The 57,671-nt window shown below is 36.4% G+C and carries 61 protein-coding genes and 2 tRNA genes; 39 read left to right on the top strand and 24 right to left on the bottom strand.

What is annotated here, in order from left to right:
- Positions 1–194: 194 nt before the first annotated feature.
- From H6G25_RS12450 to H6G25_RS12425, 6 genes are all read right to left on the bottom strand, one after another.
- On the bottom strand, positions 195–413 hold the full coding sequence (locus H6G25_RS12450; RefSeq protein WP_190392752.1) for a type II toxin-antitoxin system HicA family toxin: 219 nt from the start codon (positions 411–413) through the stop codon (positions 195–197).
- Positions 413–655 (bottom strand): type II toxin-antitoxin system HicB family antitoxin, encoded by a 243-nt coding sequence (locus tag H6G25_RS12445; protein WP_190392751.1) that lies wholly within the window; start codon positions 653–655, stop codon positions 413–415. Before H6G25_RS12445 ends, H6G25_RS12450 begins: the two co-directional genes overlap by 1 nt.
- Before the next feature lie 41 nt (positions 656–696).
- Positions 697–993 (bottom strand): type II toxin-antitoxin system RelE/ParE family toxin, encoded by a 297-nt coding sequence (locus H6G25_RS12440; protein WP_190392750.1) that lies wholly within the window; start codon positions 991–993, stop codon positions 697–699.
- On the bottom strand, positions 990–1,178 hold the full coding sequence (locus H6G25_RS12435; protein ID WP_190392749.1) for a hypothetical protein: 189 nt from the start codon (positions 1,176–1,178) through the stop codon (positions 990–992). The genes H6G25_RS12440 and H6G25_RS12435 overlap by 4 nt, the downstream gene beginning before the upstream one ends.
- Positions 1,179–1,246: 68 nt before the next feature.
- Positions 1,247–1,942 (bottom strand): Uma2 family endonuclease, encoded by a 696-nt coding sequence (locus H6G25_RS12430; protein WP_190392748.1) that lies wholly within the window; start codon positions 1,940–1,942, stop codon positions 1,247–1,249.
- A gap of 70 nt (positions 1,943–2,012) precedes the next feature.
- A complete protein-coding gene (locus H6G25_RS12425; RefSeq protein ID WP_028088833.1) occupies positions 2,013–2,462 on the bottom strand; it encodes a hypothetical protein in 450 nt (149 codons plus the stop codon).
- A 121-nt stretch (positions 2,463–2,583) separates the two neighbouring features.
- Between H6G25_RS12425 and H6G25_RS12420 the strand changes: the two genes are divergently transcribed.
- Positions 2,584–3,279, top strand: coding sequence for a TrkA family potassium uptake protein (locus H6G25_RS12420; protein WP_028088832.1), 696 nt, complete (start codon positions 2,584–2,586; stop codon positions 3,277–3,279).
- A 262-nt stretch (positions 3,280–3,541) separates the two neighbouring features.
- On the opposite strand, the gene queA is transcribed toward H6G25_RS12420, so the two are convergent.
- Positions 3,542–4,669 (bottom strand): tRNA preQ1(34) S-adenosylmethionine ribosyltransferase-isomerase QueA, encoded by a 1,128-nt coding sequence (gene queA, locus H6G25_RS12415; protein WP_190392747.1) that lies wholly within the window; start codon positions 4,667–4,669, stop codon positions 3,542–3,544.
- 157 nt (positions 4,670–4,826) lie between these two features.
- On the opposite strand from queA, the gene H6G25_RS12410 reads away from it, so the two are divergent.
- Complete coding sequence (locus tag H6G25_RS12410) at positions 4,827–5,219, top strand: hypothetical protein (RefSeq protein ID WP_190392746.1); 393 nt, start codon at positions 4,827–4,829, stop codon at positions 5,217–5,219.
- Positions 5,220–5,293: 74 nt separating this feature from the next.
- Here H6G25_RS12410 and H6G25_RS12405 read toward each other — a convergent pair whose 3' ends face one another.
- Positions 5,294–5,749, bottom strand: coding sequence for a YraN family protein (locus H6G25_RS12405; protein ID WP_028088829.1), 456 nt, complete (start codon positions 5,747–5,749; stop codon positions 5,294–5,296).
- Positions 5,750–5,763: 14 nt separating this feature from the next.
- Between H6G25_RS12405 and H6G25_RS12400 the strand changes: the two genes are divergently transcribed.
- Complete coding sequence (locus H6G25_RS12400; protein WP_190392745.1) at positions 5,764–6,267, top strand: pentapeptide repeat-containing protein; 504 nt, start codon at positions 5,764–5,766, stop codon at positions 6,265–6,267.
- A 56-nt stretch (positions 6,268–6,323) separates the two neighbouring features.
- On the opposite strand, the gene H6G25_RS12395 is transcribed toward H6G25_RS12400, so the two are convergent.
- Positions 6,324–6,935, bottom strand: a complete 612-nt coding sequence (locus tag H6G25_RS12395) for a Uma2 family endonuclease (RefSeq protein ID WP_190392744.1) — start codon at positions 6,933–6,935, stop codon at positions 6,324–6,326.
- Between the two features lie 194 nt (positions 6,936–7,129).
- Here H6G25_RS12395 and H6G25_RS12390 point away from each other — a divergent pair, with 194 nt between their 5' ends.
- Together H6G25_RS12390 and H6G25_RS12385 are read left to right on the top strand one after the other, a co-directional pair.
- Positions 7,130–8,026 carry a phosphorylase gene (locus H6G25_RS12390; protein ID WP_190392743.1) on the top strand — a complete coding sequence of 299 codons (897 nt, stop codon included), beginning with the start codon at positions 7,130–7,132 and terminating at the stop codon, positions 8,024–8,026.
- 212 nt (positions 8,027–8,238) lie between these two features.
- Positions 8,239–9,597: a cysteine desulfurase-like protein gene (locus H6G25_RS12385; RefSeq protein ID WP_190392742.1), complete on the top strand. Its 1,359-nt coding sequence runs from the start codon at positions 8,239–8,241 to the stop codon at positions 9,595–9,597.
- 264 nt (positions 9,598–9,861) lie between these two features.
- On the opposite strand, the gene H6G25_RS12380 is transcribed toward H6G25_RS12385, so the two are convergent.
- Positions 9,862–12,144: a bifunctional (p)ppGpp synthetase/guanosine-3',5'-bis(diphosphate) 3'-pyrophosphohydrolase gene (locus H6G25_RS12380; protein ID WP_190392741.1), complete on the bottom strand. Its 2,283-nt coding sequence runs from the start codon at positions 12,142–12,144 to the stop codon at positions 9,862–9,864.
- A gap of 300 nt (positions 12,145–12,444) precedes the next feature.
- Here H6G25_RS12380 and patD point away from each other — a divergent pair, with 300 nt between their 5' ends.
- From patD to H6G25_RS12335, 9 genes are all read left to right on the top strand, one after another.
- Positions 12,445–12,795, top strand: coding sequence for a heterocyst frequency control protein PatD (patD, locus tag H6G25_RS12375; protein WP_190392740.1), 351 nt, complete (start codon positions 12,445–12,447; stop codon positions 12,793–12,795).
- A 184-nt stretch (positions 12,796–12,979) separates the two neighbouring features.
- Positions 12,980–14,227: a hypothetical protein gene (locus H6G25_RS12370; RefSeq protein ID WP_190392739.1), complete on the top strand. Its 1,248-nt coding sequence runs from the start codon at positions 12,980–12,982 to the stop codon at positions 14,225–14,227.
- A gap of 281 nt (positions 14,228–14,508) precedes the next feature.
- Complete coding sequence (gene trxA, locus H6G25_RS12365; RefSeq protein WP_028088821.1) at positions 14,509–14,844, top strand: thioredoxin; 336 nt, start codon at positions 14,509–14,511, stop codon at positions 14,842–14,844.
- Positions 14,845–15,027: 183 nt separating this feature from the next.
- Positions 15,028–15,693 carry a nitroreductase family protein gene (locus H6G25_RS12360; protein WP_190392738.1) on the top strand — a complete coding sequence of 222 codons (666 nt, stop codon included), beginning with the start codon at positions 15,028–15,030 and terminating at the stop codon, positions 15,691–15,693.
- A gap of 599 nt (positions 15,694–16,292) precedes the next feature.
- Positions 16,293–16,793, top strand: a complete 501-nt coding sequence (locus tag H6G25_RS12355) for a DUF2231 domain-containing protein (protein ID WP_190392737.1) — start codon at positions 16,293–16,295, stop codon at positions 16,791–16,793.
- Entirely contained in the window at positions 16,790–17,398 is a 609-nt protein-coding gene (locus H6G25_RS12350) for a DUF2231 domain-containing protein (RefSeq protein WP_028083356.1), read from the top strand. The genes H6G25_RS12355 and H6G25_RS12350 overlap by 4 nt, the downstream gene beginning before the upstream one ends.
- Before the next feature lie 88 nt (positions 17,399–17,486).
- Positions 17,487–18,410: a cytochrome c oxidase subunit II gene (locus tag H6G25_RS12345; RefSeq protein ID WP_190392736.1), complete on the top strand. Its 924-nt coding sequence runs from the start codon at positions 17,487–17,489 to the stop codon at positions 18,408–18,410.
- A 74-nt stretch (positions 18,411–18,484) separates the two neighbouring features.
- On the top strand, positions 18,485–20,140 hold the full coding sequence (gene ctaD / locus H6G25_RS12340; protein WP_190392735.1) for a cytochrome c oxidase subunit I: 1,656 nt from the start codon (positions 18,485–18,487) through the stop codon (positions 20,138–20,140).
- Positions 20,141–20,312: 172 nt separating this feature from the next.
- Positions 20,313–20,915 (top strand): heme-copper oxidase subunit III, encoded by a 603-nt coding sequence (locus H6G25_RS12335; protein WP_190392734.1) that lies wholly within the window; start codon positions 20,313–20,315, stop codon positions 20,913–20,915.
- A gap of 91 nt (positions 20,916–21,006) precedes the next feature.
- On the opposite strand, the gene H6G25_RS12330 is transcribed toward H6G25_RS12335, so the two are convergent.
- The 4 genes from H6G25_RS12330 to H6G25_RS12315 form a co-directional block, all read right to left on the bottom strand.
- A complete protein-coding gene (locus tag H6G25_RS12330) occupies positions 21,007–21,279 on the bottom strand; it encodes a type II toxin-antitoxin system RelE/ParE family toxin (protein ID WP_190392733.1) in 273 nt (90 codons plus the stop codon).
- The gene (locus tag H6G25_RS12325; RefSeq protein ID WP_190392732.1) at positions 21,276–21,479 is read right to left on the bottom strand and encodes a hypothetical protein; all 204 of its coding nucleotides are present in this window, start codon (positions 21,477–21,479) and stop codon (positions 21,276–21,278) included. Before H6G25_RS12325 ends, H6G25_RS12330 begins: the two co-directional genes overlap by 4 nt.
- Positions 21,480–21,616: 137 nt before the next feature.
- Complete coding sequence (gene modA / locus H6G25_RS12320) at positions 21,617–22,426, bottom strand: molybdate ABC transporter substrate-binding protein (protein ID WP_190392731.1); 810 nt, start codon at positions 22,424–22,426, stop codon at positions 21,617–21,619.
- A gap of 191 nt (positions 22,427–22,617) precedes the next feature.
- Positions 22,618–22,848: a hypothetical protein gene (locus H6G25_RS12315; RefSeq protein WP_190392730.1), complete on the bottom strand. Its 231-nt coding sequence runs from the start codon at positions 22,846–22,848 to the stop codon at positions 22,618–22,620.
- Positions 22,849–22,926: 78 nt separating this feature from the next.
- Here H6G25_RS12315 and H6G25_RS12310 point away from each other — a divergent pair, with 78 nt between their 5' ends.
- The 6 genes from H6G25_RS12310 to H6G25_RS12285 all read left to right on the top strand — a co-directional run bounded on the left by H6G25_RS12310 (position 22,927) and on the right by H6G25_RS12285 (position 27,660).
- Entirely contained in the window at positions 22,927–24,120 is a 1,194-nt protein-coding gene (locus H6G25_RS12310; RefSeq protein WP_190392729.1) for a DNA cytosine methyltransferase, read from the top strand.
- A gap of 130 nt (positions 24,121–24,250) precedes the next feature.
- Entirely contained in the window at positions 24,251–25,099 is an 849-nt protein-coding gene (locus H6G25_RS12305) for a Uma2 family endonuclease (protein WP_190392790.1), read from the top strand.
- Between the two features lie 110 nt (positions 25,100–25,209).
- Positions 25,210–26,229, top strand: a complete 1,020-nt coding sequence (locus H6G25_RS12300) for an ABC transporter ATP-binding protein (RefSeq protein WP_028088811.1) — start codon at positions 25,210–25,212, stop codon at positions 26,227–26,229.
- A gap of 85 nt (positions 26,230–26,314) precedes the next feature.
- Positions 26,315–26,560 (top strand): type II toxin-antitoxin system HicB family antitoxin, encoded by a 246-nt coding sequence (locus H6G25_RS12295; protein WP_190392728.1) that lies wholly within the window; start codon positions 26,315–26,317, stop codon positions 26,558–26,560.
- Positions 26,557–26,769, top strand: a complete 213-nt coding sequence (locus tag H6G25_RS12290; protein ID WP_168359846.1) for a type II toxin-antitoxin system HicA family toxin — start codon at positions 26,557–26,559, stop codon at positions 26,767–26,769. The genes H6G25_RS12295 and H6G25_RS12290 overlap by 4 nt, the downstream gene beginning before the upstream one ends.
- A 60-nt stretch (positions 26,770–26,829) precedes the next feature.
- The gene (locus H6G25_RS12285; protein ID WP_190392727.1) at positions 26,830–27,660 is read left to right on the top strand and encodes a hypothetical protein; all 831 of its coding nucleotides are present in this window, start codon (positions 26,830–26,832) and stop codon (positions 27,658–27,660) included.
- 379 nt (positions 27,661–28,039) lie between these two features.
- Here the strand turns inward: H6G25_RS12285 and H6G25_RS12280 are convergent, their stop codons facing one another.
- Positions 28,040–29,299 carry a dicarboxylate/amino acid:cation symporter gene (locus H6G25_RS12280; protein ID WP_190392726.1) on the bottom strand — a complete coding sequence of 420 codons (1,260 nt, stop codon included), beginning with the start codon at positions 29,297–29,299 and terminating at the stop codon, positions 28,040–28,042.
- Between the two features lie 206 nt (positions 29,300–29,505).
- Here H6G25_RS12280 and H6G25_RS12275 point away from each other — a divergent pair, with 206 nt between their 5' ends.
- Positions 29,506–30,231 (top strand): cyclase family protein, encoded by a 726-nt coding sequence (locus tag H6G25_RS12275; protein ID WP_347239178.1) that lies wholly within the window; start codon positions 29,506–29,508, stop codon positions 30,229–30,231.
- A 325-nt stretch (positions 30,232–30,556) separates the two neighbouring features.
- Here the strand turns inward: H6G25_RS12275 and H6G25_RS12270 are convergent, their stop codons facing one another.
- A complete protein-coding gene (locus H6G25_RS12270) occupies positions 30,557–30,751 on the bottom strand; it encodes a hypothetical protein (protein WP_015083627.1) in 195 nt (64 codons plus the stop codon).
- A gap of 1,093 nt (positions 30,752–31,844) precedes the next feature.
- Here H6G25_RS12270 and H6G25_RS12265 point away from each other — a divergent pair.
- Positions 31,845–32,711: a hypothetical protein gene (locus tag H6G25_RS12265; protein WP_190392725.1), complete on the top strand. Its 867-nt coding sequence runs from the start codon at positions 31,845–31,847 to the stop codon at positions 32,709–32,711.
- A gap of 47 nt (positions 32,712–32,758) precedes the next feature.
- Here H6G25_RS12265 and nadA read toward each other — a convergent pair whose 3' ends face one another.
- Positions 32,759–33,724 carry a quinolinate synthase NadA gene (nadA, locus tag H6G25_RS12260; RefSeq protein WP_190392724.1) on the bottom strand — a complete coding sequence of 322 codons (966 nt, stop codon included), beginning with the start codon at positions 33,722–33,724 and terminating at the stop codon, positions 32,759–32,761.
- Positions 33,725–33,875: 151 nt separating this feature from the next.
- On the opposite strand from nadA, the gene H6G25_RS12255 reads away from it, so the two are divergent.
- Positions 33,876–34,787, top strand: a complete 912-nt coding sequence (locus H6G25_RS12255; RefSeq protein ID WP_190392723.1) for a TIGR04168 family protein — start codon at positions 33,876–33,878, stop codon at positions 34,785–34,787.
- 73 nt (positions 34,788–34,860) lie between these two features.
- Positions 34,861–34,945: transfer RNA gene (locus tag H6G25_RS12250), tRNA-Ser, on the top strand.
- A 144-nt stretch (positions 34,946–35,089) separates the two neighbouring features.
- Here H6G25_RS12250 and mnmE read toward each other — a convergent pair.
- The gene (gene mnmE, locus H6G25_RS12245) at positions 35,090–36,484 is read right to left on the bottom strand and encodes a tRNA uridine-5-carboxymethylaminomethyl(34) synthesis GTPase MnmE (protein WP_190392722.1); all 1,395 of its coding nucleotides are present in this window, start codon (positions 36,482–36,484) and stop codon (positions 35,090–35,092) included.
- Positions 36,485–36,611: 127 nt separating this feature from the next.
- Between mnmE and H6G25_RS12240 the strand changes: the two genes are divergently transcribed.
- Complete coding sequence (locus H6G25_RS12240; protein ID WP_190392721.1) at positions 36,612–36,812, top strand: hypothetical protein; 201 nt, start codon at positions 36,612–36,614, stop codon at positions 36,810–36,812.
- Between the two features lie 195 nt (positions 36,813–37,007).
- On the opposite strand, the gene H6G25_RS12235 is transcribed toward H6G25_RS12240, so the two are convergent.
- The 3 genes from H6G25_RS12235 to clpS form a co-directional block, all read right to left on the bottom strand.
- Complete coding sequence (locus H6G25_RS12235; RefSeq protein ID WP_190392720.1) at positions 37,008–37,442, bottom strand: hypothetical protein; 435 nt, start codon at positions 37,440–37,442, stop codon at positions 37,008–37,010.
- Between the two features lie 298 nt (positions 37,443–37,740).
- Positions 37,741–38,037 carry a DUF2103 domain-containing protein gene (locus H6G25_RS12230; protein WP_028083665.1) on the bottom strand — a complete coding sequence of 99 codons (297 nt, stop codon included), beginning with the start codon at positions 38,035–38,037 and terminating at the stop codon, positions 37,741–37,743.
- A gap of 1 nt (position 38,038) precedes the next feature.
- Positions 38,039–38,362 (bottom strand): ATP-dependent Clp protease adapter ClpS, encoded by a 324-nt coding sequence (clpS, locus tag H6G25_RS12225; protein WP_028083664.1) that lies wholly within the window; start codon positions 38,360–38,362, stop codon positions 38,039–38,041.
- A 228-nt stretch (positions 38,363–38,590) separates the two neighbouring features.
- On the opposite strand from clpS, the gene H6G25_RS12220 reads away from it, so the two are divergent.
- A complete protein-coding gene (locus tag H6G25_RS12220) occupies positions 38,591–39,028 on the top strand; it encodes a DUF29 domain-containing protein (protein WP_190392719.1) in 438 nt (145 codons plus the stop codon).
- A gap of 68 nt (positions 39,029–39,096) precedes the next feature.
- Here the strand turns inward: H6G25_RS12220 and H6G25_RS12215 are convergent, their stop codons facing one another.
- Positions 39,097–41,121 carry an FAD-dependent oxidoreductase gene (locus tag H6G25_RS12215; protein ID WP_190392718.1) on the bottom strand — a complete coding sequence of 675 codons (2,025 nt, stop codon included), beginning with the start codon at positions 41,119–41,121 and terminating at the stop codon, positions 39,097–39,099.
- Between the two features lie 134 nt (positions 41,122–41,255).
- On the opposite strand from H6G25_RS12215, the gene H6G25_RS12210 reads away from it, so the two are divergent.
- Both H6G25_RS12210 and H6G25_RS12205 read left to right on the top strand, forming a co-directional pair.
- A complete protein-coding gene (locus H6G25_RS12210) occupies positions 41,256–41,480 on the top strand; it encodes a helix-turn-helix transcriptional regulator (RefSeq protein WP_190392717.1) in 225 nt (74 codons plus the stop codon).
- Complete coding sequence (locus H6G25_RS12205) at positions 41,473–42,354, top strand: hypothetical protein (RefSeq protein ID WP_028090725.1); 882 nt, start codon at positions 41,473–41,475, stop codon at positions 42,352–42,354. Before H6G25_RS12210 ends, H6G25_RS12205 begins: the two co-directional genes overlap by 8 nt.
- Here the strand turns inward: H6G25_RS12205 and H6G25_RS12200 are convergent, their stop codons facing one another.
- Positions 42,355–43,293 (bottom strand): site-specific DNA-methyltransferase, encoded by a 939-nt coding sequence (locus H6G25_RS12200; RefSeq protein WP_081677572.1) that lies wholly within the window; start codon positions 43,291–43,293, stop codon positions 42,355–42,357.
- 200 nt (positions 43,294–43,493) lie between these two features.
- On the opposite strand from H6G25_RS12200, the gene H6G25_RS12195 reads away from it, so the two are divergent.
- The 10 genes from H6G25_RS12195 (at position 43,494) to H6G25_RS12150 (ending at position 56,175) form a co-directional block, all read left to right on the top strand.
- Positions 43,494–45,863 carry a tetratricopeptide repeat protein gene (locus H6G25_RS12195; protein ID WP_242034946.1) on the top strand — a complete coding sequence of 790 codons (2,370 nt, stop codon included), beginning with the start codon at positions 43,494–43,496 and terminating at the stop codon, positions 45,861–45,863.
- Positions 45,864–46,025: 162 nt separating this feature from the next.
- Positions 46,026–46,220, top strand: coding sequence for a heavy-metal-associated domain-containing protein (locus tag H6G25_RS12190; protein ID WP_028083656.1), 195 nt, complete (start codon positions 46,026–46,028; stop codon positions 46,218–46,220).
- A 528-nt stretch (positions 46,221–46,748) separates the two neighbouring features.
- Positions 46,749–48,038, top strand: a complete 1,290-nt coding sequence (locus H6G25_RS12185; RefSeq protein WP_190392787.1) for an ABC exporter membrane fusion protein — start codon at positions 46,749–46,751, stop codon at positions 48,036–48,038.
- A 42-nt stretch (positions 48,039–48,080) separates the two neighbouring features.
- Complete coding sequence (gene devC, locus H6G25_RS12180; RefSeq protein WP_190392716.1) at positions 48,081–49,259, top strand: ABC transporter permease DevC; 1,179 nt, start codon at positions 48,081–48,083, stop codon at positions 49,257–49,259.
- 46 nt (positions 49,260–49,305) lie between these two features.
- A complete protein-coding gene (locus H6G25_RS12175; protein ID WP_190392715.1) occupies positions 49,306–50,016 on the top strand; it encodes a DevA family ABC transporter ATP-binding protein in 711 nt (236 codons plus the stop codon).
- Positions 50,017–50,053: 37 nt separating this feature from the next.
- On the top strand, positions 50,054–50,782 hold the full coding sequence (locus tag H6G25_RS12170; protein ID WP_190392714.1) for an HAD family phosphatase: 729 nt from the start codon (positions 50,054–50,056) through the stop codon (positions 50,780–50,782).
- Positions 50,783–50,827: 45 nt separating this feature from the next.
- Positions 50,828–50,900, top strand: a tRNA-Ala gene (locus H6G25_RS12165).
- An 83-nt stretch (positions 50,901–50,983) separates the two neighbouring features.
- Positions 50,984–51,238: a hypothetical protein gene (locus H6G25_RS12160; RefSeq protein ID WP_242034945.1), complete on the top strand. Its 255-nt coding sequence runs from the start codon at positions 50,984–50,986 to the stop codon at positions 51,236–51,238.
- A 15-nt stretch (positions 51,239–51,253) separates the two neighbouring features.
- Positions 51,254–54,868, top strand: coding sequence for a serine/threonine-protein kinase (locus H6G25_RS12155; RefSeq protein ID WP_190392713.1), 3,615 nt, complete (start codon positions 51,254–51,256; stop codon positions 54,866–54,868).
- On the top strand, positions 54,865–56,175 hold the full coding sequence (locus H6G25_RS12150; RefSeq protein ID WP_190392712.1) for a hypothetical protein: 1,311 nt from the start codon (positions 54,865–54,867) through the stop codon (positions 56,173–56,175). The genes H6G25_RS12155 and H6G25_RS12150 overlap by 4 nt, the downstream gene beginning before the upstream one ends.
- Before the next feature lie 269 nt (positions 56,176–56,444).
- Here H6G25_RS12150 and H6G25_RS12145 read toward each other — a convergent pair whose 3' ends face one another.
- Complete coding sequence (locus tag H6G25_RS12145) at positions 56,445–56,744, bottom strand: hypothetical protein (protein ID WP_242034944.1); 300 nt, start codon at positions 56,742–56,744, stop codon at positions 56,445–56,447.
- A gap of 297 nt (positions 56,745–57,041) precedes the next feature.
- Between H6G25_RS12145 and rpmB the strand changes: the two genes are divergently transcribed.
- Positions 57,042–57,278, top strand: a complete 237-nt coding sequence (gene rpmB / locus H6G25_RS12140; RefSeq protein WP_137907966.1) for a 50S ribosomal protein L28 — start codon at positions 57,042–57,044, stop codon at positions 57,276–57,278.
- Positions 57,279–57,671 lie beyond the last annotated feature (393 nt).

Genomic DNA, 57,671 nt, shown 5'->3' with positions numbered 1-57,671 from the left:
AATAAATACGGTTGTTTTGTTTGCTTTCACAACCGCCCTGAAATGAATTTCAGGGCTAATAGCCAAAGTAAACTTTAGTTTACTAAACAATTTTCAGGTTATTTAGTCATCTTTAGATGACTTTTGCTATGAGACTGGGAATTCATTCCCAGACGGGTTAAAGGTTTTGCGTTAAATAGAAAAATAATAAATTTTTAAAGCACTTCCCATTCATCTCTGTTAATTTGAGCTTGTTTTAATATCTTTGCTAATAAGCTTTTGCTAATATCTCCTTCATGGGGATTAGGAATTATTAACCTCACATCATCTCTAACCATAAATTGATGTCTTGTCCCTGAATATGGACCCTCAAAGCCAATTTGTTTCAGGTAATAAATTAAATCCCGGCGACTAATAGGTGCAAAGCTTGGCATCAAGCTACATCCTTTTTCAAAGCAAGGTAAATACCATCTAACTCAGGTATATTATGTCCTAACTGCAATCCTAAAACAATCCATTCTTCCAAAGATTGTTTTAATTCTTCTCGACAATTTTCAATTGTAGGTGCATTGGCATATAAACCTTGTAATTCAGGGACTTCTGCGTAAAAAGTACCATCATCTAAAAGTTCATATTTGGCTCGGTTTAAGGCTGCTTGAATGTAGTTTGTTAGCATTATTTTGTCTAATAAGATTTTGCCCAAAACTATCTCTATATCTACTCTGCTTCTAAATTTGGCGTTATTTGCTGTGAACCGTGAATAACAGCCAGCACTTCTATTTCCCCAGATTTGATGTAGTAAATTATTCGATATGCACCTTCAATTATTTCACGGATTTCCTGGGTTGCAAACTCTGGTACAATCCGACCTGAAAACGGAAAATTAGCTATTTGTTCAGAACGCCTAGTTAATTTGTCAATTACTCTAGCCGCATATTGTGGAGAATTTGGGGAAATATAGGTATAAATTGCCGAAAGATTCTCTACGGCTGTTTGTGTCCAATAAACTTTCACTCTGGTAATCCAAATTTAGCTCTAACTTCCTGTACAGAAATTAATCTACCAGCTTGACTGTCAGCAAGTCCAGCCTCAACTACTTGCCTAACATAAATCTCATACATCAAATCATCCCAAGTAAAATTATCCGGTAATCTGTCAATTAATTTCTGGGCTTCTGTTTTAATGTTTAATTTTTCCATATTTTTAGCTCAAATCTAGCTCTCTGATTACATTGTAGGCTGAAAATTAAAAATCTACTTAAATTATATCACAAACCTGATAAACGCTGTAAAAATTCCGTGTGTTCTGGTGAATTTAATCCTGTTTGCAATACTTCTAAAACCTTAACCATATCTCCTGCTAATAATGCGGTTACAGATAACCATAATCCGGGCATAACTTGACTTTTAATAATCCCCTCTGTATCAGGTTGCAGTAATATATATTCACTATCATGTAACCCAAACCAATCTAATTTATTTTCTAAACTCTGCCAAACAAGATATTCCTGAATGCCGTTACGTTTATAGGCTTTTTTCTTATCATATAAATCATAAGCTGCACTGCTGGCGGCAATTTCCGCGACTAATTCCGGTGCGCCTTCAATATAATCATCATCGGTAATTCGAGATTTTCCACCCAAACTTTCATCAATTAATAAAACTCCATCGGGTTGAGGTTCGTTATCTTGATCCAATCTGATGGTAGGTTCTATTCCTAATTTAATTCCGGGGGTATAAATTTGATAATTTCCTAACCAAATCATCAATTTAGCATGGGGTTCTGCATGACGTTGAAAGCGTAAAGGTGAGGCCACGTAAACTACTCCTTCGATTAATTCAGCTTTTTTAATATCGAGACTTTCAGTATAACGACGTTCAAATTCATGGCGTGATAAGCGATCGCCATTTTCTAAAGGTAGAATTTGAGGAGTTGGGTTAGTTTGTGGCCGCTGCATTACCATGTGCTATACCTCCAAGAATTAATTTACACAATCAGCAGAGGACGGGGACAACCCGCCCGTATATAATCAATTATGGTGCTGGGGGTAAAGTTCCACCACTAGCAGCCGGCGGTTCAGTGTAATCGCAAAAGATATTGACCCCTATTTTCAGGATATATAAAACTATAACAGTGGCAATGGCCGGATCAAGAGGTAAACCACTGGATGAAGCTAAACCCACTAAGGAAACTATCACACCTGTCAGTAAAGGAGAACTGCCCGGATTTTTGGTGTATTCTTTGAGTTGTCCACGAAACCCGTCATCACCACAAAGTTCATTTCGCAAGGCTTTAAGGGTGATTTGTAAAAGTGACTTATCTCCCCCCATGATAACTTGACGATTTTTTTCTTGCCATAAATCTTGAAAAGCCGTTTCCATGTCGCCATTGTGCTTTTCTAAATGATCCATTGCTTCCAGTCCAGGGGTATAATCGGGCATTAATTCCCGCATAGCTTGGATTTCACTGCTAGTTATTTGCATAGCTAATTTAAGTTGTTTACTTAGTAGTATCAAAATCAACTACATTATGGACAGGGATTATTCATTCCTTATTTAGTGTACCAATCACTAATTACCCATTACCCATTACCCATTACCCATTATGAATCTTTCATCATTAAAATTTCTCCGCAGTTTACGTAAAGACAACCACCAATTTGCTGTCATTGGCTTAGGTCGTTTTGGTCGTTCTGTTTGTTCAACATTGCATAATTTAGGTTATCAAGTTTTAGCCACAGATGTTGACGAAAAACGAGTTTCTGAGGCTTTACATGAGCAAATAGTCGGTCATGCTTTACAACTAGATTCAACTGAACCAGCAGCCCTAAAAGAAGCCGGAATTTTTGAATTTGATACCGTAATTATAGCCATTGGTAACTATATTCAGGAAAGTATTATTACTACTTTAAATGTGAAAGAAGGTGGTGTACCTCACGTGGTGGCAAAAGCCTCTAGTGAAGTTCACTGTAAATTATTACAACGAGTAGGAGCAGATCATGTAGTATTTCCTGAATATGAAGCCGGTTGTGCTTTAGCACGAACACTTACTAAACCAGGAATTTTAGAAAGATTTGATCTTGACCCAGATAATAGCATTGTGGAGTTAATTGTTCCTGATGAATTTCATGGGAAAACTATTGCTGAACTTCAACTTCGTAACCGCTATGGTTTAAATATGTTGGCCGTAAGTCATGATGGTAAATTTATCATTAATCCTGAACCAACTAAACGTTTAGAAAAAGGTTCTGCAATGGTAGTAATTGGTTGCAACAAAGATATTAATCGTTTACCAATTTGAAGCAACCAGATACTTACAGCAATTTTAATGTACTTGTACCACACTTTTGTTTTTATATTCCTTTCTTCTCCCTGTTCCCTGTTCCCTGTTCCCTGTTCCCTGTTCCCTTACCAATTTGAAGCAACCAGATACTTACAGCAATTTTAATGTACTTGTACCACACTTTTGTTTTTATATTCCTTTCTTCTCCCTGTTAAGAGTTCCCAGTTAAGAGTTCCCTTGTCATAACGACAATTTTTAACGCCAACCTACTTAATCATAGTTAATCTAATTCTATGCTTTTCTTTTTATCTGCTGGTAAAATCACCATAGCATCCCCAAAAGAATAAAAGCGGTATTCAGAGGCGATCGCTTCTTGGTAAATATCTAGTAACCTTTCTCTACCAATTAAAGCACTAACCAACATCAACAAACTAGAACGGGGTAAATGAAAATTGGTGATTAAACCCTCCACAACTTGCCATTTATAGCCAGGATAAATAAATAAGTTCGTTTTCCCCATAAATGGCTGTAAATCCCCCAATTGCGCCGCTCCTTCCAATGCTCTCACCACTGTTGTCCCCACCGCAATAATGCGTCCTCCCGCAGCCTGAGTAGCCCGAATTTGCTCAACGGTATCAGCAGAAACCTCTATCCATTCTTCGTGCATGGCGTGAGTAGTCACATCTTCTACTTCTACTGGGCGAAAAGTACCGACACCAACATGAAGAGTAATAAAGGCTTGATTAATGCCACAAACCCGCAATCTTTCTAGTAACTCCGGTGTAAAATGTAGCCCTGCTGTTGGCGCAGCGATCGCTCCTTCCTCCTGAGCATACACCGTTTGATACTGTTCATTAGCAGCGGTAGAGGCCGTGATATAAGGTGGCAGGGGAATTTCGCCAAATTTGCCTAATACCTGGACTAAAGGCACTGCTGGCGGCAAATCAAACTGCAATAATCGCCCCCCGGTTTGTGGATCTGATTCAACCACCGTCGCTCTTAATGTCTGTTGATTTTCCTCTCCTCCCGCTGTAAAAATAATTTCACTGCCTATCTTAAACCGCTTACCAGGTTTCACCAAAGCCAACCAGCAATTATGCTGTCGTTCTTCCAATAGTAACACCTCCACTTCCGCACCAGTAGACTTACAGCCGTACAACCGAGCGGGAATCACTTTCGTATTATTCATTACCAGTAAATCACCGGGTTGCAGCAGTTCCGGTAAATCACGGAAAATATGATGAGAAACTGGTATAGTTTGAGGATTTTCCAGAGAATTTACAACCAATAACCTGGAACTATCTCTAGGAACAGCAGGGTTTTGGGCAATTAGCCCTGGTGGAAGTTCGTAGTCATAACTAGATAACGAACAATCTAAATTCACATCCTGTACTTCTAGACTAGACATTTTCTGCAATTTTGCTTATACTATTTGTTACTTGATTTTCATGAAAGGGAATTAATGGGTAAATCTCCCCATAGAAAAACGGGGGCTTTTACCCTACCGGGAACTGGGCTGGATTAGGGAAGATAGAGAGGTAAAATTAGCTTTGATCCTTAACACCATGAGCGAATACCTGTATTGCTTGGCCAATGCCAGTCTCACACTGAGAATCGTTCAACACCTCCACGCTAGAAAAGAAACCCCTGTTTCCTTTGTTAGTATAATTCATCAAATTAATGGTTGGGTAGTCAGAATCAAATTTAGAGAAGTGCTTTCACCCCAGGAAGATGGTGATTTTCGGGCATTTTTGAATGAATTAGGCATTAACTACCAACCACCAATGAGAGTACAAATGGCACTGTGGAGTTTAGAATCCGGACAAGCCCCTGTAGACGTAATGGGTCGTTATCAAGTAGCAATTGTTTCCCATGGAAATCCTGAAAGAGAAGAAATTGAAGCATTTAGACAACAGTTTGTGCGTGGTTTAGGCTACTGTCCAGAAACACTGGCTTAAACAATTTAAAACTGAAAATTCAAAATTGTTTGTGTATTATCACAGAATGGAAAATAATTCTGGTCTCATATTATTTATTGGTCAAAAGCTGCCAGAATGTATTCTTGCAGCTGAAAATCATATCCAGATACCGATAAACTAGCCAGAGAGACTTCTTCAATAACTGCCCTTTTTATCAGCTTTTTTGATGTAGGTTGATAATGGACAAGGGCTATATCAAAGCGACAATAATAATCAGCTTTTTCAGGATATTCACTTAAAAATATTTCCGCCGTTTGCCAGAGTTTTGCTTGTTTTTTGGGAGTAATGGCGTTTTTACCCAACTCATCCCAATTACCGGAACTCCGGGTTTTAACTTCTATAAATGCCACTGTTGTGTCTTGATATTGGGCAATAATATCAATTTCTCCCCAGCGACACCAAAAGCGACGGTGCAAAATTTCCCAACCCGTAGATTGTAACCATTTGGCTACTAGGTCTTCACCTATGTTACCAATATCTGCATAATTAAATGGAGAAGGATTAACCATTAAATAACAATACCATGAATACTCAAAATCGTAGTTGGACAAGTATACTCAGTTTATTACTTTTGGCAATCATTACCATCACAACCTTATTAGGTTTTGTTCCTGCTGCTGTAGCACTGGAATATAACAAAGAAATTCTCACCAGTGCTGATTTTTCTGGACGTGATTTAAGAGACTCTAGTTTTACTAAAGCCAATCTGCGCTACAGTAATTTTAGTAACTCTAATTTAACAGGTGTAAGTTTTTTTGCTGCTAATTTAGAATCAGCAAATTTGCAGGAAGCCAACCTAACTAATACTACATTAGACTCCGCACGTCTGATCAAAACCAATTTAACCAACGCCATTCTAGAAGGTGCATTTGCCGCTAATGCTAAATTTGATGGTGCTATAATTGATGGTGCTGATTTTACAGATGTCCTACTGCGTCGAGATGAACAAAATAAATTATGTAAAGTAGCTAAAGGTACTAATCCCACAACGGGTAGGCAGACAAGAGATACTTTATATTGTTCTTAGATTTAGATCAGATCCCCAACTTCTTTGAAAAGTCGGGGATCTGATGCTTACGGTATTTATATATTTTGTAAAATTTGTGAAAGTGTTAATTTGAGTTCTGGAAATAATGGCGATATAATTAAATCATCACATCTAAATTGATTAACTATGTATTCATCATCAACTAAAGAATAAATAGAAATAGTTGGTTGTTTAGGATTACCAATAAATCTTTTACCACCGAAAGCACCATAATCAACTATCCAATATTCAGGAATACCCATTGATTCATAATCGTTAGTTTTATGAGTATAATCGGTTTGCCAATTACTGCTAACAATTTCTATCACTAAAGGAACTGAAGCAGCTTGAGTAACGGTTGATTCTTTTTTCCACAAAGGTTCATTAGGTAAGTTAGCAGGATTTAGTAACAAAATATCAGACAAATAGGCAGATTCAGATTTTGCTGCTTTGATGAATGTTGTTTTAGGTATGAGGTAAGAAAGATTGAATCTATCTAATTCTCCTGATATCTTACGAACTAAAAAACCAATTACAAATTCATGATCTCCTACTGGTGGGTTCATTTCTACAATTTCTCCATTATGTAATTCATAACGTGATCCTGTTTCTGGATAAAATTGGATAAATTCCTCAAAGCTTACGAATTTGGTTAATGCTTGAACCATGATTCACCTCTAGAATGGTGATAATTTGCTGATTTCAATTATAATAGGACTTACGCAAGATTCATGGAATAACGAACCACTCCAGGCACAGAGGTCACGGAGAAATGAGGATTTGAGAGATATTTTGCGTAAGTCCTGTATAATATAGAGAAATCAGATTTGGTTTATAAATTGAGTAATTGATGATATAAAATATGAATCAGCTAAAAATCCTCCTTGAACCCGGTACATTATGGACAAGCATCAAAACTACAACAGAACAGGCTTTAAAATCTGGAGCTTTAAAATCTATTCCCACGGAATTGGAAATTATTGAACAAGATGGAGTACAATTTATAGTCAGAATTTTAGCAAATCTCAACCGCAAAAAAGCCGATAAAGAAAAACAAAAACAACAAATCTCTAAGACTGGTAAAGAGTTTAATCCTTTCTTACCTTATGAAGAAGATTTATTTGTAGCAGATATTTCTTCTACTCATGTTTGTATTTTAAATAAGTTCAATGTTGTGGATAATCATTTGTTAATTATCACCCGCATTTTTGAAGAACAAGAAACCTTACTCACCCTAGAAGATTTTACAGCAATGTGGACTTGTTTAGGAGAATTTGAAGGTTTAGTATTTTACAATGGTGGTAAACTAGCTGGTGCGAGTCAACGACATAAACATTTACAAATTGTCCCTTTTTCAGAAACAGATATTCCTATTTCCCCACTTTTAAAAACAGCAAAATTAGAAAATGATCTGGGAACTATTCCAGAATTTCCATTTTTACACGCTTTTACTACTCTTAAAATGGGAGAAAGTGCAGAAGTAACCTTAGAAAAATATCATAATTTACTACATAAAACGGGAATTAAACCTCTAGAAAATCATCTACAATCGGGAGCATACAATCTTTTAATTACACGAAAATGGATGTTAATTGTGCCGCGAAAACAAGAAGAATTTGCAGAAATTTCCATAAATTCTCTAGGTTTTGCAGGTGCATTATTAGTCAAAAATCAACAACAAATGGAACTACTCAAAAACATCAACCCAATTAATATTTTAACCAATGTTGCTTTTCCCATAGAAAAAAATAAATATTAGAGTAAAATATTAGAGTAAAATATTAGAGTAAAATATAAGCTAATATATAGCAATCCTAAATCAGACGTGAATACCTCTTTCTTCTCTACCTCTGTGTCCTCTGTGTCCTCTGTGGTTCGTTCAAAAAAAATCCATTCACAACCCACCGAGAATTGCTATACTCACATCTTGTAGCTTTACGCGGAACAAAAATCATAAAAAGGGAAAAAATTATGGAATCTCTAGATATAAAATGGATTCGTTCTCAGTTTCCCGCACTGACACAAACAATCAACAAAAAGCCAGCAATTTTCTTTGATGGACCAGGAGGAACACAAGTTCCTGGTGGGGTTTTAGACGCAATTAGTGATTATTTAGTTAGATCAAATGCGAATGTTCATGGTACTTTTGCTACTAGTTTGCGAACAGATGCTTTAATTACTTCGGCCAGAGCAGCGATCGCTGACTTCTTAGGATGCGATAATGATGAAATAGTATTTGGCGCAAATATGACCACTCTCACCTTCTCTGTGAGTCGCGCTATTGGTAGAGAATTACAAGCTGGTGATGAAATTATCGTTACAGACTTAGATCATGCTGCGAATATTTCTCCTTGGTATGCTTTAGCAGAGAAAGGTGTAATTATTCGTGCTGTTGATATTAATACTTCTGACTGTACTTTAGATTGGCATGATTTAGAAAAAAAGATAAATTCCCGCACCAAATTAGTAGCAGTTACCTATGCTTCTAACGCCGTGGGGACAATTAATGATATTAGTAAAATAGTCAAAATAGCCCACAATGTCGGGGCTTTAGTATATGTTGATGCTGTCCATTACGCGCCCCATGGACTGATTAATGTTCATCATTTAGATTGTGATTTTCTAGCCTGTTCTGCTTACAAATTCTTCGCGCCTCATGTAGGAATTGTCTACGGAAAAAGAGAACATTTAACCAGATTTTCTCCTTATAAAGTTAAACCAGCAACAGAAGAAATTCCCTCAAAATGGGAAACAGGAACTTTAAATCATGAAGGTTTAGCGGGGTTAGTAGCAGCGATTAATTATTTAGCCAAATTAGGTTGTCATGTTTCCCCAAACTTAGATAATGAATTACTTTCTTCCTTAATAGAAGCCGACAGAGAAGGTTTAACTACCTTCCATTGTCCTCGATTTTTGACCGCACCAGAACAAAAAAATCATGAATTAGTATCAGCTTATCATAGTCGGCGAGCAGCTTTAATAGCAGCAATGTCAGCCATTCAAGAATATGAAAGAGAATTAAGTAAAAAGCTAATTTCAGGTTTATTAAAAATCCCTGGTTTAAGCTTATATGGTATTACAGAACCCAGCCAATTTAAATGGCGGACACCAACAGTATCTATTCGCATAGCAGGAAAAACACCCGCAACCATAGCCCAAATATTAGGAGAAAAGGGAATATTTGTTTGGTACGGAAATTTTTATGCAATTAACCTCACGGAAAAATTAGATGTAGAAACATCTGGTGGATTATTGCGGATAGGATTAGCCCATTATAACACAGTTGAAGAAATAGATCAACTGTTACAAACCCTAAATGAAATTGTTTAAGAGGGAACGGGGAACTCTTAACTCTTAACTGGGAACTCTTAACTCTTAACTCTTAACTCTTAACTCTTAACTCTTAACTGGGAACTCTTAACTGGGAACTCTTAACTGGGAACAGGTTTTGAGCAACTTTACTTTTCGTTACTTATGTCGCTTTTTTTCCGTTTACCTACTTAGTCTCATTAAACCCTAATTAGTCCACGGAGGTGGACTTTGCTTGTCTAGTAGCGACTTCTATTCGCCCAATACCCTTTATTAATTTATAATTCATCTACAGTCCTCAGCCTCACAGACACGACGTATATTAATAATATCGCTCATTTTTCTCAGTTGAACAAATAAACGTTCCAATTGAGAACAATCGCGCACATCAATTCCTAAATCAATTAAAGCTGGTTCTCCCAAGGAAGTTTTAACTTGAGCGTGACGGACATTGATACCCTGGTCGCTTAGTCGAGACAATACATCTTTTAATACTCCGACTCTATCTAATGCCTCAATTTGCATATTAACAGGATATGTATAAGGACGATTTTGGCTCTCTGTAACTGAATTCCAACGCACTGGTACTAAACGCTCATATTCAACATGATCTAGATTATGACAACCTTGGCGGTGTATAGAAATTCCTCTTCCCCTAGTCACAGCGCCCACAATTGCTTCTCCAGGAATGGGGGTACAACAACCGGCGATATGATAAACTAACCCCTCCACCCCAATAATAGGGGAATCACTAGCACGGTATGTAGATAATAAATCAGTTTTTTCCTGGCGCGAAGTTTTTGCTGTTAATTCCTTGGCGAGAAATGGGATCATATCAGTAACAGGTTGTTTACCTTTAACAACTTCCCGCCAACGGTTCAGGACTAGATTTAAGGTAACTTCCCCATAACCTAAACTAGCCAGTAAATCTTCTACACTGTGATAATTACACTTTTCCGCCACAGTCTGCATAGCCTCTGACTTGAGTAAGTTCTCAAAACCAGTTTTCCCCAATTCTTTTTCTAATAAATCCCGTCCCCTGGCGATATTTTCTTCTCGGCGCGATCGCTTATACCATTGTTTAATACGATACTTCGCCGCCGAAGTACCAACAAAATTTAACCAATCTAAACTGGGATGACAATTTTTTTGGGTAATAATGTCAACAATATCACCATTATGCAATCGCGTTGATAAGGGAACAATGCGCCCATTTACCCGCGCCCCTGCACAGTGGTTTCCGATTTCTGTATGAATGCGATAGGCAAAATCTATACTGGTAGAACCAGGACTTAAAGGAATAACATCCCCCTTGGGAGTGAAGACATAAACACCATCTTCAAACAGATTATCTTTCACACTATCTAAGTATTCCTGAGCATCTTTTAAGTCACTTTGCCAATCTAACAATTGGCGTAACCAAGTAAATTTTTCATCAGAACTTGTTAAGTTAGTATTCTCAGAACCACCAGTTTCTTTATACTTCCAATGAGCAGCAATTCCGTATTCTGCGATATGGTGCATTTCCAGAGTGCGAATTTGCACTTCTAAGGGTCGCCCTGTCAAACCAATTACCCCAGTATGTAGAGATTGATAATTGTTTGGTTTAGGCAGACCTATATAATCCTTAAATCTACCAGGGATAGGACGAAAAGTATCATGAACCACCGCTAAAGCTCGATAGCATTCTTCATTAGTTTGGACAATAATTCGCAGCGCCGCCAAATCATAAATTTCATGAAATTCCTTTTGCTGCCGCCGCATTTTTTGATAAATGCTATAAAGGTGTTTAGGACGACCGCTAATTTCCAAACAATTAACACGCGCTTTCAGTAACCGACGGCGCAGAGTCTCCGTAGCTTTAAGTAACTTTTCTTCCCTATCGGTGCGTTTTTCAGCTACACATTGCTGAGTTTCTCGATAGGCCTCCGGTTCTAAATATTTGAATGCTAGGTCTTCTAATTCCCATTTAATTTGCCAAATTCCTAAACGATTCGCCAAAGGTGCGAAAATATCTCGTGTTTCCTGGGCGCTACGTTGACGACTAGATTCTGGCATATATTGAAGAGTCCGCATATTATGCAAACGGTCCGCCAGTTTGACCACAATTACCCGAATATCTTGCGCCATAGCCAGAAACATTCGCCGGAAATTTTCCGCTTGACTTTCGGTTTTGCTGGTAAAATTAATTTTCGACAGCTTAGTAACACCTTCTACTAATCGCCGCACCTCTAGACCAAAGCGTGCTTCTATGTCTTCACCTGTAACTTCTGTATCTTCAACTACATCATGAAGTAAGCCCGCTGCTATCATAACAGGACTACCACCTAATTCACGGAGTATTTCTGCCACAGCCACAGGGTGAGCAATATAAGGTTCTCCAGATTTTCGGGTTTGACCCCCATGTAATTCATAAGCAAACTGAAATGCTCGACAAATAAGGGCGTTACCGTTATACGTTCGCTCCTCTTCCTCCGTAAGTATGGGTGCTGGAGGTTCAATTAAACATCTGTTAAGCCAGTCTGGGAGAACGACATCAGTAGGAGGTTTGATAGCTATACTACTCATAAAATCAAAAAGGTAATTTGTGGATAGGTTGGAAGATAGTTAAAATTGACAGCACCGCCATAAAATAGATGCTGTTGCCTGGAGGCTTAGAGATAAGGTGAGAAAGATAATGTTCTAATTGTATTGTTTGTAGTTATCATCCATTACAGGTTGCTTGCAAATATGGTCAGAAAAACCTATTGACGATAAACCAAGCCCCAAAAGTAAAATTCAAGGCTGGTGATTTTCAGCAAAAACAAAAGAAAGTTGAGTTGTATGAGAAAATTTTCTTGACATTAATATTATCCTAACTGGCAACAAATGTCTTTAAATTGTGATAAATATCAGGAATTGGCAACATTTATAGACGAGTTACGAACTCATGTAACAGCCGATAAACTCAATACTAGTCAATTACGGTTAAATTTCACCCATTTACAAACATTTTTTTTACAGCAAATTGTTCCCTTAGTTGATGACAATTCCCAGCAACTGTCCTATAAAACGGAAATAAGTAAACAGTTGCGACTCTTGGAAGTGGATATAATGTTTCTCCAAGGGGCAAAGCATTCAACAACGCTACAGGCTAGATTAAAGAATATTGAAGAACGCATTGATACTTTAATTAGATATTGTCAAGCTATTATTCAGCCAGCAGAAGAGAAGGAATAATCAACCACAAATATACTGAAATTAAATGAATTTAACTGACTCACAAACTAACTACTGAGTATATAAAACTTAACAAAAAAAACTACTAAAGTCATAGAAAAATGGTAAATTAATTTCAGTAACACCGATGATCAGGCTGTGTTTCTTGATAGTCCATCAACTTAAATAGATACAGGATAGTTATATGTTTAATAGAATACGTCGCCTTTTAAGTAGATTTTTCAATAATTCTCGCACAGTCAACAACGAACCACTAAATAAAGTGAGTTTGATTGTAATTATTTTAGTTGATATTTTCATTTTAATTAACGTTTTTACGGGTTTAAATGATATTAGTCAATGGTATCTTAGCCCGTCTCAGTCTTATCCATGCTATTCTGAATGGAACGATTATAAAGCAGATACTAGGACAAATAAAGATTATGAATTTCTGATCAGTGGATTACCTTATGGTAGCAATGAGCAAACAATTCAACAAAGATATCAAGATGCAGAAAACAGACATTTGGGTAAAGTTTCGCCAATATGTTTAAATTATGCAGAATTTAAAGATCAACTAAACAATCCTGAAAATCAGAAAATTCTCAAAACGATAAATCAGAAACAAGATAAGATTAATCAACTCCAACAGGCCAATAATACAATTCGTCAACAATACGATTCTACACTTTTAGAAAAAATTGCTGGTCAGCCTTCAGGTAATTCTATTAATCAAGTACGAGCGGAAAAAGCTAAACAGGAATTAACGCAAAATAACCGCAATATTTCTGTATTAAAACAAGAAATTGCTAATCTACAAAATCAACTGCTGAACAAACCTGAAAGTATTAATTTCCTCTCTTTTGTCAAGGACGAAACTAAATTTAACCAAGTTGCAAAAGGTCATCAAGACGCATCATTTTGGTATTCTAGCATTCAATTTATATTTCAGTCTATTTTCCTATTGCCCTTGATTTTGGTTGCATTATTCGTTAATAACTTCAGTCAACGCCAAGGATATGGATTAATAAGCCTCATAAGCTGGCATTTGCTAGTTATATTTCTCATTCCTCTAGTTCTAAAAATATTTGAATTTCTGCAAATTGGTGTCATATTTCAATATTTATCTAATCTCATTAATCGTCTGTTTGCAGGGTTAATCTTCCTCCTGCGTTACCTTTATATTTTGGTAATTCCTGTACTTGGTTTTGGGATCATTAAATTTTTCCAAACCGTTGTATTTAATACCAAAATTCAGGCCACTAAAAGAATTCAAGAATCAAGGTGTATTCGCTGTGCCAAAAAAATTCGTCCACGAGATAGTTACTGTCCCCACTGTGGTTATGATCAATATATTGAATGCCATAATTGCCATAATTTGACCTATAGAGGATTACCTTATTGTTATCATTGTGGCGCTGATCAAAATTCTCGTTCCGTAGAACAGAATTAAAAATCAAAAAGTATATTTCATCAATGTTGGGTTGAACTGTCGTTCAACCCAACCTACAGAGATAATAAAAAACTTAGCAAATTTAAACTTAGTAAATTTAAACTTAGCGACATATTTCTTAACTTATTTATTAGATAAAATCGAATTAAGTAGGTAAACGGAAAAAAACCGACATAAGTAACGAAAAGTAAAGTTTCCCAAAACCTGTTCCCTGTTCCCTTGTCATAACGACAATTTTTAACGCCAACCTACTTACTAACTTAAATCTAAAGAGAGGATTTATGTCATCAATTACGAATGTAACAGAAGCCACATTTAAACAAGAAGTATTAGAAAACGAAACACCCGTTTTAGTTGACTTTTGGGCTCCCTGGTGTGGTCCGTGTAAAATGTTATCTCCTGTCGTCGAAGAAGTAGCTACAGAATACGAAGGACAATTGAAAGTTGTTAAAGTCAATACAGATCAAAATCCCACTATTGCTAGTCATTACGGGATTCGTACCATTCCCACATTGATGGTATTTAAAGGAGGAAGACAAATTAATACTGTTGTTGGTGCTGTTCCCAAAACCACTTTAGCTGCTACCTTAGATAAATATATTACCAGAGAGAAGTAATTAAAAAACAGGGATATTAAAAAAACAGGGATATTAGAGATAAAAACCTCGCATTTACCTCCTGTGCGTCTCTGCGTGATCAAAAATACCCTGTAATTCCATCAACAAATAACAAACAACCGGTTAATTGAACAGCGGACAAAAAAGCGTTACCCTAAATAGGACAAAACAGAGGAGAATACCGTGAGTTTCAGCGCCCAGACCCAAGCATTAGACGTACCTAGCGCCATAGTACAACGCCGTTCCATCAAAACCTTCAAACCAGATTCTATTTCCCCCGACTTACTCAAACAACTAGTAGAATTAACCGTAGCAGCACCCAGTAGTTTTAATGTTCAATCTTGGAGAATAGTATTAGTTCAAGAGGAAACGCAAAAACAAGCATTATGCGCGGCTTCTTATAATCAAAAGCAAATTATCCAAGCGCCCGTTACCTTTGTTTTCGCTGCTGACGCTGCTGCGGGAGAAAAGGACTTAACACCCATTTTAGAACAAGGGTTAGCTACAGGAGCCTGGAATGAGGGAACTGTGAATTATTTTAGAAATGCAATTCCCCAATTTCAAGCAGGGTTAGGAGACAAGCGCCGGGAATACGCTATTAAAGATGCCATGATAGCAGCTACAAACTTAGTCTTAGCCGCAGAAAGCCTGGGTTTATCTACCTGCTTTATGAATGGTTGGATTGAAGAACAGGTCAAAGCTATAATTGGTGCTGAGAATAACCCAGACATAGCTATTGCTGTTTTAGTACCGGTCGGTTATGCGGCCGAACCGCGTTTAAATCCCGGTCGTTTACCATTATCGGTTAATGTGTCTGTAGATAAGCTAGACAATCCCTATGAAGGTTAATTAGGGATTTGGGGGTTAGGTTGGGACAATTTTTGACTAAATGAACCATATTTTTAGTTTCGCGCAAAGACGCTAAGGAGCAAAGACGCAAAGGAAGGTTGAATATTTTGTGTGAGGCCGCACAGAATCATGAAATTCATCTGTCCCCATTTTCGTTTATCTGCGTTTATCTGCGTTTATCTGCGTTTAATTATTCTATCTAGCTTTGTTTTAATTCTACTTATTATAAAAACTATATATTTCGGTTGTTTAAATTACAAAGTGATAATTTTTTATTGTACATCAATAAACATAAAAATAGTTGGTTTTGATTTAAAAATATTGTAATACGGCAATGACTAAAATTTGTTGCTGGCTCTCTCATTAATTCTAGAAGTTTTACTTTTAGTTTTTCTGACAATTCACAAAAATTTACTTAACCTAAATATTGGGTTTAGTAAGTTCAATTTCTAACAGTGATTTAGTTTAGCTACATCCATAATTACTGTTGTTTGACATATTTTCCCTATTTTTCAGGGGAATAAATGACTGAAATCACAGCAAATTTATCATATTTATGTTTGGCTGGATAGAGTAGTAAATAAGTCTAGGAGATTGTAATGCTGGATTTTTTCACTTCATTGAATGAGCATAATTTACCATATCCAGATCCTTTACATCCTATCGTGGTTCACTTTGTAATTGCGATGGTTCTATTTTCTGTTTTCTGTGATGTCGCTGGGTATTTAACTGGTAGAACTCGCTTGTTTGAGGTGAGTTGGTGGAATATGTGTATTGCTACAGTGGCGATTTTTGTGGCAATTATTTTTGGTCAATTTGAGGCGGGTTTGGCTAAACCTTATGAACTGGCTAAATCAGTTTTAAATGTTCATACTCTCATTGGTTGGTCACTTTCTGGAATCATTACGGCTATTACAGCTTGGCGTTATGTTTTACGGAGTCATAACCCGAATAAACTGCCTTTTCATTATATAGCTGTGGGCATTTTATTAACATTAATTGTCGGTTTTCAAGTGTATCTTGGTGATGAACTTGTATGGGTGTATGGCTTACATACTGTACCTGTTGTGGACGCGGTAAAGGATGGAATATTGCCATGAATTCAGAATTATTAGATCAAATTAGTCATCAAATGGGTGCAAATGGTTTACCTTATGCCATTCCTGTTCATCCTAATTTAGTACATCTAACATTAGGTTTATTCATCATTGCCATCATTTTTGATCTTTTGGGTGTATTCTTCCCTGTGGAAAAATGGCTATTCAGATTTTTGGGAATTAAAGTTGAGCGTTCTCAATTATTTGATGTGGGTTGGTATAACGTTTTTGCCGCTGCTGTAATTACATTCTTTACGGTTGGTGCGGGTTTTTATGAAATGTTATTGGCTGCCCCACCAGCAGATATTAAAAGTCCTTGGGGAATGTTAGCAATGCCCACAATGATGTGGCATGGTGTCGGTGGTGTATTGCTATTAGCAATGATTGTTGGTATGACTTTTTGGCGAGGTTGGCAACGTTATGTTATCGGCAAATATGAAGAGCGAGAAGTACAAATTTCTTATCTCGTTGTCGGTGTAATTATTATGTTGCTGATGTATCTTCACGGCACATTAGGAGCGCACTTAGCAGCAGATTTTGGTGTTCACAATACAGCAGATAAATTACTGCGAGCCGGACAAGACATTAATCAAATATTGGGTAAATAGGTAATGGGTAAATAGGTAATGGGTAATTGGTAATGGGTAATGGGTAATTAAAAACCAACTGACAACTAACAACTGACAACTGACTATTATGAAAATTCGGCAAATTCTCAACTTTTTGACCCTAGCTACTGGGGCAGTTGCCGTAACTTTTACTAGTCTATGGATTGGTAAACAGGCTTATTATTGGCTTCCTCCTCAAGGGGCTGCTGAATCTCATCTTATTGATGATTTATTTAGCTTTTTGGTAACATTAGGAGCTTTAATTTTCCTGGGAGTAACTGCTACTCTTCTCTATTCCATCACTTTTCATCGTGCCAGACCGACGGATTTTAGTGATGGTCCTCACATTGAAGGTAATATAACTTTGGAGGTAGTTTGGACGGCAATTCCGATTATGTTGGTATTATGGATTGCTGGTTATAGTTACCAAGTTTACGAACAAATGGGTATCCAGGGACCCTCTCACCAGATACATCTACATAATCCCATGAAAATGGAGTCCGTTGCTGTTGTAGAAGATAAAGATCCAGCAGCCATAGTCGAAGATGTAGAACATATTGATGTATCTGCTAAACAATGGGCTTGGGTGTTTCATTATCCAGACAAGAACGTTACCAGTACAGAATTACATTTACCCCAGGATAGTCGTGTCCGTCTTAATCTACATTCGGAAGATGTACTTCACGGCTTTTATATACCCGCTTTCCGTCTTAAACAAGACATCATTCCTGGTCATGATCTGGACTTTGAATTTACTCCTATTCGCCCCGGTGCTTATGATTTAACTGATTCCCAATATAGCGGTACATATTTTGCTACTATGCGGGCAAAAGTAATTGTGGAATCACCTAGTCAATATCAGCAGTGGTTAAGCAAAGCTGCAAGTCAAGAACTCACTCCAGCACCTAACCAAGCGGCTTCTGAATACGCTCAAAAACTCGAAAACGGGATTAATAGCGGTTGGAAAACTGTTAAACCCGCTACACCCCCTTTGGTCAATTTCTCCGGTTAACTAACCTTTTGCTTTTAGATTTGGTCATCAAAAATCTAAAAATTGGCAATCTAAAATCTAAAATCTAAAATCGAATGACTAACATCCCCATTGATATCACTGGTGACTCACATCACCACGAACCGCCCCAAACCTGGAGAACCTACTTCAGTTTCAGTACAGACCATAAGGTTATCGGTATTCAATACCTCGTTACCTCTTTTATTTTCTTCCTGGTTGGTGGTATCTTCGCTATGATTTTGCGCGGAGAACTGATTACCCCAGAAGCTGATTTAATAGACCGCACAGTATACAACGGAATGTTTACCATGCACGGAACAGTGATGCTGTTTCTCTGGACATTCCCCTCCCTTGTCGGTATGGCTAACTACCTTGTTCCCCTGATGATTGGGGCGCGAGATATGGCTTTTCCCCGCCTCAACGCCGTCGCTTTTTGGATGGTGCCGGTGGTGGGTATTCTCCTCATGGCCAGCTTCTTTGTCCCCGGTGGACCGGCTCAATCTGGGTGGTGGGCATATCCCCCCGTTAGTACCCAAAACCCCACGGGAAACTTGATTAACGGTCAAGTTCTCTGGTTATTAGCAGTGGCTATTTCCGGTGTCTCTTCCATTATGGGTGCGGTAAATTTTGTCACTACTATTGTGAAAATGCGATCGCCGGGAATGGGTTATTTTAGAATGCCCCTCTTTGTGTGGGCAGTATTTAGCGCCCAAATTATCCAGTTATTTGGACTTCCAGCTTTGACCGCAGGGGCTGTAATGTTACTTCTTGATATTACAGTAGGAACGGCCTTTTTCGACCCCACCAAAGGCGGAAACCCGGTGATGTTCCAGCATTATTTCTGGTTCTATTCTCACCCCGCAGTTTATGTGATCATTTTGCCTATTTTCGGCATTTTCTCGGAAATATTCCCGGTTTATTCCCGCAAACCTTTATTCGGTTATAAAGTCGTTGCTATTTCTTCCATGTTAATTGCTGTAGTTAGCGGCATTGTTTGGGTACACCATATGTATGTCAGTGGTACTCCTGCTTGGCTACGGTTGTTTTTCATGGTGACAACCATGTTTGTATCTATTCCCACAGGGATTAAGGTATTTGCTTGGGTGGCAACTATTTGGGGTGGTAAAATTCGCCTGACTACACCCATGTTATTTGCTTTGGGTGGTTTGGTAATGTTTGTTTTTGCTGGCATTACGGGAATTATGCTTTCTTCTGTTCCTGTAGATGTTCATGTTAATAATACCTATTTTGTTGTCGGCCATTTCCATTATGTTCTCTATGGAACTGTAACTATGGGAATGTATGCCGCTATCTATCATTGGTTTCCTAAAATGACCGGCAGAATGTTCCACGAAGGTTGGGGAAAAATCCATTTTTGGTTAGCATTTATCGGCACAAATTTGAATTTCTTACCTATGCACCCATTAGGTTTACAAGGAATGTTACGCCGCGCTGCTTCATACTCACCTGAATTAATTGGTTGGAATATTGTTGCTAGTTTGGGTTCTTTTTTGTTAGGAATGTCTACTCTTCCTTTCATTTTCAATATGTTGATTTCTTGGATAGACGGAGAAAAAGCTCCTGCTAATCCTTGGCGGGCTATTGGTTTGGAATGGACTGTTTCTTCTCCTCCTCCTGTTGAAAATTTTGAGGAAATTCCGGTGATTACTTGCGAACCTTATGGTTATGGTAAGTCTGAGGATTTAATTGCATCTGCTGAACATGAGTAATGGGTAATATAGCGATTCTATTTGATGTGTGTTCAGGATTTTTTTTAACGAACCACAGAGGCACAGAGAACACGGAGAAAGAGAGTTTTTTAGGTCTTATTTAGAATCGCTATAGTTTTTCTCATTACTTTTTTCCTAATTACTATTTTCCTGTTTTTGGAGTTTTTTAACAATGGATGTTTCTGTTTCTCCTGATGATTTAGATCATGTTAGTCATGAGCATGGACATGATGAAGAAGGCAGTAAAATGTTTGGTTTTATTGTTTTTCTGTTATCGGAAAGTGTCATTTTCTTGAGTTTCTTTGCTGGCTATATTATCTACAAAACTTCTACTACTAATTGGTTGCCGGCTGGTGTTTCTGGTTTGGAAATCAAAGAACCTAGCATTAATACTGTGGTTTTAGTTGCTAGTAGTTTTGTGATTTATTTTGCAGAAAAAGCTCTGGAAAGACATGATTTAACGAGTTATCGTCTATTGTTGTTTTTAACAATGGCTATGGGTGGTTATTTCCTCTATGGTCAAGCTGTGGAATGGAGTAGTTTGGAGTTTGGTTTTACTTCTGGTACGTTTGGAGGAATGTTTTATCTATTAACTGGTTTTCACGGGTTGCACGTTTTTACGGGTATTCTGTTACAGTTAATTGTCTTGTTGCGTTCTTTCATTCCTGGTAATTTTGATCATGGTCATTTTGGCATAAATGCCACTTCTTTATTTTGGCACTTTGTTGATGTTATCTGGATTGTTTTGTTTATCCTTATCTACGTTTGGCAGTAGGTATTCTAGTAACGAAAAATCAATGAATTATGTAGGGGTTTAGCATTGCTAAACCCTTATCCATGTATTTGTATGATTATTGTGAAATTATCTATTTGGGGAAATAGCGATAAATTTCTTTTCGGTGTAAAACTCTTTCAAAAATTAATGTTTCACCATCGAAAATAATACCAAGACGATAATCACCTATACGAATCCGATAAGCATTATCATATCCCTGAAGTTTTTTGATATTTGTGATTTCTGCAAAACTTGATATTTTGATTATTTCTTCAAAAGCAAATTTCTTAATAGACTCATAGTAAGGTGTACTTTTGAGTGCTTTCAAATCTTTAATAAAACTTGGTAGATACTGGGTATTCACTCTTCTTCTAATTCCGCTAAAGCTTCATTTAAATGTAATGGTGTCTCATTTTCTACTTCTTTCATGGCTAGAATAAGTCCTTCATCTTCTATAGCTTCTAGCAACCTTAGATAGTCGTGAAAATCAATGACTACTTTCCTGATATTACCTTCAATATCAGTAATCAATTCTTGAGCAAAGGGATATTTATTAGTTTGCATTTTGTTTATATAGGATTAGTATTTTACTATTTACATTTAATGTAGCATATTTTTATCAGGATCGAAAATACTAGAATTGATTTTTAGTTCGTAGTTGGTAGTTTAGCATCCACGACGAGCTTATTTTTTAATAATTTTTATTTAATAGGAGTTTCTCCAGGTAAAATAAAACCATACTTTTTCATGATAACTTTAGATTTTGAAGTATTAATAAAATTACCAAAATTGCGAGACTGCAATTCATTTTTACTACCTTTAATTACAGCCAACATCTGCTCAAGAGGTTTATGTAAATTATTGGGAATTAAAATCCAGTTTCCTGGTTTAGTAATACTGAGTGATAAAGCTGAAATAGTAACATCAACATTACCAGTCTCTCCATATTGTTGGGCTTGACGGATATTTTGTGCTAATACTAGCTTGGGTTTTACACTCTCCCATATACCTGCTGATTGTAATGCTTCCCGTGCAGCTATACCATAAGGTGCATGATCAGGATTAGCAATAGCTATTTTTTTGACTTCTGGTTTCGCTAAATCTTTAATATTGTTAATCTTCAGTTTTGCATCTTTACGAGTCCATAAAGTAATCCGCCCAACCCCATAAATTTGTTTCGTATCACTAATAATTAAACCTTTTTTATCTAGTTCTTCAATAAATGATTTATTAGCTGCTGCAAATATATCTACAGGCGCTCCATTCTCTATTTGTCGAGTTAACTGACCAGTAGAACCAAAGTTAAATACTATTTTATTTCCGGTTTCTTGTTCAAAAGTTTTACCAATTTCCTCAAAGGCATATTTGAGATCGGAAGCCGCAGAAACATTTAATGTTATCTTTGGTGAGGTAGATTGAGTAACTGTTGGGTTAAATCTGATGGTTTGTGTACAAGCTATTAAAATTAGTGGTAAAAAAAATAATATGGAAAATTTTAGTTTAAATTTCATGATTTAGTAGGCAATATTTATGAACAATTTACATGAACTATAATACTAGGTTGTGCTACCTTTTAAAAAAATTATAATAAATTTTAATAATGTCATGATTTATTGATATAGCAGAGAATAAAAATAGGCTAAAGCATCAATTTAGTAATGCTGTATCTGTTACTGTATTTTATCATTTAGCAAAATCTTGATTAAAGACTGCTTTTTAATTTTTCAATGTCACGAGGTGGTATTTCATCTGCTGTCAAAGTCACAATTTTACCATCTCGCAAAATACTAATTGATTCTCCTAACCTGCGATGTCTTTCTATTGCATTTGCAATAGCAAATTTCACACCAGCATCTATTTTTTGATGTAACTCTGTAACGGGAATATGAGATTTATTATCTTGCTCTAATTTGATTCCAGATTCCGTATTCATAAATTATCACTTCCTGATTTTTATCTAATTTAGCATTTTTAGCTATAATACATCATCTCAATAAATTATCCTCGCACAATGATCAATAATCAATCTATTTGCATTTCCTTATTCACAGGTGCTTATGGCTTAGATTTAGGACTAGAACAAGCAGGATTTCATACTGTTAGTGTAGTTGAAAAAGATAAAGATGCAGTTAAAACAATTGCGCTTAATAGACCTCATCTCCAAGAAAGTGCTATTCCCAGAGAATTAGAAAAAGTTTCTTCCCAAGAATTACTAGAAGAAGGAGGAAGAGTTTTAAATTTAGGTCGTGCTTTACTTCCAGGACAAATAGATTTAGTCACCGGTGGTCCTCCTTGTCAGCCATTTAGCACCGCAGGAAAACGGGGTTCAGTTATGGACCCACGGGGGAGTTTATTTATGGATTTTATCCGCATTGTCAAAGAAGTCCAACCCCGATTTTTCTTAATGGAAAATGTGAGAGGATTACTTTCTGCTTCTTTGCGTCATCGTCCTATTAATCAAAGAGGAAAAGATTACCCAGCTTTAGAACTTGATGAAATGAATGGTGCAGCTTTGAAAGTTGTTTTAGCAGAAATGAAGCAATTAGGATATAACGTAGTTTATAACCTATTAGAAGCCGCAGATTATGGTGTTCCCCAAAATAGATCCCGTGTATTTTTTATTGGTTCTAGAGATGGTCAAACTGCTACATTTCCTCTAGCTAAATATAGTAAAGATGGGAAAATTTTACCAAAGTGGAGAACTTTAAAAGATGCGTTAACAGATTTTGTAGATATTGAACCAGAATTTATTAGTTATTCAGAAAATCGGCTCAAGTTTTTAAGATTATTAGCAGCAGGAGAAAATTGGAAAAATTTACCGGAAGAATTACAGAAGGAAGCAATGGGAGGTGCTTATAATTCTGGTGGGGGAAAAGTTGGTTTTTACAGAAGATTATCTTGGGATAAACCTTCACCAACAATCACAACCAGTCCCCAACAAAAAGCTACAGATATGTGTCACCCTGTGGAACTTCGTCCTTTAACTGTGCGCGAGTCTGCGAAAATTCAAACTTTTCCTGATGATTGGATTTTTCATGGTTCGATAAGTTCTAAATACAAACAAATTGGTAATGCAGTTCCGGTATTGCTTGCTAAAGAACTGGGTGAATATCTGATTTATTTAATGCAGGGAAATCAACCAAAAGGAAAAGAAGTTACTGAACAACTCTCTCTATTTTCTTTAGAGAATTTACTTTGCAAATAACTCAGCAAATTCATGATCATATTCAAGATGAATCATATCCCAAAATTCTTGACCAGCTATGGGAGGAATTTTATAATTGTCATATCCATCACAAGCTATACTAGAATTTAATCCCTTATTTGTGTTTCCTATGGTTGTAAGTGCTTCGACCACCAAAATCACTTGGGAACTATTACCCGAAGACTTCATTTTAGACGATGAACCTGTGGATAATGTCAATCAACCCAGTCTAGCAGCAGCGCTCACGGAAAGCCTAGAACTGGCTGGTAAACTTCCAGAAACTGCCCTCGCTACTACCAATTACGGCATCTGTGCCACGGTAAATGGTAAATTTGTCATCAAAGCCCCTGACTGGGCTTACGTGCCGCAAATTACAGTGTCTAGAGAAGAAATCCAACGCAGTTACACCCCCCATAAACAGGGACAAATTCCTGCGGTAGTCATGGAATTTCTTTCTGATAGCGATGGTAGTGAATATTCTAATAAACACACTTATCCCCCCGGAAAATGGTTTTATTATGAACAAGTTTTACAAGTTCCTAACTACATCATTTTTCAACCAGATATCGGTGAATTAGAAATATTTCATTTGCATGAAAATGGACACTATAAATTACGATCTCCAGATGAAAATAACCGTTACTGGTTAACTGAAATGGAATTATTTATTGGTGTTTGGCCCGGAAAACGCGAAAACCGTCAAGGTTACTGGTTACGTTGGTGGAATCAAGATGGTAATTTGCTACTTTGGGGTTCTGAGTTAGTGCAGCAAGAACGACTTGCTAAGGAACAAGAACGACTTGCTAAGGAACAAGAACGACTTGCTAAGGAACAAGAACGACTTGCTAAGGAGCAAGAACGACTTGCTAAGGAAACTGCCCAACAAGAAGCCAATCAAGAACGACTTGCAAAAGAAACTGCCTTAAAACGCTTGCAAGAGTTAGAAAAACGCCTTCGAGATGCAGGTATTTCCGACTAACTTCCATTGAGATCCCCGACTTCTTTAAGAAGTCAGGGATCTTTGATCGCTCAACTTGTACAATAGAAAATAGATTGTTGCGAATTGTATAGTTAAGGATTATAGCTGTCATGGCTGCCGCCGTTTTCATCGAAAATCTCAAAAAAAGCTACGGTAATGTGGTCGCAGTCCAGGATGTCTCTTTTCAAGTGCAACCAGGAGAAATATTTGGACTGCTAGGACCAAACGGGGCGGGGAAAACGACCACTCTCCGGGCTTTGTGTACGCTAACAACCCCTGATACTGGCAAAATTGAAGTTTCAGGGATTTCGGTACTAGATCACCCCAAATTAGCCCGTCAAAGGCTGGGTTATGTAGCCCAGGAAGTAGCTTTAGATAAGGTCTTGACTGGCCGGGAGTTACTACAGTTACAAGCCGCCCTTTATCATCTTCCTGGTAAGGTGATCAAACAGCGAATTAACGCTATTCTCGATTTACTGGGTTTACAAGAATACGCAGATAAAAAAACTGGCACTTATTCCGGTGGTTTACGGAAGCGGTTAGATTTGGCTGCGGGTTTACTCCATGCACCCGATGTTTTAGTATTAGATGAACCAACGGTAGGGTTAGATATTGAAAGCCGGGTTGTAGTCTGGGATTTCTTGCGTCAATTGCGGGCTGGGGGAACTACTGTGGTAATTACCAGCCATTATTTGGAAGAAGTTGACGCTTTAGCTGATAGAGTGGCAATTATTGATAGAGGTTTGGTTATTGCTAATGGTACACCTTCTCAGTTAAAAGATCAGGTAGGAGGCGATCGCATCACTTTAAGAATCCGGGAATTTTCACCTCCAGAAGAGGCCGAAACTGCCAAAAACCTGTTAGCAGCTTTACCTTTTGTGCAAGAAATTATCATCAATAGCGCCCAGGGTAACTCCCTAAATTTGGTAGTTACACCGCAAAATGACGTTTTAATCACAATTCAACAGGTATTAAATAATGCCAATTTACCAATTTTCGGTATCGCCCAATCTCGTCCGAGTTTAGATGATGTATACTTAGCTGCAACTGGGAAAACCTTAATGGATGCGGAATTAGCTGCTGTGGCTAATCGTGATCCTAAAGCCGAGAAAAAGCAGAATATGAGATAGAGGAAATAGTATTATGTAGGGTGCGTGAGGAGTAAATCCATAACGCACCATGATCATATAATAACCCACACCTTACCATCAGAATATGTTTTACAAAATCCCACTACTGCTTACACCTCAACCAGAAGGAGGATTCACTGTAACTTCTCCACTCTTACCAGAATTGATTACTGAAGGGGATTCTATGGATGAGGTTTTAGCTAATGTTCAAGATGCCTTGGAAACTGTTATAGAAATGTATGAAGATTTAGGTAAAGAACTTCCTCAAAATCTACAATCTGTAGATCAAAATTCACCAGCTTTGATAGAAACAATTATATCAGTCAGATGAACTATAGAGAAGTTGCTAAAAAATTATCTAGGCTAGGATGTGAAGAAATTCCCAGACGTGGAGGAGGTTCACATAGGAAGTGGTTTAATCCAATGACTCAGCAAGCAACTGTAATTCCTGACTGGAGTGGACGTGATCTAAAAATCGGTACATTACGATCAGCTATCAAACAATTAGGAATTGAATGGTCTGATTTTGAAGACGCATAACAAATTATAATTGTGATATACAGATATTCTGACTTACATTGTAATTAATTGTGGAAAAAGATGAACACCAATACTAGATATACCTATCCATGCTTATTTTGCGGTGACAACACCAGACACCGGACAGAAGAACATATTATTCAACACGGCTTCAAAAATTCTCGATGGGTTTTGGATACAGATGTTTGTTGTCATTGTAATACTGATATTTTTTCAGCACTTGATAAAAAACTGATTGATTTTGTTCATACATACGTTTATCCGAACCATCCACATATTTCTAGGAATCGCACTTTGCTTCAAGCCGGTCACAATATTCAATTTGATCAAGAAACTAGAATATGGCTAAGTTTACAAATAGACAGGAATATGAAACCTGTTTTATTTCCACAACTTGTCTTTGTAGATAAAAATAGAATAGATTTTTATTGTAATTCCAACCAAAACTATCAAAAGTTGCTGAATAATATGAAGCAAGAACTTGTTCAGGTTGATAAGCTTTCTCTAAAGAAATTAGTATGTCAACAACCAGATCAATCACTTCCCACAATTCAGTCAGCAGTTATAAGAACTGCACCTATGAAATATCTATTACGTGCCTCCACTAATGAAGAAATTCAATTACTCAAATCTCAAATACACAATGGTCAACTAATGAGGCAGTTTGGTCAAGAATCAGAACCTCGTCGAAAAACAACTCAGAAAAGTGAACTTCTTGCAAATTCAGTATTAGAACCGAATTTAATTAATCGTGCAATAGCTAAATCAGCAGTAAATGCTGTCTGTTCATTTTTAGGTTCTCAACGCGCTCGAAATAGTGTACTAGATCCTTTATTCTTAGTGATACTCAAGATGAGGGAGAGAGATTTATTCAACATATATGGAATATAAATAGAAATGAAAATACTATTTCACAAAAAGAGAATTTTACAGTGCCTGGTTATCACACTTTGATACTGGCTAGTAGAGATAGAATCCCAACAGTTATTTTAAGTTTATATGAACGCCCATTTGCACTTATTAGACTGACTGAAGACACAAATTTTATGGGTGAGGAAGAAATTTATGCTGGTCTTATAGATTATCGATCTGGTTCACATCAAGTCTTGAATTATCAGAATGATCCTGTTAGTTTCTATGAACGGTTTTATGTTAACAATATTCAATAACAAAAAATCACTATTTTAAGACAAATACTATGCGATCGCCCTTTCTCTCTCAATAAGCGATCGCTTTGTCTTTGTAAAAGGGTCGCCCCTACATTGTTTAGCTACTCCACCCGTCGCTGTTTACCATCAAGTAAACAACTAACAGTCATATCACCCATCACATTAATAGCAGTGCGACAACGATCAAGAAACCAGTCCACAGTCACCAACAAAGCAATATATTGAGTAGGCAAACCCACGGAAGTGAATACAAGGGTCATCGTCACCAAACCAGCTTCTGGGATACCTGCTGCACCGACAGAAGCGAAAATAGATGTCAGTATTACAATTAACTGTTGTGGCAAAGACAGATGTAAACCCAACACTTGGGCAATAAATAATGCTGACATAGCCTCATATAGAGCAGTACCATCATTATTAAAATTACTCCCCACTAACGCCCCTAAAGAAGCAGAAGATTCTCGTAAACCAATTTTTTCTAACAAAGCCTCAAAGGTAATTGGTGTTGTTGCTGTGGAAGAAGCGGTAGAAAAGGCTGTTAACAAAGCTTCTGAACCCCCACGTAAAAAGTGAGTTGGCTTCACCCAAGAACCAAATTTTACCCGCAGCAAGTAATAACAGGCTTGCAAACACAAAGCTAATAGTACGGATACAATAAACGCACCCAAAGCTTTAAATGGTGCAAAACCCTGAAGGGCAACGGTTTTAGCAACTATTCCAAAAACTGCTAACGGCACTAAAGCGATAATCCAGTGCAGAATACGGATCACAGCTTCAAACAAAATCGTAATTACTCTCTCAATAGCTTGGTAATCTGTTTTATCTTCAGATATTTGTTGTGCTTTCAAAGCCCGCAGAACTACCCCAAATGCCAAAGCCATAAAAATCAGTTGAATGACGTTGTTATCAACTAAAGGTTTGAGGATCGAATCAGGTACAATCTCTTGTATCAGTCCCCAAGGATCAAGGGTTTTACTTGGTGCTTCAGTGCTTAATGGAGCACCAAGACGACCCCATGAACCGGGTTTTAATACATTGGCGACAAAAAGACCAATAAAAATGGCTACAGTTGTATTAGTGATTAGCAGTGTTGCTAAACGGCGACCAGATTTACCAGGAATATCAGCAGTTAGAAATGAGTGAAGTACCGCTAACATAATTAGTGGTGTTGCTAATGCTCGCAGAGCCTTGAGTATTAAGTTACAGGGGGTAGCTAGATGATTGATTAAATCAGGATTATTTGCTGCTTGACCACTTAGCAAAGTCCCCAGGCTGACTGCAAAGACGATAGAAATTACAATCTGTAATGCTAAAGGAATATGTTTCCATGATCTGTATTTTTTTGAGGTAACTTTGCTCATACTTTTTTGCAGATAAGGTATAGGATGGTTTTGAAGTATCCGTTCTTTTATTCCCCCAATTCAATCAAGATAATTTACGTGATATTTGATAAAACTTTACACTTTCCACTTACCCAAAATTGGTAAAATCAAATACCTGATATCCTATTAATGTGTGTATTTGGGGAATTATTTGTTAAAATTTCCTCAACTTACGAATAAATCCTGTGACTATCCAAAATCCCCGGCAACCAAGTAATATAAATTACTCTCGTGTTATCCATCTCAGTCATATCATTGATACAGATATACCTCAATGGACTGGTGATCCTCCGGTAGAATTTACCAGTGTTGCAGAACTTGAAAACGATGGTTATTACCTGCGACGCTTTTCTTTAGGAGAACATAGCGCCACTCATATTAATGCCCCCAATAGTTTCTATGGTAATGGTGCAAGTGTTGACAAATACCCAGCAGCATCATTAATATTACCTGCTGTAGTTATCAACATTTGCAAACAAGCGGCAGTCAATTCCGATTATGTTTTGACAATTAGTGACATCCAAACTTGGGAAAATGAGTTTGGGGAAATTTCCCCAGGTAGTTTAGTGATACTATATACTGGTTGGCAAGAAAAATGGTTAAATCACCAGGCGTTCTTTGGACGGGACACAGCCGGAAAAATGCACTTTCCCGGTTTTAGCTATCAGGCAACTGAGTTTTTAATTAAACATAGAAAAATAGCTGGAGTCGGTATTGATACTCACGGTGTAGACTCTGGACAGGATACCAATTTTACTATAAATCGTTTGCTGTTAGAGCGATCGCTAATTGTCCTGGAAAATCTGACGAATTTAGATCAGTTACCACCTCAAGATATTACCTTAATCATTGGTATTCTTAGATTAAGAGGAGGTTCTGGTTCTCCGGCTGCGGTAATGGCATTATTTTGAATTTTTATTTTTTTAAATTATTTTTTTAAATATGTTCTAGCAGAACACCGGAAAATGTTTAAGGTTGATTAAATTTTTGGTATGTGAAGAATATCTAAAACTAGATATCTTCACTTTTTTAAACACAGCGGGGGTTATTACTAAAGATGAGCAATACCGCTGGTTAGGTTTTCAAATACAGCAGTTTCCGAGAATATGAGGTAGATATTTAGCGGGCAAGATGCCCGCACCACAAGAGTTTGATTATTCCAGGTTCTACCTCATTTGAATGAAAATTGTGAACTGGAGGCTTGAGACTTGGAATTATAGACTCTTACCAGCAGTTTTAGATTTCACCATTAACCTGCATTTGATGAACTTGATCTGCTAACTCTTGACAATTTTGGTCATCTAACTTGTCAATTGCTAACATTCCCATGAGAATAACCTCTTTCAAAGTTAAGCGAGTCGAATGTGCCTGTTTTTGCACAATCTCCTTAATGATCGGACTAACACCGATTGCTGTACTAGCTCTAGCCACAGAATAAAAGGAAACATTAATAACTTCGCATACATCCTAGCACTTTTTGTGAAGTTATTCTACACCTCTGGAATTGATATGCTTTTGTTTCGATAAGTGTTCATATATCTAATCCAGACTATCAATGGCAAACAGAACCAGTAATTCTGCAAATCTAACTTTTTGACGACGGGTATAACCATTCTACAGCAAGCATTTCCACGATTTACTTAGTTCTTTGGCATGGTGTACACTTTTTATATTACACAATAAAATAACTTATTTTTTATATGTGTCAACAGTATATGAAAAAAAATATGGTCTGACAAAAAATATGTCTTGTAATCCTTGTAAATTAAGATTCATAGCTTTTTTATTAGTTTTTATTAAAATAAGTATTTATACTTAGGCTATAATTTATTAATTTTTATTAAATCTAAAAGCATAAACAACTCATAATTGTCATCTATCAAAAGTATGAGATTATTTTTTTGACCAAGATTTAGTTCAAAACACTAATAAAAAACGAAGAGGTAAAAAGCTAAAAGAATTATGCAGTGAAAGCTTCCTTACTCTTGCATGAGTGCCTCAAGCAACTGTGCTATAACGACAATTTTTAACCCCAACCTACTTAACTCAATCTGAGTTCATGAATTGCTGAACAATGTTAAATATTGTGAAGCGGGAAAATAGACAACAATTGAAATCCTCCTGACTTGATTAAGTTCAGTCCTTCATAAGAAAAGATGATGTAACTTACTTGATGATTGAGATTAACGATTTACACAAGGCGCTATTGACAAGTCAATTTTGCTTAATTGCCACCGAATTATCCACAGATGATCGAAAATTTGGGTTAAAAACCCCGTCTTTCTAGGACGGCTTTTGGTATAATGGGTTTTGTGGAAAAGTAATCAACCAGGATAAAAACCCAATTGCTACCTAGTAAGTAGACACTGCACCTTGACAATTGAAGATATGCGGTTCTATTCTATAGTTCTAGTTCCTTCCCAGGAATAGGTAGAATCCTTATGGGGGCTGGACGATCAGTATTTAACTCCAACAAATTTTGCAGGAATGCAATCATGGTCCTGCAGCTATCACTAAATATCAAATGGTAGATCGGGTAAATGATATCGCTTGGCAAGCTCACCAGGGCAGCGTTGCGGCGATTATTCAAGTCTTGAACGAAAGGCTAGTTATGTCTGGTGTCAGAACTAGGGCAATTTTTGCGGCTGGTGTATTACAAGTTTTGTGTGAAGCGGCGACGGTAGGGCAGCTTGACCAATCTACCTTAGTCCCAAAAATCCAACAAATTTTGGAGTCAATTGCACCACGTCACATTCGCCGAGTCTATATCAATAGTAGAATTGTCAGAGAGGAAAAATTACTATGGTTAGAGGAAATTCATCGTGATCCCGATCATCAATTTCTGTGGTCACAGGAAGTTATACTATCTCAACCAAGTTTCTGGAAGCGATTAATTCGAGATTTAACGGAAACTTATGCCAAGTCAAGAAAACCCATTTTAGCTGAACCCCAATCTTTACTCAAGAATCAAGATCAAGAGAAAATTCCGGTTAACACTGGATTAATAGCTGTTTCTGGTTTATGTTCACTAATTTTACTGGCTTGGTTGAATTTTCGCTTGGGTAATAAACTGAAAAGTTTTTTAGTATTAACAGGTTCTCAATATTCCCAAACAGTAAGTCAAAGACGATCTAGCCAAAGTCTTTCTACTCCATCTGATGATCCATTTGCCGCATCTGTACGACTGGCTAACCGGGCTAGTGTTGCTAGTAGAACAGCTATAACCTCAACTCAGTGGTTGGAGTTGGCTGCTACTTGGCAACGGGCCTCTGATTTAATGAGTCAGGTTTCACCTAGCCACAGCCGCTATCAAGAGGCACAAATTAGAACTAAATTATACAAGAAGTTTAGTCAGGTTGCCCAGAAAAAAGCTGAGAAAAGTGAATTGTGAGCAGGTTCAGATTTCAGATTTCAGATTTCAAATTTCTGGAATTTCCACTATTTACTCATTTCTAACATCCGTCCCAGGGGTCGCAACGCAGCCAGGCGGATTTCTTCTGACATAGTAATTTCTGGAGTGCGATTTTTCATGGCTAAATACAGTTTTTCTAAGGTATTTAACCGCATAAATGGACATTCGTTACAGTTACAATCATTTTGTGGAGGTGCAGGAATAAAGTGTTTGTCAGGTGCTAGTTTTTGCATTTGGTGAATGATTCCTGGCTCTGTAGCCACGATAAATTCCTGGCTAGGGCTGGTTTGACAATAATTGAGTAAGGCGGCTGTAGAGCCAATAAAGCTGGCGTGACGTAAGACGCTGGTTTCACATTCGGGGTGAGCGATCGCTTCCGCTTGAGGATGTGTAATTTTTAACTCCACTATTTTCTTTTCCGAAAAAGTTTCATGGACAATACAACTACCTTGCCATAGGAGCATTTCCCGTCCGGTTTGTGACATTACATACCGTCCTAAGTTCCGATCTGGGGCAAAAATAATTGGCTGTTGAGGGGGTATTTGCTGGACAATTTTCACAGCGTTGGAACTGGTGCAGATAATATCGCTCATGGCCTTAATTTCGGCAGAGCAGTTAATATAGGAAATAACTAAATGGTCAGGGTGTGCGGCTTTGAAAGCTGCAAACTCTTGGGGAGGACAACTATCTGCTAAAGAACAACCTGCATTGATATCTGGTAATAGTACCAATTTATCAGGATTGAGAATTTTGGCTGTTTCCGCCATGAAATGAACACCAGCAAAAACAATTACATCCGCTTGAGTATTTACCGCAGCTTTGGCTAATTGTAAGGAGTCACCAATAAAGTCGGAAATGTCTTGAATATCAGGGTCTTGGTAGTAGTGGGCTAATATTACCGCATTCAGTTCTGTTTTGAGATCCTCAATGGCGGTAAATAAATCTAATGGTAGATTAACTGATTTTGGTTGAGTAAGTGTAGTTGTAAACACAATTAAAAACCGCTTTCTTATAGAATGAGATTAGGCGATGAATTTAATTATAGTAGTTTTTACCAAAAATAGGGGATGATTGATATTAGCAATTTATGCCCAAATTCCTTGGAGTTTCCTATCCTGGAGATATACGGCTTTTTAAAGTGGCATGACCAGTCAGAAAACTCAATCAAAACCTGTGAAAATTGCTGTAATTGGGGATATTCACGACCAATGGGACGTGGAAGATGGTATGGCACTTAAACATCTCAATGTAGACTTAGTGCTATTTGTCGGCGATTTCGGGAATGAATCAGTAGAAGTGGTAAAAACGATCGCTTCTCTGGATCTTCCCAAAGCGGTGGTAATGGGCAACCATGACGCATGGTACTCGGCCACGGAGTGGGGACGCAAAAAATGTCCTTATGACCGCACCAAGGAAGACTGGGTGCAGGAACAACTAGATTTATTAGGGTCTGCCCAAGTCGGTTATGGTAAGTTAGATTTTCCTCAGTGGAATTTAACTGTGGTGGGTGGTCGTCCTTTTACCTGGGGCGGACCTGAATGGCGATTTGCCCAAATGTGTGAAGAACGTTATGGTGTCTCTAGTTTAGAGGAATCCGCAGATAAGATTGTTAAAGCTGCAAAAACTGCTACTTGCGACAATATTATTTTTCTAGGACACAATGGACCTAGTGGTTTAGGCGATCGCGCTGAGGACCCTTGTGGCAAAGATTGGCATCCCATTGGCGGTGATTTCGGTGATCCTGATTTAGCGGCGGCCATTTCTCAAACTCTCAACATGAACAAAACAGTTTCTTTAGTTGCTTTTGGTCATATGCACCGGACTCTGCGCCATACTAAGAAACTACAAAGGAAAGCTGTATTTAAAAGTCCAGAAGGGACTATTTACCTAAATGCTGCTAATGTCCCCAGAATTGTCCAGGAAAACGGCTTAAAATTACGGAATTTCTCCCTGGTTTCTTTAGATGGGGGTGTGGTGACAAAAGTTGCTCTCGTTTGGGTGGGTAAGGACTACCAAGTGGCTGCTGAGGAAGTTTTTTATAATTCTTTGGTTTGAGTGCTGCCAATTCTGTAATTATATGTTATGATGTTATTTGTCAGTTTTGATTTTCTACAATTCTGGCAAATATGGAGAGGTGGCAGAGTGGTCGATTGCGCCTGACTTGAAATCAGGTGAAGTGAAAGCTTCCGGGAGTTCGAATCTCCCCCTCTCCGTTTTTTGAGTTTTTATCTCACGCAAAGGCGCAAAGGCGCAAAGTCCCCAAGAAGATTGTAAGAGTTTGATTTACTATTCATTCATCCTCTGAGAATATATCAAAATATCGGCATTACTGAAGAAAAAATATGAACTGATCTGATTTATTTACCAATGCAAAACCTACTGAAAATCCGATCTAAAACTGATTCTGTAACTTCTTCACCAGTGATTTCTCCTAATGCTTGAATTGCACCTCTTAAATCAATTGTCCAAAAATCTAAGGGTAATTGTTCAGTGATTGTAAATTGCACTTGTTCTAAATCGCTTTTCGCTTTTATTAAAGCTGCTGCTTGGCGTTGATTAATTGCTAAATCCATATCAGCGGCTTGAACTTTTCCGGCTTGAACTATTTCTAAAATCGCCTTTTCTAAACTATCAATTCCTTGATTTATAGCTGCGGCTGTGACAATTTTGGATTTGGGATTTGGGATTTTGGATTTAAGGTTTTCTTGTTCTGCTAATGAAATCAGGTCAATTTTATTAATTACTAAAATTACATTCTGGTGTTTTACTTCTGCATAAATTTCTTGATCTGCTGGTGTCCAACCTGCGGTAGCATCAATAGTCAATAATACCAAATCAGCAGCATTAGCAGCACGATGAGATCGCTCTACACCAATCTTTTCTACTTGATCTGTTGTGTCCCGAATCCCCGCTGTATCTAGTACCTGTACGGGAATCCCTCCTACAATTAATTGAGATTCTACCACATCCCGGGTTGTTCCTGGTAAATCTGTGACAATGGCGCGATCGCTCCGACTCCAAGCATTTAATAAACTTGATTTTCCCACATTTGGCCGCCCCACTATGGCCACTTTTAAACCAGTTCTTAATAATTCACCTTTGTCTTTTGTGGTTAATAATTGACTAATTTCCTCAGTCACTTGCTCAATTTCGGTAATAATTCTTTTTTGATCTAAAGGTGGTAGATCTTCCTCAAAATCAATTCTGGCCTCAATTTCTGCCAAAATATCTAAACAATTAGCCCGTAATTTGCGAATAGGTTCGGCTAATTTACCCTGTAACCCAGCCAAAGCCATTTGAGCAGCTTGAGGTGATTTTGCTCCCACCAAATCAGCGATACTTTCCGCTTGGGTTAAATCTAATCTACCATTTAAAAATGCTCTTAAGGTAAATTCTCCCGGTTGGGCTAATCTTGCGCCATTTTCTAAGCATAGTTGTAATACTTGTTGTACCGCTATAATTCCCCCATGACAATGAAATTCTACTACATTTTCACGGGTAAAAGAACGGGGGGCTTTCATTATCAACAATAAAGCCTCATCAATAATTTGCTTTGTTTGAGGTTGACGGATATAACCGTAAAGAATCCGGTGACTTTCCCAAATTTGTCGCCCTGGGGCATAAAATAGAGTTTGAGCGATGGCTATGGCATGATCACCAGAAACCCGCACCATACCTACACTACCTTGTTGAGGGACAACAGCAGTAGCGATCGCCGCAATAGTTCCAGTATTAGCCAATAATTCGGACATGAAGGGTTATTCTACTTCAGGGATAGAGGAAAAGCGCAATCTTAAACCCCTACAGTACACTAGTTTAAGAAAGAAATAAGGTAATTACCCATTACCAATAATAGTAAAAACTCTTGAGGAATTAATTATGGAACAAAAAATTAACTGTGCTGAAGCTTGTGTTAACGGTTGTGTTTTAGGTGATAAATGTCCCCATATCGAGTTTAGAGAATCAACTTCAAAATTTATCTCCGAAACTTCCCTAGACAAAATGCTAGAAATAGCTGAAGAAAGATTGCGGAAAAAAATGACAGAACCACCAAAATGGGTGTTTCCAGAAGATCCTTAAATGGTTTTTGGGTTGTAATTTAGGATTATTAATTGCGGGTATTGTTGGGTTTACTTGCGTCAACCCAACCCACTTGCTACTAAATCAATCAAAACAGAATCGGTTTTAGATCGGATTTTCAGTAGGTTTTGCATTGGTAAATAAATCAGATCAGTTCATATTTTTTATTCAGTAATATCGCTATTTTAGTATCTCCTAACATTTAGTTGTATTGGGATTTTCAAATTTCCCAGGTTCGCTAACGAACAATTGATTGAAAATCACCTTACCTGAAGGATCTATTACCTCTAATCTGATCAATTCCCGTTGCACAATTTGCCAAGAAACTCGATATTTATATTTAGCATTAGTCCACGTGAATACCGGACGCGGTTGAGTACCAGATGCTTTAGCACCAATTAAACAAATTTGTTTACCTGTTTTGAGATTTTTGTTTTTGTAATAATACTTACCTTGAGCTTGCCAAAGAGTTAAATTCCAACTGGGTGGTTGTAGTTGTCCTTCGACATCAAAAAATTTTCCCTCTGGAAAAGCAAGATTAGCTACAGCTTGACTCGGAACACAAATATCTGCAACTATGGGTAAGGAAAGACCCAAAACCAAGGAGAGTGCTATTCCTTTGATTTGCATAATTAATTATTACCTCAACACCAATATTATTCTTCTATTTTTTAGACTAACTCGATTCCAGTTGTCATAAAACATTGTCATAGAACATTGTCATAAAACTTGAAATAATCCGTTATATGTGAAGAAAATTGTGGAAGCATTGCGGTTTGTAACTATAGCTTTGTCATATTTTTTAACATTTTCTTCTATCTTGAGTTTACCGGTACATAAATTTGCAATTCATAAAATTGAAGAATAATCAAAAGTCAAGGTTAAAACTGAAATTTAGTTCTAACCTTGCTGTTTGTAAATTCATAATTTACGCAATTTTCATAGCAATGGCTATCGCACTTTCCAGTTCATCCTGTAGTAAAGTTGTGAGGATAAACACCTCCTGTACTGTTTTACCCTGACGCGCAATGATTTTATAACCACCGCGAATGGGTACTGACACACGCAACTGCATTTTCGGAGCATGACCCCTGGCTCTGCCAATTACCGCAGGGGTGACAGTAAGAATGCCATTGTGTTGGCACAAACGTTCTAAAATGGGAATTAGACCGGGAATATGGGTAGAGTGATTCCAAACAAGTCTACCATCGGTGGGTTTAGACATATTAGGCTGCTTCCAGGGGAGCCATTGTCAACCCAGCGCGACGTAGTTGCTGGTGGTATAATTCCGCTGGTTCTTGGGGTCCTGTCCAGACAATTGCTCGTCCTTCGTAGTGAACCTGATTAGTCAGATCCCACGCGCGATCGCTCGACATACCAGGAATATACTTCATTAAGCATTCAGCGACGTGCTGAAAAGTGTTAAAATCATCATTCAAGACAATCACCTTATAATTAGGATAGGTTTTGCGAGTCACTTGATTAACCCGGTCAGGTGTCACAGTTGGTGCTGAGGCCATAGTATACACATCCACAAGTTTTGTCACCATAGAAAAATGAGCCAAAAACGACTTTGTTCAAACTAAGATTACAAATAACTAGTTTAATCTATTGCTGGCTAGGTTAGTAGCCAAACACAAGCCGATAATATGTAAAAATAGTAATTAATATTGATCATGTAGATTATGTAATTAATACTTTACCTTTTCAGGACTTAGGATATAAGATCCAGAATACAATTGAAATCAGAATCTATAAATATGATAACAGGTGCGAAAATGAACACCTTTTCACTCTATACAAATGATTTTCATGCTTGGACTGAAGAACAGGTTAATTTACTCAAAACTCAACAATGGGATACATTAGATACTGTTAACCTAATTGAAGAATTAGAAACCTTGGGAAGAAAAGAAAGACAAGAATTAAGAAATAGATTAGCCCTATTGCTAGGACATTTATTAAAATGGCAATTTCAAATAGAAAAACGCAGTAGTAGTTGGTTGAGTACAATTCAAGAACAACGTATGCAAATCAAACTACTTTTACAAGATAGTCCCAGTTTGAAACCTTATTTAGAAGAAGTTTTTCTCACAGCTTACGAATTAGGTTTAGCATTAGCAATGAGAGAAGCTGAATTAGGTCAACAAATATTTCCCGAAATATGTCCATACAGTTGTGAACAAACCCTCAACTCTGAATTTCTACCAGATTAAGTTTCAGATACCAGACTTTTTTGAGAAGTTGGGTATCTGGGAATCTTGTTTTTAGAATCACATTTTATCTAGCGCCAATCATCCCAATTTTCGTTAAAAATAGAAGTATCAGGAAAAGCGGTAGGATTACCATTTTCCGTCAAGATCCGTTTTAAAATTTCTAATTGTGGTTCTTGTCTAGGTAAATCATTAACCAATTCATAGGGGTCAATTCCTTGTTTTAACGCAAAACTGGCCACAGTTCCCGCAGCAGCGCCAGAAGACCATTCAAAAGAATGAACGCGATAAGCCGCAGCCGCAATATGACTAGTAGCAATACTTTTTCCTCCTACCAATAAATTATCAATTTGTTGGGGAATCATTGCCCGGAGTGCAATTTGGAAAGGATAAGCAAGACCCGCACCTCTTCGTTCTCCTGCACGTTCCGTATTACCAGGTAATTCCGGTGGGGTTTTTGTCATACAAGGATGAAAATCTATCGCATAATGACCAATACCTACAGCGTCAGGATAAATTGTAGAACGACTTCTGCGAACAACTTTTTCTGGGGAAATTTTACCCATAATTACAGATGTTACTTCTAAACCAGCCACTGTTGCTTTTAAATTGCGATACATATTTGCTGGGAGATTTTTTCGATAATATTCATCATTATAATTACGACGAGAAATATCAACTTCCCAAATCCCAAAACCTTCCGGTTGTCCCCAACTGGGACGGCCAATAATACGTCTTCCTTCCCTCATATAGGGGTATTTAGATAAACCATGAAACGTCCCCATAGGTGAATCTAAACCTGTTAAAAAACGAATATTTTTCTGCGGTTGTTTTATCCCTTCTCCTAATTGAGAATCTGTAGTTCCTGCATACAACCAATAAAAATAAGAAAAAGCCTTTTCTTCAGCTTTACGCAGTGCTTCTGTGCGTAGTCCACCTTGCCAACCTCCTGGTTTTAACTGTCCAGAATTTTCTAATTGTTGACGAGTGTAAATCAGATTATCTGCGGCTGTTCCTGGACGGTAATCATTTCCCCAAGTCCAGTTTTGCATGGAAATATCCCCAGGTGTGGGTACGGTAAATTTCACACCATTAAAGTTAGTTAATTGTCCTGTTTGGGGACTCCAAATTCGGCGATAGGTAAATACTAAATCAAAGTTTGCTAATCGTTTTAATTCATAACTAAAATATGGTGCATATTGGGGATAAAATGACGGCATTGTGATTTGTTGCGGTGATTTTGTTGCCTCCATAGCAAAGGTATAAGTAAAACCTTGAGTACAATAAGGATCATTGGTTGTGCTAGAAGATGAAGGTTCAAGGTGAGAAAGTGCATCAATTCCTAAACGGTAAGGAACATCTGCTAAAGCAATAATTTCCCCGGTTTCACTTGTGTCTATAACATACCATTTTCCCAACTTATTAGGAGTTGGTTTAGGAAGAAAACGAATAATAGTTTTCCTGAATAGAGATGAGTTTTCATAACTATAAGCATCTGCAATAGTTTGAGATAAAGTATTAGTATTTAAAGGTGGTGTACCTGGTAGTGGTTGATGTTGAATTGCGATCGCATTATTAATAATTTTGCCATCTGGACTAATTTCTAAATCTTTAATTACTGTATTCGGAAAAAATTGTAATTTTCCCTTACCTTTCTTTTCGGCATCTTTGAGCATTTGTGTGATAATATCATGAGCATCACCAGGAAGAAAACAAGAATCACTTACCCAACATTCACCAGGGTTAAGTTTACCATATTTGCGTTGAATACGGTTTCTTAATTCCAAATATCCACGGGAATAGAATTGTTTAGCTCGTTGAGTTGGTCTTTCGTCCAATGCAGATGTTCCTTGAGAGGAAATTTGTCCCCCCAACCAGTCGGTTATTTCTGTTAAACAAACTGTTCTTCCCATAAGTAAAGCTTCATAAGTTGTTGCTACTCCTGAGAGTCCACCACCCACGACTAGAAGCTCACAGTTGACCGTTTTATCTGGAGTCCGTGGAGGAGTAGCTGTAACCCCATAAGGAGCGAGGAAGCTGGTAAATAAGCTAAAACTAATGAATGTTTGTAAGCCTTTCTTGTATCTTTGTTTCATGGTTTTTGCACTCTGTACACTACTATGTCAAATTATATAGGGTATCATTGGGAAAAGATTAATACTTCATTTTACATGATTATGGTACTTAAAGTCCGTGGACTTAAAGACATTAATAGCTTTTAATTGTCTTTATGACAACATCTAACAGTAAAAACGTCCAAAAAGAATTTGGTCTTCGTCTACGTCAAATTAGGCAAAATATGGGTCTATCTCAAGAAGAATTAGCGCATTTATGTAACTTAGACCGGAGTTATGTAGGAGGGGTAGAACGGGGAGAAAGAAATATTAGTCTTGTGAATATTCATAAAATTGCAAATGCGTTAAATATTTCACCTAGAGAGTTTTTTAATGACTAATATTGCTGATAATATCAGATTGAAAGAACTGGCAATTATTGCTAACTCAAATAAGCTTTTTTTTGATGATTTTATTAACTTTATAGAATCAGAAAATTATAGTAATCTACATGAATTTGTTATTGAAAAAAATTCATCCAAAGCACAACAAGTGTTACTAAAATATTTAAAGCGCAAAGTTCCCAAAGACCTAAATTTATATGACGGAATTGCTCGTCCATATCCTCAAAGTAAAGCAAAATGGCTGTTTTTAGGTTGGATTTTTAGAGATGCTCCCATACAAAGATTACAAAACATCCTCAAAAATATTGATGGAACAGCTAATGAGCGTAAAGCCATACTTTTAAATCATGTGCGTGAATATGTATCTACTATTTTACCTGAACCAGAAAGATGGGAATGGTTTCCTATTTGCGAAGTTATGATGGAACGATTAGAAGGAAGCCGTCGAGCTATAAAAGGAAATTTATTTGAGGCAATTATTCGCACAAATTTGAAAGAAATATTCAAAAATAACAATATAAAACTGAGAATTGGAGAAAATCAAATTAAACTTGGTGGTGAGACTTATGATGTAACGATTATGGGAGAGAAAGGAACAATTTTAATTCCAGTTAAAACCAGAGAAACAACTGGTGGAGGTCATGCTTTACTTTTTACCAGAGATATTAACCAAGCAATTGAAAAAGCGAAAAATGATGGATATAAATGTATTCCAATTATCATAGCTGAAGCATGGAAAATAGATTTTGATTCCCTGAAATCACAAGAATTTATTCACATTGATAAAAATCCCAATCAAATAATTGAATTAGAACCATTACTCAATCATAAACTCAAGGAGATTTTAGATATTTTCCAATCAATTGAATAATTATGTTGAAAAAATTCGCTTGATGGCAATTTTACAGTAATCTTCATTAAGTTCAATACCAATAAATTTCCGTCCTTTCTTCATAGAAACTAATCCTACAGTACCAGCACCAAAAAAAGGATCAAGAACTATTCCCCCTTCAGACGAACCCGCTAAAATACATGGTTCTATTAATTGTTCTGGGAAAACAGCAAAATGTGCCTCTCTAAATTTAGATAAAGGAACTTCCCAAACTGTTCTTTTATTTCTACCTTGAGGATGAAATGCTTGGTCCCATCTGCCATTATGCAAATTAGAATTACCTGAATTTTTGCCTTGTTCTGGAGTTCCCCCTTTTTTACCTAAATGATTCCGTCCTCCTCGCATTTTACTATTTTCAGAGAAAGTTACATGAGGTTCACGAATAGCATCTGCATCATAGTAATACTTGGAACTTTTGGCAAATAAAAATATATATTCATGATCAGTTGTTGGACGGTTTTTAACAGAAGATGGCATGGCATTAGGTTTATACCAGATAATATCCGATCTTAAAATCCATCCTCTTTCTTTAAGAGCTAATGCCAATTTCCAAGGTAGTCCTGCTAAATTTCCATCTATATATTTATCACCCAAATTGATCCAAAGCGTCCCATCTTCTTTTAAAACTCTTTTGACTTCATCAAATACTTCTAAAAGTTTGTTTACGTATTCATCTGGATTTTCTTCAATTCCAATTTGTTCTTCTCTACAGTAGTCTCTTTGACCATAATAAGGAGGACTTGTGATCACCGTTTGCACTAATGAATCTGGTAGTTTTTTTAGAGAATTTAAAGCTTCTCCATTGATGAGAAAATTTGCTTGCTGGAAATTAACTTCACCAATATCGTCTATTTTCACTACTAGTTTTCTATCTAGATTCGCAAACAGTGGTAGATTTGCAGTTATGTAATCCAACACAGAATTTACTTTAACTCTTAGATTTTACTTTTAATCATTTTAAGCCCTTTCAGCTTGAAAAGCAACCAGGGGTTAATTCTAGATGTCCTCTCTTCGATTTATCCATAATTCCATCCTAGAATAGGTGATATTTGTCCCCAAATCTGTTAATATCGAAAAGCCTAAAAATTCAGTAACCTGACACCAATCATCTATCATAGATGCAGTATAAACACACCGTTATCAAAACTAACCACCTGCTAGGGAAAATTGTCATGAAGAACAAAAAGCCCATATTATCAAATATAGCTTTAAAAAGCACCATTTTCCTTTCACCTTTAGTGCTATTAACGGCTTTTATTAGCCAAAGCATTGTACCATCTGCTACCGCTCAGGTACTATCAAATCAGCACCAGGAAAAATTAGCGCAAAAACCAGTCAAATCTGATTTAGAAATTGCTTTTACTCGCACAAATACCTTAATCAATATTTGGTTAACTATTTTAAGTTTATTTCCTGTAGCTTTAATTGCGGTATTATGGTTTTTTCGTCGAGCTATAATTAGGGAAATTGTAGAACGAGGAATGCAACAAATTCAAGGGATTGAAAATTTGCAAACTCAATTAACTACAGTTCAAATAGAAGCTAAAAACCTGATTCGAGAATCTCAAAATACTACGCAGGAATTAGCACAGGAAGTTGATAATTTTAAACAAAAGATTCAGGGTGAACAAGAAAATTTATCCATGCTTTTATCTGATTTACCTAAATCAAAACAAGAGTTTTTAACAGCTTTGGAAATTGAGGTAAAATCTGCTCAAGAAAATATCAGTAATTTAGAGTTTACATTGAATACTCAATTAGAACGATTAAATTTATCTGCTCAACAGCAAAAAATTACAATTGACAATATCAAAAAATTAGAAACTGAGCTATTTTCTGAATTTATCAAACTCAAGTTAGAGGTGGAAAATCAAAAAGATATTGCTATTGTTGACATTGAACAATCTCGCAGTAATCTCATATCTCAATTTCAGGTAGTAGAGTCGGAAGCTCAAGCACAAAAATATCAGACTTTTGAGAATTTAGTCAAATTACAAGTAGAATTTACCGGTGAATTATCTCAATTTCAATTAGATGTTAAAAATCAAAAAGATATAGTTATCAACAATATCGAAAATCTCAATAATCTATTTAAATCTGAAGTTACTGAATTAAAGACTGATACGCAAATCCAGAAATATCAATTTATTGAGGATTTATCTAGATCCCAAGGTGAATTTTCTCAGCAACTTACAGAATTACAAAATACAGCTATTCAAAGACAACAGCAAATTATAGACAATTTAGAAAAATCTGGAGAAGAATTTACATCTCAGTTTTCAGACTTACAAAATGATGTCCAAAAACAGAAAATTACTATTCTGGAAAATCTGCAAAAGTTAGAAAGTGAATTTTCTCAGGAACTTACAGAATTACAAAATACAGCTATTCAACGACAACAGCAAATTATAGACGATTTAGAAAAATCTGGAGAAGAATTTACATCTCAGTTTTCAGATTTACAAAATGATGTCCAAAAACAGAAAATTACTATTCTGGAAAATCTGCAAAAGTTAGAAAGTGAATTTTCTCAGGAACTTGCAGAATTAGAAAATACAGCTATTCAACGACAACAGCAAATTATAGACGATTTAGAAAAATCTGGAGAAGAATTTACATCTCAGTTTTCAGACTTACAAAATGATGTCCAAAAACAGCAAATTGTTACTTTAGAAAATCTGCAAAAGTTAGAAATTGATGCTCAACAACGTAAAGATATAATTCTCAAAGAACTAGCGGAAATTACACCTCCCCCAGTCATAGAAAAAGCACCAGAACCATTACAACTAGAAACATCTCTTAATGATTATCTAAAAGAAGCAGAAAAGCTATTTTTAGAAAAACGTCATCAAGATGCTTTAGCTATTTATGAACAAATCATTAAAATTCAACCTGAAAATCCAGAAAATTGGCTCAAACGTGGTCTAATATTCAATAGATTAAACCGCTATAAAGATGCTATTATGTCCTATAATCAAGCTATTAAAATTAATCCCGAATATCATCAAGCTTGGTGTGATATTGGTGTATCTTGTGGAAAATTAGGAAAACATCAAGAAGCTTTTAACTGTTTTGATAAAGCTATTCAAATTAAACCTGATGATGGAGTTGCTTGGGTAAATCGTGGTTTATCTTTGGTAGAGTTAGAACGCTATGAAGACGCAATTAGTTCTTTTGATAAGGCTTTAGAATTTCAACCTAATTCCCCTAAAGTTTGGCATAAACGCGGTTATACTTTAGTTAGATTGGGAGAAGATGATCAAGCAATTATCAGTTTTGATAAAGCCCTAGAAATTAAACCTGATTATCATATTGTATATTATCACAAAGCTGCTTGTTATGCACTACAAAGACAAGTTAAATTAGCTTTAGAAAATCTAGAAAAAGCCATTGAATTTAATCCTAATTATCGGGAAGACGCTGGAAATGATATTGATTTTGATGATCTGAAAAATGAGCCAGATTTTCTAAAATTAATTCAGGGTTAAAACTTGCGTTGGGGTTTTATTTAACCCAAACCACAATTTTCTTGAGTTTGTTCTCAAATATGTTCTATGTTAACTAATTAATCTGGAGGATTTAGGATATAATATTTTTGTTTTTGCAAACATTGTCTTATTTGTAATTGGGTTTTCACCTCTTTTTTGTTTATGACTATTCAACTTACTGTTCCGGGAATGTCTTGTTCTGTTTGTGCTAATAAAATCACTAATGCTGTTAAAATCGTTGATGTTAATGCTATTGTGGAAGCTAACCCCCAAACAAAACTTGTCAATGTAGATACTCAAGCTTCGGAAACTGCTATCAAAGAAGCTTTAATTGCTGCTGGTTATCCTCCTTCCTAAAACTAGGGTTTTGTTAGCAAAGCGTAACGCACCTGAAGTGATAAAATTTTCATCAATTTTTGTGCGTTTTCTATTTTCATAACAAAGTTAAGTTAATTTTAGGGAAAACGTCTGGGTTAGGACGTCCAGGATTAAAGGATTTACAGGATTAAAACGGAAAATTACTCACCAATGACCCATTATCAGTAAAAACACCGTTTTAATGTTATTATGAATAAATATATATAGGTGTTAAACATATCGTCCATAAGAGTTATACTGGTTTTTGTTTATGTACAAAATAGGTCTTACAGGGGTTTCCGCTCTTATGAGGTACTTCATTTACCCCCTCCTCGCACCCCCCTCAATCCTCCCGCAGCGGGGGGAAGAAAAGGATAAACTTTTCAAATAAGGCTTGAAATATATTGAGAAATATTGAGAAATATTGAGAAATATTGACAAATATTTCAGAATTGTTATATTTTTGAAAAAATACACGATTTCTTTAAAGAAGTCGGGAATGTGGTATGGCTAATTTTGAGAATTATGATGAGTTATAAACTGTTGTTTAAACCTAAAAATCAAGGGTTAATTGCTTTAATAGTTGCGTCCACTGCGATAACAGGAGGAATTGCTATTTATGGGATTTCTAACTTTGGAAAAATGGAAAAATCTTCTGTAATTGAAGCAAAACCAATTGTCCCAATTTCGCCAATGGTGACTGCACTAGGAAGATTAGAACCGGAAACGGAAATAATTAAATTATCTGCACCTTTAGCATTAGATGGCGATCGCATTTCTGAACTATTAGTTAAAGAAGGTGATAATGTAAAAAAAGGGCAAGTAATTGCCATTTTACAATCTCGTGATCTGCTAAAAAAAGCCCTGATTCAAAGACAGAAACAGGTGAAAGTTGCCGAAGCTAAATTGCAGCAAGTTAAGGCTGGTGCTAAGTCAGGAGAAATTGCCGCACAGCAAGCAATTGTTGAGAGAATTAAAGCCCAATATGCAGGAGATAAACAAGCCCAAGCAGAAAATATTGCTCGGATATCAGCCCAATGGGAAGGTGATAGAATTGCCCAAACAGCAACTATTAATAAATTAATAGCAGAATTAAAAAATGCAGAAGCAGAATATCAACGTTATCAACAGTTATTTTCTGAAGGGGCAATTTCTAATTCTGTAATTGATAGTAAACGTTTAAATGTAGAAACCGCAAAACAAATATTAAATGAATCCCAAGCGGTTCTCAAACGGATTAATACCACCGCAAATAAACAATTAGCAGAAGCTAAAATTGCCCTAAATCGTATTAATAATACTAGCAATAAAGAAATTAGTGAAGCCAAGGCTAAACTTAATAGTATTGGCGAAATTCGTCCCGTTGATATAGAATTAGCCAGAACAGAAGTTGAAAGTGCGATCGCTGATTTGCAACGTGCAGAAACCGAAATACAAGGAGCTTATATTCGCGCCCCCATGACGGGAAAAATTATTAAAATTCATGCCCGTGTCGGTGAAAAAATTGATAATCCAGGGGTGGCTGACTTTGCCCAAACTAATACAATGATGGCTGTAGCAGAAGTTTATCAAACCGATATTAGTAAGATCAAATTAGGACAAAAAGCCATAATTACCAGTCAAGGATTTACAGGGGAATTAAAAGGTGTAGTTCAACAAATTGGTTTACAAGTCAAGCGTCAAAACGTCTTTGGTGATCAACCAGGGGAAAACTTAGATGGTCGAATTATTGAAGTAAAAATTCGCCTAAATCCTGAAGATAGTAAACAAGTTTCTGGTTTAACTAACTTACAAGTCCAAACAGCAATTAAATTGTAAGTTAAATTGTAAATTCTTTACCATAAAGGTGCAATAAAAATCATGATTAATATATTTCGGAAAACGCCCCTAGCTTGGCGACAATTAATGAAAGAAAAAACGCGGCTATTGATTGCAGTGTCGGGAATTGCTTTTGCTGATCTACTAATATTTATTCAAATGGGTTTTGAAAGTGCATTATTTGATTCTGCTATCAAACCTCATCGCAATTTACAAGCTGATTTAGTCTTAATTAATCCGCAATTTCAAACTCTATTTTCAGTTAAAAGTTTTTCTAGAGAAAGACTTTATCAAGCATTAAGTTATGAAGGTGTCAAATCAGTTAGTTCTATTTACATTGGTACGGGACAATGGCGTAATCCTGAGACAAGAATGGATCGATCTATTTTAGTTTGGGGTGTAGATCCAGCTACACCTGGTTTAAAATTTCCTGAAGTCCAAGCTAATAAAAATTATCTCAAACAATTAAATCAAGTTTTGTTTGATGAAGCCAGTCGTCCAGAATATGGAGAAATTGGGAAAATTTTTCGAGAAACGGGGGAATTTAATACTGAATTAAACGGAAAAAATCTGAGTGTTAAAGGTTTATTTCAAAATGGTGCTTCCTTTGCTTCTGATGGTAATGTTGTGGCTAGTGATTCCACTTTTTTGCAATTATTTCCTACTCGCAAACCTGATCAAATTGAAGTTGGTTTAATTACTCTCAAACCTGGTGTAGATATTGAAAAAATCAAAGCTAAATTGAAAATAGGATTAAATCCAGATCCTCAAAATCCTTTTGTAGAAGTTGGGACTCCAGAAACATTTGCTCAAAAAGAAAAGACTTATTGGGCTAATGGTACAGGTATTGGTTTTATTTTTGGTTTGGGTGTGATTGTCGGTTTCATTGTTGGTATTGTTATTGTTTATCAAATCCTTTATTCTGATGTTTCTGATCACTTACCAGAATATGCCACGCTCAAAGCAATGGGTTATACCGATAATTATCTATTGCGAGTTTTATTGCAAGAGGCATTGTTATTAGCTGCATTAGGTTATTTACCTGCATTTTTCCTATCTTTTGGGATATATCAATTAACTTTTACTGCGACTCTTTTACCCATAGCTATGAAATTAGATCGGGCAATTAATGTTTTTATATTAACGATAATTATGTGTACTTTTTCGGGCGCAATTGCTATGCAAAAACTTCGTTCTGCTGATCCTGCGGACATTTTTTAAACTTATAATTTTTATATTTTACGCAAAGGTACAAAGGCAAGGAACTATGTCGGAAGTTACAGCTATTTCTAGTTCAGAAACAGTGATTTATGTAGATAATCTCAACCATTATTTTGGTAAAGGTGCGCTACAAAAACAAGTATTATTTGATATTAATTTAGAGATTAATGCGGGGGAAATTGTGATTATGACAGGTCCCTCTGGTTCGGGGAAAACTACCCTATTATCATTAATGGGGGGTTTACGTTCTGCCCAAAGTGGAAGTTTACAAATATTAGGACAGGAAATGTCCGGGGCAAGTAAGGGACAATTAACTAAATTACGTCGTCAAATTGGTTATATTTTTCAAGCCCATAATTTGATGAGTTTTCTAACAGCTAAAGAAAATGTGCGAATGTCTTTGGAGTTGCATAAAAATTACCTCCAAGGCGATATTAATGCTAAAGCTACAGCAATGTTAGAACACGTTGGTTTAGGGGAACATATTAATTACTATCCAGAGAATTTATCCGGCGGTCAAAAACAACGGGTAGCTATAGCCCGCGCTTTAGTTAGTCACCCGAAAATAGTATTAGCAGATGAACCCACAGCTTCATTAGATAAACAATCAGGCCGTGATGTGGTAGAATTAATGCAACTATTAGCCAGAGAACAAAACTGTACTATTTTGCTTGTCACCCATGATAATCGCATTCTCGATATAGCTGATCGGATTATCTATATGGAAGATGGAGAATTGTCAGAAGTAACCCTTTAAATAAATAATCATAATCTAGAGAATTTCAGTTAATATCATGAGTTTAAAAGCAGTTTTATTTGATTTTAATGGTGTCATCATTAAGGATGGATCAATCCATCTTCAACTGATAGATGAGATTCTCCTGGGGGAAAATCTCCAACTTCAACGGGTGCAAGAACGTCAAGCTTTTTTAGGGATAAGCCACGGCACTTATTTGCAAAACCTGTTGAAAAATCGTGGTCGGGTAGTGACAGAAGTTTACATGACTCAATTACTCACCCGCAAAGCTCAAGCTTATATAATGGAATTAGAAAAGCTGGAAAAGTTGCCTTTGTATCCTGGTATTGAAGACGTAATTTTTCAGATTCGTGACCATGATCTCAAATTAGGATTAGTCAGTGATACTTTATCTTTAGAAATAGAAACGGTATTGACATCTGCTAAATTGGCTGAATACTTTCCTGTGATTGTATCAGGGGATGATGTCAGCAGTCATAAACCTAACCCCGAAGGATATTTATTAGCAGTCGAACGGATGAATCAAGTATATCCAGAATTAAATCTACAACCTCACGAATGTTTAGTGATTGAACATACCCCAGTAGGTATTCAAGCAGCGAAACGCGCCCAAATGCAGGTGTTAGGTGTGGCGAATACTTACCCCTTTCATATGCTGCAACGTCAGGCTAACTGGACGATTGATTATTTGCTTGATTTTGATTTACAACGGATACAGGAAGTTTTTTTAAAAAAAGATGAGCAATTTATTGTTTCTGAATGCTAGAATAGGCCATGTGTATTAGAGATAAGAACTCATAAGCACGAATAAGGGGAATTAGCTCAGTTGGTAGAGTGCTGCGATCGCACCGCAGAGGTCAGGGGTTCGAGTCTCCTATTCTCCATTTATGTTGTACCTATAATTAGTGATACGGGTACGGGTCGCAGTATTTATTATTCAAGGTCTAATTTAGTGGAGTTGGCAGCTATGGTATATTGGTTGTCTACGGGGATAAGTTTTGATATTGCTTGTTTTATTCTGAAACAACTCAAGGAACAAGAACCAGAGTTGTTTGTTTCGGCTCAGGGGAGGCGGTTTATATTGTTATCACGGGATGATTCACTTTTTTTGGTAGAATTTGATCGGAAAAAAGCGATCGCATCTCTGGATGAAGGTAAGGCTGTGATTCCTGTGTGGTTAGATGTTATTTATCAAAAATTGAGTCAAAAATTAATTAAGTAAGGATTTAGAGAATCTATGCCACGAAAAAGCACAAGTAAATCGGAGTCTAAAATTCGCATTATTAACAATCAGTACAATTTAAATGATGAGCCAAAAAAAGGAGGAATGGCAAATGTTTATAACGCTTATGATCTTAAATATAGAGAAACAGTAGCATTTAAGTTTTTTGAAAATCGTAATTTAGATCAAGAAATTTTAGCTGAATCATATAAACGAGAAAAACAATCACTGAAAGAATTAGAACACGACCATATTGTTAAACTTATTGATGATGGACAAGATGAAGAAACTGGTCATGAGTTTCTTGTCCTTGAGTGGATGGACAAAAATTTATCTGAGTATTTACAAGAAAATTCCTATAAAGATAAAGGTTGGGATGATTTTTGGTATGATATAGCTTTACCTATACTAGAAGCTCTGGATTTTGCTCACCACCGCCAAATTGTTCACCGTGATATTAAACCTAGTAATATTCTCATTAGTAGTGATGGCAAGATTAAACTGGCTGACTTTGGCATATCTAAGTTTAAGAAATATCTCGAACCTAGTCGTACTCTTTTAGCATCTGGAAGATGTGAACCTTATACACCTAAACCCGATGAATCTACAGGGGGAATATATGACTATAAGAGAGATGTTTATAGTTTCGGAGTATTAGTTCTTGATTGCCTAACAGATGTAGAATTAGCAGATTATGATGATATTTCTAAAGCTCTTAATCAACTTCAAGTTCCAGAAGAAATAAAAGAAATTATTGAAAGATGTGTTTCTTTTAATCCAGAAGATAGACCAGATACGGCGGAAATCCTTTTGGCAGATTTGAAAGTTGCTCAGAAGCAAAAAGAAACTCCAGATACACGCAAGAAAGAAACTTGTTATATTGATTTTGCCAATAAAGAACGCTCACAGAAAGCTCAAGATATTCTGCAACTAAATTCTTTACAAGAGGTTCGTCAAATTATTCTGGATGACTTAAATACAGAATGCGGTTTTACTACTTATGATGATGATAAAAAAGGCAGAACTGGTGAGGATAATTATTATATATTAGGACGTAATTATAGATATCATGTAGCAGTTGATAAGAAAAATTCAGAGGCAAGGCTAGTTATTTTTCAAGTTATATCTCTCTCTTTTTCCCTTTTAGAAAAACTGCGAAATGAAGCTTGGATTCCTACCTATGAGTTTAAATGGGGACAACCACCACAATTGGAATTGGACAATGCTAAAAGCATCATAACTAATTTACAATTGAAGATTGGTGAAAAGAAAAAAGAACTAACTGAAAGTAAGTTACAAAAAGAAAGAGAAAGAATATTTAAAAGTTGGGAAGATACTCTAAGTGCTAAAAGAGAATTTACTGAACAGCAACAAAAACCTATCCAGTATATTAATGTTCAATTTGATGATAAACAAAAGAGAGCAACTTTTACACTTGCCAGCACTCCTGATGATGGTGCAGTAACAAAGGATGAGTCACGCTTGGTTTTATCCAATCAATCTGACAACAGAAGAAGAAAAAGAAGATCCAACATTTCTGCTATAGAAGGTAATGTTATTGATTGGAAGGGAGAAAAATTAATCCTTTCTACAACAAAATATGATTCTGAAAAAGTTCCAAAATCTGGTGAACTAATTATTGATGCTAGACAGAATTTATATAATATAGCTACCCAAGAAAGAGCTTTAGATGATATTCAATTTGAGCGAACAGAGATGTTAGCAAACATTAATAATTGTTTAGTGTATCCACAGAATATAAATCTACCAGAAGAACTCGAAAGTTGGGAAAGTATTCAAGTGGCTGCAAAACAAGAAGAAGCTGCTCAAGCAGCATTAGGTCAACCAGATTTTCTTGTTGTTCAAGGTCCACCAGGAACAGGAAAAACTAGATTTATTACAGAAGTTATACTGCAAACATTAAAAGAAAATAATGATGCTTGCATTCTCCTAAGTTCTCAAACTCATGTAGCAATAGATAATGCGTTGAAGCGTGTTTGGCAGGTTAATCAAGATAAAAAAATTATTGATGATTTGAAATTAGTACGTATTGGTCATCCAGATAGAGAATGGTCAGAGGAAATTAAACAGCTTTTATTAGATAATCAAATGCAAAATTGGCAACAAACTATTACAGAAAAGTCTCAACAATGGCTTGATACATGGGCTGAACAACAAGGTATTTTAGGACAAGACAATAAAATCAAACTAGAAGAAATACTTGTTAAGTTGAAAAAGACAGATGAAGAAATAAGTAATATAACCAGAAAAATTATTGATTTGAGAGAAAATTTAATGTTGTTAGAAGTTAGCGAAACTAATGCAGCAAAACTATTACAAATTTCAGAGGAGATAGGTAAGGATTGTCAAAAACTACTTTTAAATTTTGGACAAAAGCGCGAAACTATAAAACAGTTACAAGAAATAACAGGGAAGTGTGATGAAGAATTAATCAATCTTTCTATACAAGAGTTAGAACAGCAAATTCAAACAATACTTAATCCAAGTAATTCACAAAATACGATGTATGAAAAACTGCAAAATATTCGGAAGCAGTGGTTGGAAGAAGTATCATATCAAAAAAAATTAGAAGCTGCATTACTCAAAAGATCACAAGTTGTAGCAGCAACTTGTATTGGAATCGCTAGAAAAGAATATAAAGATGTTGTTTTTGATTTGTGTATTATAGATGAAGCCTCAAAAGCAACAGTAACAGAAGCTCTTGTTCCTATCTCAAAAGCCAAACGTGGAATTTTAGTCGGAGATCCCAGACAACTCCCTCCCTTTGCAGATAAAGTTAGGGATAAGAAGGATTATGAAATTCTGACTAAATATAATCTTCGTAAGGAAGATATTACTGAAACTCTTTTTAATTATTTACTTGCAACGCTACCAGAAGAATGCAGCAAATTTTTATCTGTGGAATATCGCATGATTCAACCGATCAGTGATTTAATTAGCCATTGCTTTTATAACGATAGCCCCTTAGAAGCTAACAATACTATACATGGGACAGATTATAAGGATTATTTGGATAATTTTAGTCAAGTTATCCCTAAACCAGTTACTTGGTTCTCCACAGCAAAATTAGATGGACGTGAAAACCAACCATCACAAGCGAATAGCACTACTCAAGAAAATACCTTAGAAGCTCAGATGATCATGAAAATCCTAAACAAATTGGATATTCAAGCTAAAAAGTCCAAAAAAAATAAAAATTACAGCATTGCTGTCATTACAGGATATGGTGGTCAACGAGATTTATTGAGTAAGTTATTATCACAAAAGTTTCAACAAACAGAAGGTGAAGATTTTTGGAAAGGTCAAGGTATTCAAATTGTCTGCAATACAGTGGATGCCTTTCAAGGAGATGAAGCAGATATAGCAATTTTTTCTGTTACTTTATCTAATTCAGAAGATAAGATTGGATTTTTAAGTTCCTATGAGCGGATAAATGTAGCTCTATCAAGAGGTAAGATAGGATTAATTATATTAGGTGATCATGATTTTTGCCACGGAATTGGTGATAACCCATTGCGAGATGTCCTCAAGTATATAAAATCTCATCCTGAAGACTGCCGTTTAATTGATGAAAAGCAAACATTATCACAAATAGGATTAATCCCATGAACCAAGAAAATAATATTTTAAATCGGTATGAAAAAGCAGGTTTAAAACTTTTAGGATTTGTTGACATAGGGCTTCCTATTTCTCAAATTAGACTAAAAGTTTTAACCAGGTACGAAAAACCTATACCCCCCATTGAAGAATTTGTACTTAAATCTATTGAGGCAGGTCTTAACACTGAAAAAGATATTTCCGGGTTTTTAGGGTTAGAGCTTAATATTGTTAGAGACGCTTTAGCCAATTTATTTAATAGTCAAGATATTGATTTAATTGCTACTGATTTTCAACAGCAAAAATTAAAACTAACAAACCAAGGACAAAGAACAATTAAATCAACAAAAATGATTATTCCAGAAGAGCGTTCCTATAAAATTTATTTTGATAGATTATTAACAAGACCTTGTACTTGTAATAAAACTTTGCTTTCTTGGGACAGAAATTTAAAGGATGAAGGAATTATTTTAATTGAACCTTTGATTGCTAAAAGTATAGAAATAGACGATCTAGACAGAACAAAGGTATCAAAAATACTGAAAGAAGATCCTGACATCAAGATGGAAAATAGGGATTTATTATATATTAAAACTATTGAGTGGCAAGACCTGATCTATCAAAAAGCTACAGCCATTGTGTATGAAAAAGAATCACAAGATAACATTGATGACATTTATGCTATTGATTTCTTTGTGGGTTCAAGAAATAGGAAAGAATATACAGAACAGTTTGAAAAAATTACTAATTTACCAAGAAAACGTAGAATTATTAAATCAATTGTAGATAAGATTTCTTTAGATATACCTGAATCATTACTTGCAGGAGAATCTACTTTTGAAGAAAACATATCATTAGATTCAGAATCAATTGAAGAAATTCCATACCCAAATTATCAATCAAGCAGTTTCTTTGAAAAGGGACGTATACATAAAACTAAACGAGGCGAAACTGTTAGATCGAAATCAGAAGTTATTATTGCTGATGCCTTAGCAAGTTATAATATAAATTACGTTTATGAGAAAGACTTAATCATAAATAATCAGAGAAAATCTCCTGATTTTACTATTCAATATAGAGGAGTAACCTATTATTGGGAACATCTTGGAATGCTAAACGATTCTGAATATAGTTATAAGTGGGAAAAAAAGAAAAATTGGTATAGAAAAAATGATATATTACCTTATAAAGAAGGTGTTGGTAAAAATGGGGTTTTAATATTAAGTAAAGACGATTATACCAATGACAGTCCTTATGGTAGTATTGATTCCCAAGAAATTCATCAATTAATTGAAGAGATTTTTGTTAAACCTCATTAAATAAAAATTACTTTATTAGTATAAAGGAGTAAAAAAAGGTTAAATATTGGCTAATCAACCTATTAAAATCCGCTATCATTGGATAAACTTAAATGGTTTGTAGGCTAGGTTTAAGTAGACAAGCCACTTAAACACACGGCATGAAGCCGACGTTCACCCACGGTTATATTATATCATTGATATTAAAAACTTGCAAATAATGTAATGAATTAAAACCAATATTGTGGTTAATATGTACCATAAAATAGCAAGCGATCGCTCATGATATCCTAAATTTTCTTTTGATGTTGTACCATCTCCCCAAACTGCAAAAAACACCGATGACACCAACCATCAACCCACAAAGCCGGAACTTTAAACCTACCCCCACAATTAGGACACTCAGACAACAAACTTAAATGATGATGCTGACACCCCTGAGTCACCTTAAACTGCCACTCAATCTTGTGACAAGGTGACTCCACATAACAAGCAGCACATAACCGAATCGGCTCAAGATTCATTCCCACCCCAGCAGGTGGTAACATCCGCTCTAACCTATCAGCATCAACCCCTACAACCTCAGCCAAAGCCTCCAATTGTTGCCGAGAAGGAGGGGATTAAAACGAAACTTTTCCCATCTTGCGATTCCTGCGGAGCGCTTCGCTATCGCACCCCCAACCCCAGCAGCCTTACCTAAACCAGTAGTTGTTAAATCATTTGTCCGTCGAAACCACCCCAAAAATTGACTATGATTTTTGACAATATTTTGTTAAAATGTCAAATAATTAGTTAATGTACATTCGGGGAACAATTTTAGCCATTCAGGTTGTGAGTGGATATAATAGAAAGGTTGTCTTAAAATAGAACTCTAGGAGATATTTATTATGTCCCGTCGTTGTGAACTAACTGGTAAAAAAGCCAATAATGCTTGTTCCGTCTCTCACTCTAACCGTCATACAAACCGCTTACAGCACGTTAATCTCCAAAGTAAGCGGATTTGGTGGGCAGGTGGTAATCGTTGGGTAAAATTGAAACTCTCTACTAAAGCTATTAAAACCTTAGAAACTAAAGGTTTGGAAGCAATGGCTAAAGAAGCTGGTATCAATCTCAACCATTACTAAATAACAGGTAATAGGTAATAGGTAATAGGTAATAGGTATTTTAGGAATTTTATCAGAAAACGCCGTAATACCCCATCCCTCTACAGGGCGGGGAGCGGCAATTCTTGCCGTTATATAAAACCTACTCAAATCTACTTTAAGCTTCTTTTACTTCGTGCTTCCTCCTGTGTCTGCACTTACCCAATTCACAGGCTAACATTGCCTAACTGACAGTTTTTGACAAATTAATAGCTGAATTCCAATCCGACCCAAAAAAGCTAACTAATGCTAACAAAAGCCGGCTTTTTCTTCCTGCTTCATCCTAGAAGTGTCGGCACTATCTAGTCCACAGGCTAACACGGTTAATCTAACCGCTTCTTGTTTTACATTAATTGCAGCGTTTACATCTCTATC

The organism is Dolichospermum sp. FACHB-1091, assembly GCF_014697585.1.
Lineage (GTDB): Bacteria > Cyanobacteriota > Cyanobacteriia > Cyanobacteriales > Nostocaceae > Dolichospermum.
This window is presented reverse-complemented; position numbering and strand designations above follow the sequence as displayed.

Bases quoted from the DNA above. Each gene is read 5' to 3' on its own strand.
- H6G25_RS12450 (WP_190392752.1), bottom strand. From the start codon at position 413: ATGCCAAGCTTTGCACCTATTAGTCGCCGGGATTTAATTTATTACCTG.
- H6G25_RS12445 (WP_190392751.1), bottom strand. From the start codon at position 655: ATGCTAACAAACTACATTCAAGCAGCCTTAAACCGAGCCAAATATGAA.
- H6G25_RS12435 (WP_190392749.1), bottom strand. From the start codon at position 1,178: ATGGAAAAATTAAACATTAAAACAGAAGCCCAGAAATTAATTGACAGA.
- H6G25_RS12430 (WP_190392748.1), bottom strand. From the start codon at position 1,942: ATGGTAATGCAGCGGCCACAAACTAACCCAACTCCTCAAATTCTACCT.
- H6G25_RS12425 (WP_028088833.1), bottom strand. From the start codon at position 2,462: ATGCAAATAACTAGCAGTGAAATCCAAGCTATGCGGGAATTAATGCCC.
- H6G25_RS12420 (WP_028088832.1), top strand. From the start codon at position 2,584: ATGAATCTTTCATCATTAAAATTTCTCCGCAGTTTACGTAAAGACAAC.
- queA (WP_190392747.1), bottom strand. From the start codon at position 4,669: ATGTCTAGTCTAGAAGTACAGGATGTGAATTTAGATTGTTCGTTATCT.
- H6G25_RS12410 (WP_190392746.1), top strand. From the start codon at position 4,827: ATGAGCGAATACCTGTATTGCTTGGCCAATGCCAGTCTCACACTGAGA.
- H6G25_RS12405 (WP_028088829.1), bottom strand. From the start codon at position 5,749: ATGGTTAATCCTTCTCCATTTAATTATGCAGATATTGGTAACATAGGT.
- H6G25_RS12400 (WP_190392745.1), top strand. From the start codon at position 5,764: ATGAATACTCAAAATCGTAGTTGGACAAGTATACTCAGTTTATTACTT.
- H6G25_RS12395 (WP_190392744.1), bottom strand. From the start codon at position 6,935: ATGGTTCAAGCATTAACCAAATTCGTAAGCTTTGAGGAATTTATCCAA.
- H6G25_RS12390 (WP_190392743.1), top strand. From the start codon at position 7,130: ATGAATCAGCTAAAAATCCTCCTTGAACCCGGTACATTATGGACAAGC.
- H6G25_RS12385 (WP_190392742.1), top strand. From the start codon at position 8,239: ATGGAATCTCTAGATATAAAATGGATTCGTTCTCAGTTTCCCGCACTG.
- H6G25_RS12380 (WP_190392741.1), bottom strand. From the start codon at position 12,144: ATGAGTAGTATAGCTATCAAACCTCCTACTGATGTCGTTCTCCCAGAC.
- patD (WP_190392740.1), top strand. From the start codon at position 12,445: ATGTCTTTAAATTGTGATAAATATCAGGAATTGGCAACATTTATAGAC.
- H6G25_RS12370 (WP_190392739.1), top strand. From the start codon at position 12,980: ATGTTTAATAGAATACGTCGCCTTTTAAGTAGATTTTTCAATAATTCT.
- trxA (WP_028088821.1), top strand. From the start codon at position 14,509: ATGTCATCAATTACGAATGTAACAGAAGCCACATTTAAACAAGAAGTA.
- H6G25_RS12355 (WP_190392737.1), top strand. From the start codon at position 16,293: ATGCTGGATTTTTTCACTTCATTGAATGAGCATAATTTACCATATCCA.
- H6G25_RS12350 (WP_028083356.1), top strand. From the start codon at position 16,790: ATGAATTCAGAATTATTAGATCAAATTAGTCATCAAATGGGTGCAAAT.
- H6G25_RS12345 (WP_190392736.1), top strand. From the start codon at position 17,487: ATGAAAATTCGGCAAATTCTCAACTTTTTGACCCTAGCTACTGGGGCA.
- ctaD (WP_190392735.1), top strand. From the start codon at position 18,485: ATGACTAACATCCCCATTGATATCACTGGTGACTCACATCACCACGAA.
- H6G25_RS12335 (WP_190392734.1), top strand. From the start codon at position 20,313: ATGGATGTTTCTGTTTCTCCTGATGATTTAGATCATGTTAGTCATGAG.
- H6G25_RS12325 (WP_190392732.1), bottom strand. From the start codon at position 21,479: ATGCAAACTAATAAATATCCCTTTGCTCAAGAATTGATTACTGATATT.
- modA (WP_190392731.1), bottom strand. From the start codon at position 22,426: ATGAAATTTAAACTAAAATTTTCCATATTATTTTTTTTACCACTAATT.
- H6G25_RS12315 (WP_190392730.1), bottom strand. From the start codon at position 22,848: ATGAATACGGAATCTGGAATCAAATTAGAGCAAGATAATAAATCTCAT.
- H6G25_RS12310 (WP_190392729.1), top strand. From the start codon at position 22,927: ATGATCAATAATCAATCTATTTGCATTTCCTTATTCACAGGTGCTTAT.
- H6G25_RS12305 (WP_190392790.1), top strand. From the start codon at position 24,251: ATGGTTGTAAGTGCTTCGACCACCAAAATCACTTGGGAACTATTACCC.
- H6G25_RS12300 (WP_028088811.1), top strand. From the start codon at position 25,210: ATGGCTGCCGCCGTTTTCATCGAAAATCTCAAAAAAAGCTACGGTAAT.
- H6G25_RS12295 (WP_190392728.1), top strand. From the start codon at position 26,315: ATGTTTTACAAAATCCCACTACTGCTTACACCTCAACCAGAAGGAGGA.
- H6G25_RS12290 (WP_168359846.1), top strand. From the start codon at position 26,557: ATGAACTATAGAGAAGTTGCTAAAAAATTATCTAGGCTAGGATGTGAA.
- H6G25_RS12285 (WP_190392727.1), top strand. From the start codon at position 26,830: ATGAACACCAATACTAGATATACCTATCCATGCTTATTTTGCGGTGAC.
- H6G25_RS12280 (WP_190392726.1), bottom strand. From the start codon at position 29,299: ATGAGCAAAGTTACCTCAAAAAAATACAGATCATGGAAACATATTCCT.
- H6G25_RS12265 (WP_190392725.1), top strand. From the start codon at position 31,845: ATGGTAGATCGGGTAAATGATATCGCTTGGCAAGCTCACCAGGGCAGC.
- H6G25_RS12255 (WP_190392723.1), top strand. From the start codon at position 33,876: ATGACCAGTCAGAAAACTCAATCAAAACCTGTGAAAATTGCTGTAATT.
- mnmE (WP_190392722.1), bottom strand. From the start codon at position 36,484: ATGTCCGAATTATTGGCTAATACTGGAACTATTGCGGCGATCGCTACT.
- H6G25_RS12240 (WP_190392721.1), top strand. From the start codon at position 36,612: ATGGAACAAAAAATTAACTGTGCTGAAGCTTGTGTTAACGGTTGTGTT.
- H6G25_RS12235 (WP_190392720.1), bottom strand. From the start codon at position 37,442: ATGCAAATCAAAGGAATAGCACTCTCCTTGGTTTTGGGTCTTTCCTTA.
- H6G25_RS12230 (WP_028083665.1), bottom strand. From the start codon at position 38,037: ATGTCTAAACCCACCGATGGTAGACTTGTTTGGAATCACTCTACCCAT.
- clpS (WP_028083664.1), bottom strand. From the start codon at position 38,362: ATGGTGACAAAACTTGTGGATGTGTATACTATGGCCTCAGCACCAACT.
- H6G25_RS12220 (WP_190392719.1), top strand. From the start codon at position 38,591: ATGAACACCTTTTCACTCTATACAAATGATTTTCATGCTTGGACTGAA.
- H6G25_RS12215 (WP_190392718.1), bottom strand. From the start codon at position 41,121: ATGAAACAAAGATACAAGAAAGGCTTACAAACATTCATTAGTTTTAGC.
- H6G25_RS12210 (WP_190392717.1), top strand. From the start codon at position 41,256: ATGACAACATCTAACAGTAAAAACGTCCAAAAAGAATTTGGTCTTCGT.
- H6G25_RS12205 (WP_028090725.1), top strand. From the start codon at position 41,473: ATGACTAATATTGCTGATAATATCAGATTGAAAGAACTGGCAATTATT.
- H6G25_RS12195 (WP_242034946.1), top strand. From the start codon at position 43,494: ATGCAGTATAAACACACCGTTATCAAAACTAACCACCTGCTAGGGAAA.
- H6G25_RS12190 (WP_028083656.1), top strand. From the start codon at position 46,026: ATGACTATTCAACTTACTGTTCCGGGAATGTCTTGTTCTGTTTGTGCT.
- H6G25_RS12185 (WP_190392787.1), top strand. From the start codon at position 46,749: ATGAGTTATAAACTGTTGTTTAAACCTAAAAATCAAGGGTTAATTGCT.
- devC (WP_190392716.1), top strand. From the start codon at position 48,081: ATGATTAATATATTTCGGAAAACGCCCCTAGCTTGGCGACAATTAATG.
- H6G25_RS12175 (WP_190392715.1), top strand. From the start codon at position 49,306: ATGTCGGAAGTTACAGCTATTTCTAGTTCAGAAACAGTGATTTATGTA.
- H6G25_RS12170 (WP_190392714.1), top strand. From the start codon at position 50,054: ATGAGTTTAAAAGCAGTTTTATTTGATTTTAATGGTGTCATCATTAAG.
- H6G25_RS12160 (WP_242034945.1), top strand. From the start codon at position 50,984: ATGGTATATTGGTTGTCTACGGGGATAAGTTTTGATATTGCTTGTTTT.
- H6G25_RS12155 (WP_190392713.1), top strand. From the start codon at position 51,254: ATGCCACGAAAAAGCACAAGTAAATCGGAGTCTAAAATTCGCATTATT.
- H6G25_RS12150 (WP_190392712.1), top strand. From the start codon at position 54,865: ATGAACCAAGAAAATAATATTTTAAATCGGTATGAAAAAGCAGGTTTA.
- rpmB (WP_137907966.1), top strand. From the start codon at position 57,042: ATGTCCCGTCGTTGTGAACTAACTGGTAAAAAAGCCAATAATGCTTGT.